43 protein-coding genes are annotated in these 47,364 nt (G+C 71.8%); 20 read left to right on the forward strand and 23 right to left on the reverse strand.

The genetic code is table 11. The annotated features are described in order from the left end of the window. Nucleotides 1-19: 19 nt before the first annotated feature. On the reverse strand, nt 20-1,912 hold the full coding sequence (locus tag ACFWVV_RS32440) for a hypothetical protein (RefSeq protein WP_384356601.1): 1,893 nt from the start codon (nt 1,910-1,912) through the stop codon (nt 20-22). A gap of 286 nt (nt 1,913-2,198) precedes the next feature. Here ACFWVV_RS32440 and radA point away from each other — a divergent pair, with 286 nt between their 5' ends. Together radA and disA are read left to right on the forward strand one after the other, a co-directional pair. Further along, nucleotides 2,199-3,608 carry a DNA repair protein RadA gene (gene radA / locus ACFWVV_RS32445; RefSeq protein ID WP_384356604.1) on the forward strand — a complete coding sequence of 470 codons (1,410 nt, stop codon included), beginning with the start codon at nt 2,199-2,201 and terminating at the stop codon, nt 3,606-3,608. Nucleotides 3,609-3,709: 101 nt separating this feature from the next. After that, a complete protein-coding gene (gene disA / locus ACFWVV_RS32450; protein WP_384356607.1) occupies nt 3,710-4,849 on the forward strand; it encodes a DNA integrity scanning diadenylate cyclase DisA in 1,140 nt (379 codons plus the stop codon). Between the two features lie 111 nt (nt 4,850-4,960). Here the strand turns inward: disA and ACFWVV_RS32455 are convergent, their stop codons facing one another. Further along, nucleotides 4,961-5,827 (reverse strand): hypothetical protein, encoded by an 867-nt coding sequence (locus ACFWVV_RS32455; RefSeq protein ID WP_384356610.1) that lies wholly within the window; start codon nt 5,825-5,827, stop codon nt 4,961-4,963. 187 nt (nt 5,828-6,014) lie between these two features. On the opposite strand from ACFWVV_RS32455, the gene ACFWVV_RS32460 reads away from it, so the two are divergent. The 6 genes from ACFWVV_RS32460 (at nt 6,015) to cseC (ending at nt 11,745) form a co-directional block, all read left to right on the forward strand. Beyond that, entirely contained in the window at nt 6,015-6,641 is a 627-nt protein-coding gene (locus ACFWVV_RS32460; protein WP_384356613.1) for a phosphatase PAP2 family protein, read from the forward strand. A 159-nt stretch (nt 6,642-6,800) separates the two neighbouring features. Further along, nucleotides 6,801-7,772: an A/G-specific adenine glycosylase gene (locus ACFWVV_RS32465; protein ID WP_384356616.1), complete on the forward strand. Its 972-nt coding sequence runs from the start codon at nt 6,801-6,803 to the stop codon at nt 7,770-7,772. A 144-nt stretch (nt 7,773-7,916) separates the two neighbouring features. Continuing rightward, nucleotides 7,917-8,504 carry a SigE family RNA polymerase sigma factor gene (locus ACFWVV_RS32470; RefSeq protein ID WP_384356619.1) on the forward strand — a complete coding sequence of 196 codons (588 nt, stop codon included), beginning with the start codon at nt 7,917-7,919 and terminating at the stop codon, nt 8,502-8,504. 119 nt (nt 8,505-8,623) lie between these two features. Further along, nucleotides 8,624-9,415, forward strand: a complete 792-nt coding sequence (locus ACFWVV_RS32475) for a hypothetical protein (protein WP_384356622.1) — start codon at nt 8,624-8,626, stop codon at nt 9,413-9,415. Nucleotides 9,416-9,722: 307 nt separating this feature from the next. Beyond that, nucleotides 9,723-10,430 (forward strand): two-component system response regulator CseB, encoded by a 708-nt coding sequence (cseB, locus tag ACFWVV_RS32480; protein ID WP_384356625.1) that lies wholly within the window; start codon nt 9,723-9,725, stop codon nt 10,428-10,430. Between the two features lie 13 nt (nt 10,431-10,443). Beyond that, nucleotides 10,444-11,745 (forward strand): two-component system sensor histidine kinase CseC, encoded by a 1,302-nt coding sequence (gene cseC, locus ACFWVV_RS32485; protein ID WP_384356628.1) that lies wholly within the window; start codon nt 10,444-10,446, stop codon nt 11,743-11,745. Nucleotides 11,746-11,796: 51 nt separating this feature from the next. Here cseC and ACFWVV_RS32490 read toward each other — a convergent pair whose 3' ends face one another. Then, on the reverse strand, nt 11,797-13,503 hold the full coding sequence (locus ACFWVV_RS32490) for an MDR family MFS transporter (protein ID WP_384356631.1): 1,707 nt from the start codon (nt 13,501-13,503) through the stop codon (nt 11,797-11,799). Nucleotides 13,504-13,656: 153 nt separating this feature from the next. Here ACFWVV_RS32490 and ACFWVV_RS32495 point away from each other — a divergent pair, with 153 nt between their 5' ends. Continuing rightward, entirely contained in the window at nt 13,657-14,253 is a 597-nt protein-coding gene (locus ACFWVV_RS32495) for a TetR/AcrR family transcriptional regulator (RefSeq protein WP_384356634.1), read from the forward strand. Between the two features lie 4 nt (nt 14,254-14,257). On the opposite strand, the gene ACFWVV_RS32500 is transcribed toward ACFWVV_RS32495, so the two are convergent. Then, complete coding sequence (locus tag ACFWVV_RS32500; protein WP_384356637.1) at nt 14,258-14,857, reverse strand: M23 family metallopeptidase; 600 nt, start codon at nt 14,855-14,857, stop codon at nt 14,258-14,260. A 573-nt stretch (nt 14,858-15,430) separates the two neighbouring features. On the opposite strand from ACFWVV_RS32500, the gene ACFWVV_RS32505 reads away from it, so the two are divergent. From ACFWVV_RS32505 to ACFWVV_RS32520, 4 genes are all read left to right on the forward strand, one after another. After that, nucleotides 15,431-15,778, forward strand: coding sequence for a hypothetical protein (locus tag ACFWVV_RS32505; RefSeq protein WP_384356640.1), 348 nt, complete (start codon nt 15,431-15,433; stop codon nt 15,776-15,778). Beyond that, nucleotides 15,775-16,020 (forward strand): hypothetical protein, encoded by a 246-nt coding sequence (locus ACFWVV_RS32510; RefSeq protein WP_384356643.1) that lies wholly within the window; start codon nt 15,775-15,777, stop codon nt 16,018-16,020. The genes ACFWVV_RS32505 and ACFWVV_RS32510 overlap by 4 nt, the downstream gene beginning before the upstream one ends. Nucleotides 16,021-16,108: 88 nt before the next feature. Continuing rightward, nucleotides 16,109-16,456, forward strand: coding sequence for a trypco2 family protein (locus ACFWVV_RS32515; protein ID WP_384356646.1), 348 nt, complete (start codon nt 16,109-16,111; stop codon nt 16,454-16,456). Between the two features lie 14 nt (nt 16,457-16,470). Next, the gene (locus ACFWVV_RS32520) at nt 16,471-19,056 is read left to right on the forward strand and encodes an NACHT domain-containing protein (RefSeq protein ID WP_384356649.1); all 2,586 of its coding nucleotides are present in this window, start codon (nt 16,471-16,473) and stop codon (nt 19,054-19,056) included. An 80-nt stretch (nt 19,057-19,136) separates the two neighbouring features. Here the strand turns inward: ACFWVV_RS32520 and ACFWVV_RS32525 are convergent, their stop codons facing one another. Continuing rightward, complete coding sequence (locus ACFWVV_RS32525) at nt 19,137-21,662, reverse strand: ATP-dependent Clp protease ATP-binding subunit (protein ID WP_384356652.1); 2,526 nt, start codon at nt 21,660-21,662, stop codon at nt 19,137-19,139. Between the two features lie 429 nt (nt 21,663-22,091). On the opposite strand from ACFWVV_RS32525, the gene ACFWVV_RS32530 reads away from it, so the two are divergent. Continuing rightward, complete coding sequence (locus ACFWVV_RS32530) at nt 22,092-22,709, forward strand: SCO3374 family protein (protein WP_384356655.1); 618 nt, start codon at nt 22,092-22,094, stop codon at nt 22,707-22,709. Here ACFWVV_RS32530 and ACFWVV_RS32535 read toward each other — a convergent pair. From ACFWVV_RS32535 to ACFWVV_RS32580, 10 genes are all read right to left on the reverse strand, one after another. Next, nucleotides 22,688-23,020, reverse strand: coding sequence for an Lsr2 family protein (locus tag ACFWVV_RS32535; RefSeq protein ID WP_384356658.1), 333 nt, complete (start codon nt 23,018-23,020; stop codon nt 22,688-22,690). The genes ACFWVV_RS32530 and ACFWVV_RS32535 overlap by 22 nt on opposite strands. Before the next feature lie 145 nt (nt 23,021-23,165). Further along, complete coding sequence (locus ACFWVV_RS32540; protein ID WP_384356661.1) at nt 23,166-23,696, reverse strand: amino-acid N-acetyltransferase; 531 nt, start codon at nt 23,694-23,696, stop codon at nt 23,166-23,168. 9 nt (nt 23,697-23,705) lie between these two features. Beyond that, nucleotides 23,706-24,239, reverse strand: a complete 534-nt coding sequence (locus tag ACFWVV_RS32545; protein WP_384356719.1) for a BlaI/MecI/CopY family transcriptional regulator — start codon at nt 24,237-24,239, stop codon at nt 23,706-23,708. 234 nt (nt 24,240-24,473) lie between these two features. Next, nucleotides 24,474-24,653: a hypothetical protein gene (locus ACFWVV_RS32550; protein WP_384356663.1), complete on the reverse strand. Its 180-nt coding sequence runs from the start codon at nt 24,651-24,653 to the stop codon at nt 24,474-24,476. A 13-nt stretch (nt 24,654-24,666) separates the two neighbouring features. Continuing rightward, nucleotides 24,667-25,263 carry a hypothetical protein gene (locus ACFWVV_RS32555; RefSeq protein WP_384356721.1) on the reverse strand — a complete coding sequence of 199 codons (597 nt, stop codon included), beginning with the start codon at nt 25,261-25,263 and terminating at the stop codon, nt 24,667-24,669. A gap of 242 nt (nt 25,264-25,505) precedes the next feature. After that, the gene (locus tag ACFWVV_RS32560; RefSeq protein WP_384356666.1) at nt 25,506-26,306 is read right to left on the reverse strand and encodes a type III pantothenate kinase; all 801 of its coding nucleotides are present in this window, start codon (nt 26,304-26,306) and stop codon (nt 25,506-25,508) included. 3 nt (nt 26,307-26,309) lie between these two features. Continuing rightward, nucleotides 26,310-27,353 (reverse strand): carboxylating nicotinate-nucleotide diphosphorylase, encoded by a 1,044-nt coding sequence (nadC, locus tag ACFWVV_RS32565; RefSeq protein ID WP_384356669.1) that lies wholly within the window; start codon nt 27,351-27,353, stop codon nt 26,310-26,312. Continuing rightward, nucleotides 27,350-29,146 (reverse strand): L-aspartate oxidase, encoded by a 1,797-nt coding sequence (locus ACFWVV_RS32570; protein ID WP_384356672.1) that lies wholly within the window; start codon nt 29,144-29,146, stop codon nt 27,350-27,352. Before ACFWVV_RS32570 ends, nadC begins: the two co-directional genes overlap by 4 nt. Next, entirely contained in the window at nt 29,143-30,309 is a 1,167-nt protein-coding gene (locus ACFWVV_RS32575; protein WP_384356675.1) for a 4-phosphopantoate--beta-alanine ligase, read from the reverse strand. The genes ACFWVV_RS32570 and ACFWVV_RS32575 overlap by 4 nt, the downstream gene beginning before the upstream one ends. Next, on the reverse strand, nt 30,306-31,214 hold the full coding sequence (locus tag ACFWVV_RS32580) for a Rossmann-like and DUF2520 domain-containing protein (protein WP_384356723.1): 909 nt from the start codon (nt 31,212-31,214) through the stop codon (nt 30,306-30,308). Before ACFWVV_RS32580 ends, ACFWVV_RS32575 begins: the two co-directional genes overlap by 4 nt. A gap of 392 nt (nt 31,215-31,606) precedes the next feature. Between ACFWVV_RS32580 and ACFWVV_RS32585 the strand changes: the two genes are divergently transcribed. Beyond that, nucleotides 31,607-32,812 (forward strand): threonine aldolase family protein, encoded by a 1,206-nt coding sequence (locus ACFWVV_RS32585; protein WP_384356678.1) that lies wholly within the window; start codon nt 31,607-31,609, stop codon nt 32,810-32,812. Here the strand turns inward: ACFWVV_RS32585 and ACFWVV_RS32590 are convergent. Further along, complete coding sequence (locus ACFWVV_RS32590; RefSeq protein WP_384356681.1) at nt 32,809-33,192, reverse strand: hypothetical protein; 384 nt, start codon at nt 33,190-33,192, stop codon at nt 32,809-32,811. The two genes, ACFWVV_RS32585 and ACFWVV_RS32590, sit on opposite strands and share 4 nt — an antisense overlap. Before the next feature lie 131 nt (nt 33,193-33,323). On the opposite strand from ACFWVV_RS32590, the gene ACFWVV_RS32595 reads away from it, so the two are divergent. Beyond that, a complete protein-coding gene (locus ACFWVV_RS32595; protein ID WP_384356684.1) occupies nt 33,324-34,442 on the forward strand; it encodes a DUF5937 family protein in 1,119 nt (372 codons plus the stop codon). A gap of 72 nt (nt 34,443-34,514) precedes the next feature. On the opposite strand, the gene ACFWVV_RS32600 is transcribed toward ACFWVV_RS32595, so the two are convergent. Next, nucleotides 34,515-35,198: a response regulator gene (locus ACFWVV_RS32600; RefSeq protein ID WP_384356687.1), complete on the reverse strand. Its 684-nt coding sequence runs from the start codon at nt 35,196-35,198 to the stop codon at nt 34,515-34,517. A gap of 102 nt (nt 35,199-35,300) precedes the next feature. Then, complete coding sequence (locus tag ACFWVV_RS32605; protein ID WP_384356690.1) at nt 35,301-36,491, reverse strand: sensor histidine kinase; 1,191 nt, start codon at nt 36,489-36,491, stop codon at nt 35,301-35,303. A gap of 105 nt (nt 36,492-36,596) precedes the next feature. Here ACFWVV_RS32605 and ACFWVV_RS32610 point away from each other — a divergent pair, with 105 nt between their 5' ends. Both ACFWVV_RS32610 and ACFWVV_RS32615 read left to right on the forward strand, forming a co-directional pair. Beyond that, on the forward strand, nt 36,597-37,589 hold the full coding sequence (locus tag ACFWVV_RS32610; protein ID WP_384356693.1) for an SAM-dependent methyltransferase: 993 nt from the start codon (nt 36,597-36,599) through the stop codon (nt 37,587-37,589). Between the two features lie 136 nt (nt 37,590-37,725). Next, on the forward strand, nt 37,726-38,883 hold the full coding sequence (locus tag ACFWVV_RS32615) for an NADH-quinone oxidoreductase subunit D (RefSeq protein WP_384356696.1): 1,158 nt from the start codon (nt 37,726-37,728) through the stop codon (nt 38,881-38,883). A 72-nt stretch (nt 38,884-38,955) separates the two neighbouring features. Here the strand turns inward: ACFWVV_RS32615 and ACFWVV_RS32620 are convergent, their stop codons facing one another. From ACFWVV_RS32620 to ACFWVV_RS32635, 4 genes are all read right to left on the reverse strand, one after another. Then, nucleotides 38,956-40,140, reverse strand: coding sequence for a hypothetical protein (locus ACFWVV_RS32620; RefSeq protein WP_384356699.1), 1,185 nt, complete (start codon nt 40,138-40,140; stop codon nt 38,956-38,958). A 105-nt stretch (nt 40,141-40,245) separates the two neighbouring features. Continuing rightward, nucleotides 40,246-41,232 carry an ABC transporter substrate-binding protein gene (locus ACFWVV_RS32625; protein ID WP_384356701.1) on the reverse strand — a complete coding sequence of 329 codons (987 nt, stop codon included), beginning with the start codon at nt 41,230-41,232 and terminating at the stop codon, nt 40,246-40,248. Between the two features lie 49 nt (nt 41,233-41,281). After that, nucleotides 41,282-41,950: an ABC transporter permease gene (locus ACFWVV_RS32630; RefSeq protein WP_384356704.1), complete on the reverse strand. Its 669-nt coding sequence runs from the start codon at nt 41,948-41,950 to the stop codon at nt 41,282-41,284. A gap of 5 nt (nt 41,951-41,955) precedes the next feature. Next, a complete protein-coding gene (locus tag ACFWVV_RS32635) occupies nt 41,956-42,687 on the reverse strand; it encodes an ABC transporter permease (protein WP_384356707.1) in 732 nt (243 codons plus the stop codon). Nucleotides 42,688-42,840: 153 nt separating this feature from the next. Here ACFWVV_RS32635 and ACFWVV_RS32640 point away from each other — a divergent pair, with 153 nt between their 5' ends. Further along, nucleotides 42,841-43,998, forward strand: coding sequence for an ABC transporter ATP-binding protein (locus ACFWVV_RS32640; protein WP_384356710.1), 1,158 nt, complete (start codon nt 42,841-42,843; stop codon nt 43,996-43,998). A gap of 117 nt (nt 43,999-44,115) precedes the next feature. Here the strand turns inward: ACFWVV_RS32640 and ACFWVV_RS32645 are convergent, their stop codons facing one another. Further along, nucleotides 44,116-45,960: a phosphatidylglycerol lysyltransferase domain-containing protein gene (locus tag ACFWVV_RS32645; protein WP_384356713.1), complete on the reverse strand. Its 1,845-nt coding sequence runs from the start codon at nt 45,958-45,960 to the stop codon at nt 44,116-44,118. Between the two features lie 149 nt (nt 45,961-46,109). Here ACFWVV_RS32645 and ACFWVV_RS32650 point away from each other — a divergent pair, with 149 nt between their 5' ends. Further along, nucleotides 46,110-47,222, forward strand: coding sequence for an alpha/beta hydrolase (locus ACFWVV_RS32650; protein WP_384356716.1), 1,113 nt, complete (start codon nt 46,110-46,112; stop codon nt 47,220-47,222). Nucleotides 47,223-47,364: the final 142 nt, after the last annotated feature.

Genomic DNA, 47,364 nt, shown 5'->3' on the forward strand with positions numbered 1-47,364 from the left:
GCCCGCGCAAGTCCCCGGCCTACGCGGGCGGCGGGGTCGCCGGGGGTTCGGACGGCGGCGGGGTCGTGGGCGGGTCGGACGGCTGACCGCTGGGCGGAGTGGTCGGTTCCGTCGGCGGGGTCGTGGGCGGCGTGGTCGGCGGGTCCGTCGGCGGGCTGGTGGGCGGGTGCGTCGGCGGGGTGGTCGGGGGGTGCGTGGGCGGGTGTGTCGGCGGCCCTGTCGGCGGACTCGTGGGGTGTGTCGGTACGGGCCCCGGGGTCTGGCCCGGTACCGGGTGGGGGTTCCCGCCGTGGCCGGGGCCGCCGCCCGGGTGGTTCCCGTTCTGCGCCGTGCCCCTGCCGGAGACCGCTATGACCGCACCGGAGGGCGAGACTCCGAGCCGCGCGGTCCAGGGGTCAGCGGGTTCCGCGGTCCGGTCGACCGTGATGTGGACGGTGACCGATTCGCCCGGCGCCAGGGTCCCGGAGCTCCGGCTCAGGTGCAGCCAGGGCGCGTGGGACCACATCGACCAGGTGACGGGGCCGGACCCGGACGCGGTGAGCCTGACCACCGTCGTCCCGCCGGCCGGTTCCGCGCGTACGGTCAGCGTGCCCGCGCCGGGCGCGGTACGGCCCGGGGTCAGCACCTTGACTGCGACGCCGCCGCCCAGCGAGAAGCTCGGATCGGGCCTGCTGTGCGTGTTGCCCGCGTTCTTGTAGCCGTCGTAGGGGGCGCCGTCGCGGGCGGTCGCCCCGTCCTCCTCGCTCGCGGTGACCGTGGTGCCGCGGTGCCCCTCGCCGGTCACGGGCGCGCCCCGGTAGGCGGCCCACAGGGCCAGGACCGGAGCCGCCACCACGGTGGCGACCACCGTCGTCGTCACCGCGCGGGAGCGCAGCCGCTCCCGCCGGGCCGCCCGGTCCTTCGGGTCGAGCGGGAAGCCGGAGCGGTCGAAGCGGGGGGTGCCGCTCCTGGGCACGCGCGGGGCGTGCAGCATCGCCACGTACGCCGCCGCCCTGGGTGCCTCGACGAGCGGCAGCCGGCCGGTGGTCGCGCCCGTACCGGGCCAGGGTCCCGCGGCCCCCGCGCGCTCGGCGGCGCGCCGGCAGAGCGGGCAGTCGTCGACGTGCCGCACGAGTTCGCCGCGCAGTGCCGTGCTGAGCAGGACCTGGCTGTCGCCGGTGAGCCGGGTGACGGTCGGGCAGGTGCCGGTCTCGACGACGGCCAGGGCCGCCCGGGTGCGCTCCACTTCGCAGGCGGCAGCGGCGAGCAGTTCGCGGGCGGCCGTGGGGTCGAGACCGAGTACGGCGGCGACCTGCTGGTCGGTGAGGCCGTGGCGCACCGCCAGTTCCAGGGCCTCGCGCTGCTCCGGGGTGGTGCCGGCCGCCTCCGGCCAGGCGAGCCGGGCGAGGTCGGCGTGCCGGGCGCGGGCCACGCTCTCCTCCACCGGAAGTTCCGGTTCCGGGACGGCGGCGGGCGGGCGGTGCGCGCTCTGGCCGCCGTGGGTGGCCTGCCGGTGGCGCTTGTCCTCGGCGAGGCGGCGCAGACAGCCCCAGCGGGCCAGTGCGTAGAGCCAGGCCTTGCGTTCCGCTTCGTCGGAGGGACAGCGGTTGTGACTGCGCTCGGCGAGGGCCAGTACGTCGCCCAGTACCGCGGTGGCCACGTCGTGGTCGCGCAGTACGGAGAGGCCGTAGGTGAAGAGCCCGTCCAGATAGGGCTCGTACCGGGTCGGGGGCCGCTGGGCGAGCGTGCGGGGCGCACGCCGGAGTGCGCGGCGCGCGCCGGTGGCACCGGGACCCGTGCTCCCGGCCGCATCGGCGCTCCGGGACGAGCCCGCGCGCCCCGGGCTGCCGGTGGTGTCCGTGCTCCCGGTGAGGCCCGTGGTGCCGGTGCTTCCCTTGGTCTGCGTGGAGTGCTCCCGCCTGCTGGTCGTCACCCGGCAGACCGTAGGCGCGCCGAACCCGCGCTCTGGCTCTCCTGGCGCCCTTTTAATCCATTCGGGTGAACAGATCCCTCGAAAGAGGTCAGGAATTCCTCATTCCGCCATGTTTTGGCCCTTACCAGTGGCCTATGCCCTTACCCACGGCGACGATCCCGGGCGCTCGGCGGGGTGCGTCCGGGGTGCGGCGGGGTGCATGCGCCCGTGGTGCGGCGGGGTGCGTCCGGGGCGACCCCGGAAGGGCCCCGACGGCGTTGTCAGACCCCGTCTGTACGGTGACGACATGGCTGCCCGTACGAAATCCACGAAGGACAGGCCGTCCTACCGCTGCACCGAGTGCGGCTGGACGACCGCCAAGTGGCTCGGCCGCTGCCCCGAGTGCCAGGCCTGGGGGACGGTCGAGGAGTTCGGCGCGCCCGCCGTGCGTACGACCGCCGCGGGCCGGGTCTCCAGCGCCGCGCTCCCCATCGCCGAGGTGGACGTCCGTACCGCCACGGCCCGCTCCACCGGCGTGCCCGAGCTGGACCGGGTGCTGGGCGGCGGTCTGGTGCCCGGCGCCGTGGTCCTGGTCGCGGGCGAACCGGGCGTCGGCAAGTCGACGCTCCTGCTGGACGTCGCCGCGAAGGCCGCCGACGAGGACCACCGCACGCTGTACGTCACGGCGGAGGAGTCCGCGAGCCAGGTGCGGCTGCGCGCCGACCGCATCCACGCGCTCAACGACCACCTCTATCTGGCCGCCGAGACCGACCTCGCGGCCGTCCTCGGCCACCTGGACGCCGTCAAGCCCACCCTGCTGATCCTGGACTCCGTACAGACCGTCGCCTCGGCCGAGCTGGACGGCGCCCCCGGCGGGGTGGCCCAGATCCGGGAGGTGACCGCGGCCTTGATCCGCGCCTCCAAGGAGCGCGGCATGGCGACCCTGCTCGTGGGCCACGTCACCAAGGACGGCAACATCGCGGGTCCGCGCCTGCTGGAGCACCTGGTCGACGTCGTCCTCTCCTTCGAGGGCGACCGGCACGCCCGTCTGCGCCTGGTCCGAGGGGTGAAGAACCGCTACGGGGCGACGGACGAGGTCGGCTGCTTCGAGTTGCACGACGAGGGCATCACCGGCCTCACCGACCCCTCCGGTCTCTTCCTCACCCGTCGCGACGTGGCCGTCCCCGGCACCTGTCTGACCGTCACTCTGGAGGGCCGCCGCCCGCTGGTCGCCGAGGTGCAGGCGCTCACCGTCGACTCCCAGATCCCCTCCCCCCGCCGCACCACCTCGGGCCTGGAGACCTCGCGCGTCTCGATGATGCTGGCGGTGCTGGAGCAGCGCGGAAGGATCAGCGCGCTCGGCAAGCGCGACATCTACTGCGCGACCGTCGGCGGCGTGAAGCTCTCCGAGCCCGCCTCCGACCTGGCCGTCGCGCTGGCGCTGGCCTCGGCCGCCAGCGACACCCCGCTGCCCAAGAACCTCGTCGCGATCGGCGAAGTGGGACTCGCCGGAGAGATCCGCCGGGTAACGGGCGTACAACGAAGACTGGCCGAGGCGCACCGGCTGGGATTCACCCATGCGCTGGTCCCGGGCGACCCCGGCCGTGTTCCTGCGGGAATGAAGGTGACCGAGGTGGCCGACATGGGCGCCGCCCTGAGCGCCCTTCCCCGCCGGTCCCGCGCACAGGCCCCACGGAGCGAGGAGGAGCGCCGGTAGACTTTGCCCTGGTCTCGCCTGTCCACCGCGTACGCGAGGCGAAGTTGACCGCCCCTCGAAGGGGCGGCCCCGACCGTGACCCCCGTGACCGGAGGAGTGCAGTGGCAGCAGGCGACAGGGCCTCATCACCGGGAAAGTCCGGCGGAGGCTCCAGTAACTCCGGCACGGGCAACGAGGCCCAGATCCGTGCCTCGCTGAGCGCCGTCGCCCCCGGCATGGCGCTGCGCGACGGCCTGGAGCGGATCCTGCGCGGCAACACCGGCGGGCTGATCGTCCTCGGCATGGACAAGACCGTCGAGTCGATGTGTACGGGCGGCTTCGTCCTGGACGTCGAGTTCACCGCGACGCGGCTGCGCGAGCTCTGCAAGCTGGACGGCGCGCTCATCCTCGACAAGGACATCACGAAGATCCTGCGGGCGGGCGTGCAGCTCGTCCCGGACGCCTCCATCCACACCGAGGAGACGGGCACCCGGCACCGTACGGCGGACCGCGTCTCCAAGCAGTGCAACTTCCCCGTCGTCTCGGTCTCCCAGTCGATGCGGCTGATCGCCCTGTACGTGAACGGCGAACGCCGCGTCCTGGAGGAGTCGGCCGCGATCCTCTCCCGCGCCAACCAGGCCCTGGCCACCCTGGAGCGCTACAAGCTGCGCCTCGACGAGGTGGCCGGCACCCTCTCCGCCCTGGAGATCGAGGACCTGGTGACGGTCCGCGACGTCACCGCGGTGGCGCAGCGCCTGGAGATGGTCCGCCGGATCGCCACGGAAATCGCCGAATACGTGGTCGAGTTGGGCACGGACGGCCGCCTGCTCTCCCTCCAGCTGGACGAGCTGATCGCCGGTGTCGAGCCGGAGCGGGAACTGGTCGTACGGGACTACGTGCCCGAGCCGACGGCGAAGCGGTCACGGACGGTGGCCGAGGCACTCACCGAGCTGGACGCCCTGACCCACAGCGAACTGCTCGAACTGCCCATAGTGGCGCGGGCGTTGGGCTACAGCGGCTCGCCCGAGACACTGGACTCCGCGGTCTCGCCGCGCGGCTACCGGCTGTTGGCGAAGGTGCCCCGGCTGCCGGGAGCGATCATCGAGCGGCTGGTGGAGCACTTCGGCGGTCTGCAGAAGCTGCTCGCGGCCAGTGTCGACGACTTGCAGACCGTCGACGGCGTCGGCGAGGCGCGGGCCCGCTCGGTCCGCGAGGGCCTCTCCCGCCTGGCCGAGTCCTCGATCCTCGAACGGTACGTCTGAGACGGACCGTACGTCCGAGGCGGGGGCCGGGCAGATGCCTGCGGCCCCCGCGCAACGACTTCTTCGGGGCGATTCCCAGCTGCCTGCCGGGGGACGGCGCCCCTCCCCGGGTCAGTCCTTCTTCAGGAAGACCGACGCGGGGACCTTCGCTCCGGCCAGCTCGACCACGTACGTTCCCGGCGCCACCGAACCCCCGGCCGGTGCCTCGCACTTCGACGCGTCGCTGCGGCTGCGGTCCCACTCGACGGGCTGGGTGACGGTCCCCTTGGCCGGCACCTCGAACAGCAGCGACTTCGCGCCCTCGGGGCAGTCCTTGGAGGACCAGACCGTCTCGCCGTCGGTGTTCTTGATCTTGACGACGGCCGCAGCGGGGCCGAGGTCCACCTTGCAGGCGGCGGCCGAGGTGTTCTGCGCGATGACCTTGAACTTGGCCTTCTTGTCGACGTCGACGTCGTTCTCGACGGTCTCGATGGTCAACTTCAGCGCGCCGGGTCCGCAGTTGGGGAGCGCCGAGTTCGCCGGGACCTGCTGACCGGTACCACCGGTGCCGCCGGGGCCTCCAGGGCCTCCGGTGCCGCCCGCCGCCGGGCCTCCCGTACCGCCGCCGGACGCGGCCGAGCCGGCGGACGACGCGCCCTGCGACGTTCCGTCCGCTCCGCCGGCCGGGTCCGTACTTCCGCCGCCCGTACCGCCGTTGGCCGCGCCGCCGGCGTCCGTGCCGCCGTCGCCGCCCGGCTCCTCCCGGCCGCCGGGTTCGCCGGGAACCACGGGGCCTGTGCCCGACGGGCCCGGGGTGATCGACGCGGCGGGCGAGGGGCCGCCCTTGCTCTTGCCGTCCTTGTCGCCGTCTCCCCCGAGGGAGAGCACCGCCCAGAGCACCAGCACCACCAGCAGGGCCAGCAAGGACAGCCCGACGGCCCTCCGTCGCCAGTAAATGGAGGAGGGGAGCGGCCCGACTGGATTACGCAGAGATCCCACGGCCCGAACTCTACGAGAGATCAGGGCCCAACTCCTGCCCCACCCGCCGCTGTCGCGGCAACTTTTGCCGATCATCATTCCGGCGCGCACGCCGACGGCCGCCCGGCGACCCCTACTTTCGTCGGGTGCGGGGGCTGACGTTCGCCGATTGTGAGTGCTGCCCACACATTCCGTACCGTCTCTGTTCATGGAAAGCAGCAGCGCGCTCTACCGCGCCATCCTCAACTTCGCGCACTCCACTCCCGGCTGGTTCCAGTTCCTGGCCGAGATATGGACGGAGCTGGGGCTGCTGATCTTCGCCGGCCTGTTCCTGGTGGTGTGGTGGCGCTCACGCGGCGACAGCGCGGCGGCCGTCGCGGTGGCCGTGCTCGCACCGCTGGCGACCGGGGTGATGTACGTGCTGAGCGAGGCGTCCAAGTCGTTCATCACCGAGGACCGGCCGTGCCGGGCCGTCGCGCGGGCCGCCCGGCCGCTGATCGAATGCCCGGAGGTGGGTGACTGGTCGTTCCCCAGCAACCACTCCACGATCGCGGGTGCGGCCGCCGTCGGGCTGATCCTGGCGTGGCCGCGGCTGGCGGTGTTCGTCGCGCCGATGGCGGTGCTGATGGCACTGTCCCGGGTCTTCGTCGGCGTGCACTACCCGCACGACGTCGCGGTCGGCCTGCTGGCCGGCGGGATCGGCGCGGGACTGCTGGTGTGGGGGGCCGCGCGGCTCGCCCAGTCGTCGGTGATGTGGATGCGGGCGAGCAGCATAGGAATACTGCTGTGGTTCGCCGGACCGGGCACCACCCGCCGGACCCGGAGCCTGACCTGACCCGGAGCCTGACATGACCGGCCCGGAGCCTGACCCGACCCGGAGCCTGACACGCCCCGGAGCGTGACATGACCTGACCTGACCCGGAGCCTGACATGACCGCGCCCGTGTCCCGCCTCGGCCGTACGCGCCACGTTTCGTGCCAGGATCGGAAATGCCATGACTGCGACCACTGAGTTCACCCCCGAGACCGAGACCGCACCCGAGACCGAGACCGCGACGGCGGCCGAGCACGCGACCGGTCACTCCGGCGCCGCGCTGCCCGTCCTGCACCACCACGTCAACACCTGGTTCGACGGCCACGCCCGCGACCTGCCCTGGCGGCACCCCGAAGCGGGCCCGTGGGGCGTGATGGTCAGCGAGTTCATGCTCCAGCAGACCCCGGTCAGCCGGGTGCTGCCGGTGTACGAGCAGTGGATGGCCCGCTGGCCGCGCCCCGCCGACCTGGCCGCCGAGCCGTCCGGCGAGGCCGTCCGCGCCTGGGGCCGGCTCGGCTACCCGCGGCGCGCGCTGCGCCTGCACGGGGCCGCCACCGCCATAACGGAGCGCCACCAGGGCGACGTACCGCGGGAGCACTCGCAGCTCCTCGCCCTGCCGGGGATCGGCGAGTACACGGCCGCCGCCGTCGCCTCCTTCGCCTACGGTCAGCGGCACGCCGTGCTCGACACGAACGTGCGGCGCGTGATCGCCCGCGCGGTGTCCGGCGTCGAGTACCCGCCCAACGCGACCACCGCCGCCGAGCGCAAGCTGGCCCGCGCGCTGCTCCCCGAGGACGTACCGACCGCGGCACGCTGGGCGGCCTCCTCGATGGAGCTCGGCGCGCTGGTGTGCACCGCGAAGAACCCGCAGTGCGGGCAGTGCCCGATCGCCGCGCAGTGCGCGTGGCTGCTCGCGGGGAAGCCCCCGCACGAGGGTCCCGCCCGGCGCACCCAGACGTACGCGGGTACCGACCGCCAGGTGCGCGGCCGGCTGCTCGCCGTACTGCGCGAGGCCACGACTCCGGTGCCGCAGGCGGTACTTGACTCCGTGTGGCACGAACCGGTGCAGCGGGCGCGGGCCCTGGACGGGCTGGTCTCGGACGGCCTGGTGGAACCGCTGGAGGGCGGCCTGTACCGGCTTCCGCACAGTTAAACCTGCTGAGCCGATTTCTTTGTTACACAACCGATGGACAGCCGTGCGTCCTCCGAGCGCTGACCCGCACAACCCCGTGACAAGCCCTCCGTAACTTCGTGAGCACAGGGGCAAGGCAGTGGGAACGGGACGGAGGCGGTTCGAATGGCGCACGGCGAGGTGCTCGGGTTCGAGGAGTACGTACGCACTCGGCAGGAGGCTCTGCTGCGCAGTGCCCGCCGGCTCGTTCCGGACCCGGTGGACGCGCAGGACCTCCTCCAGACGGCCCTCGCCCGTACGTACGGACGCTGGGACGGCATCGCGGACAAGTCGCTGGCCGACGCCTACCTGCGCCGTGTCATGATCAACACGCGTACCGAGTGGTGGCGGGCCCGCAAGCTGGACGAGGTGCCCACCGAGCAGCTGCCCGACGCCCGCGTCGAGGACGGCTCGGAGCAGCGCGCGGACCGTGCCCTGCTGATGGACATCCTCGGAGTGCTGGCGCCCAAGCAGCGCAGCGTGGTCGTATTGCGGCACTGGGAGCAGATGAGCACCGAGGAGACCGCTGCCGCACTCGGCATGTCTGCCGGTACGGTCAAGAGCACCCTGCACCGTGCGCTCGCCCGGCTCCGCCAGGAGCTGGAGAGCCGGGACCTGGACTTCCGCGCCCTGGAGCGCGGCGAGCTGCGGGGCAGCGGTGACATGCGTGGCGGAGTGCGGGGCGAACGGGGGCAGGAGCGGTGCGCGGCCTAGGCAGCGGAAGCGGCGTCGGGAGCAGGCCCGGCGACGAGCCCGGCGACTCGCCGGACGGCTCGTCCGGGGGCAGGCCCGGCGGCAGCTCCGGGGACGGGTCCCGGCGGGGATTCATGGCGGTGAGCACCACGGCGGTGGCCGGGCTCGCCGCCGTCGGCCTGTTCGCCGTCTCCTGCGGAACGGGGGGCACCGGCACGCGGGACGAGGGCCCGGCCCGCTCCGACCCGGTCGCGGCGAAGGTCACCCCGCAGCCGCAGTCCTCGGCGTCCGCACCGGGCGCGGCACCCGCCGAACGGGTCGACCCCGTCGAGCTCCTCAAGAACGACCCGAAGGTCAGCGAGGCCGTCAAGCGGGACCTCAAGCCGTGTGTGAAGGACATCTTCCCGGTCGACGCCTCGTACGGCAGGGTCACCGCGAACGGTTCCGACGACGTCGTGGTCAATGTGATGACCTGCGGTGACGCGGTCGGTATCGGCTCCTATGTGTTCCGCGAGGACAAGGGGAGCTACAAGAACGTCTTCGTGGCGGAGGAGCCCGCGGTGTACGCGGAGATCGACCGGGGTGACCTGGTGGTGACCCGGCCGCAGTACAAGGAGGGCGACCCGGTGGCGTTTCCCTCCGGCGAGGTGGTCGTGACGTACCGCTGGGCCGGCGAGCGGTTCACCGAGCACGACCGGGTGGAGAACAGCTACAGCAAGGGCGTCGGCAACGGCGACCAGAGCGGCGAGGAGCAGAGCGCCGAACAGCGGGCGACCGATCTGCGCAAGAAGGAGGCCGCGGCGAACGCCAGGAGGACCGCCACGCCGTCCACCGCACCGAGCGCCACGCCGACCGCGACGCCGACCGCGACGCCGAGCGCCGGAGCGAGCGCCCGACGGACTCCCACGCCGACGGCCGACCCCGGCGGCTGACGCCCGCGCTGCACGGCCCCGGCCGAGCGGAGCAACCCGGCCCGGGACCGAGCGGAGCAACCCGGGCCCGGGCCTGGCAACCTGGTACGGAACAACCGGGGCCGCCCCCGCCCGGGGCGCCGACGTCCGGCACCCCGTCAAGCACCCCGGACCGACCCGGACCGGACCCGGACCGACCCGGACCGGACCCCGACCGACCCGGACCGGACCCCGACCGAGCAGCGCCCGACCGAGCAGCGCCCGACCCGAGCGGCGCGACAGCAGCGCCCGACCGAGCAGCGGAAGAGCAGCGAGAGAGCAGCACCTCATGGCCGATACCCACGTCCTGTTCGTCGAGGACGACGATGTGATCCGCGAGGCGACCCAGCTGGCCCTGGAGCGGGACGGCTTCACCGTGACCGCGATGCCGGACGGCCTCTCGGGCCTGGAGGCGTTCCGCGCCCGCCAGCCGGACATCGCGCTGCTCGACGTGATGCTGCCCGGGATGGACGGGGTCAGCCTGTGCCGGCGCATCCGCGACGAGTCCACCGTGCCGGTGATCATGCTCTCGGCGCGCGCCGACTCGATCGACGTCGTGCTCGGTCTTGAGGCCGGTGCCGACGACTACGTGACGAAGCCGTTCGACGGGTCGGTGCTGGTCGCCCGGATCCGCGCCGTGCTGCGCCGCTTCGGCCACGCCGCGGGAGGCCCCGGCGCGGGCGGGGAGCCGATGTCCGGCGACGGCGAGGGCGGGCTGCTGACCTTCGGCGAACTGGAGGTGGACACGGAGGGCATGGAGGTCCGCAGGGCCGGCGAGCCGGTGGCGCTGACGCCGACCGAGATGCGGCTGCTGTTGGAGTTCTCGGCCGCGCCGGGCACGGTGCTCTCCCGCGACCGGCTCCTGGAGCGGGTGTGGGACTACGGCTGGGGCGGCGACACCCGGGTCGTGGACGTCCATGTGCAGCGGCTGCGTACGAAGATCGGCCAGGACCGGATCGAGACGGTCCGCGGTTTCGGCTACAAGTTGAAGGCCTGAGGCACGCTCCTTCATGAAGCGTTTCGTGCTCCGCACCGGCATCCGCTGGAAGATCAGTGTGGCCATCGCCGCGGTCAGTGCGCTCATCGCCGTCGCGCTCAGCCTCGTCGTGCACAACTCGGCGCGCGTCTCGATGCTGGACAACGCCCGTGACCTCCAGCTGGAGCGGCTGCAGTTCGCGCAGCGGCTGTTCGAGTCCTCGCGCGATCCCAAGGTGGGCTCCAAGCTCAACGACCCCGCGCTGCCCGACGAGCTGCGCGCCAAGCTGGCGCACGGCCGGCGGGCCACGCACGTCCAGGAGGACGCGGACGGGGTGCCCGAGGTGTGGGCGGCCGTCCCGTACCCGGGTGACGACATCCTTTCCCTGCACACCCGTTTCCCGGGCAACGCCGCCGTGGTCGCGGACCTCGACCGGGCGCTGCTGATCGGTTCGGTGGCGGTCGTCTTCGCGGGCAGTGCGCTGGGCATCCTGATCGGCGGTTCCATCTCGCGCCGGCTGCGCAAGGCCGCGGCAGCCGCCACCGACGTGGCGCTCGGCAACACCCGGGTGCGGGTGCTGGACGCGATCGGCGGTGTCGTACGGGACGAGACGGACGACCTGGCCCATGCGGTGGACGCCCTGACCGACGCCCTGCAGGACCGGGTGGAGGCCGAGCGCCGGGTCACCGCCGACATCGCCCACGAGCTGCGGACCCCGGTGACGGGTCTGCTCACCGCCGCCGAACTCCTGCCGCCCGGACGCCCCACCGAACTGGTGCGGGACCGGGCACAGGCGCTGCGCACCCTGGTGGAGGACGTCCTGGAGGTGGCCCGGCTCGACAGCGCGGCCGAGCGGGCGGAACTGCAGGAGATCGCGCTCGGCGAGTTCGTCTCGCGGCGGGTCTCCTCGCTGTACCCCGACGCGGTCGTACGGGTGGTCCACGAGAGTTACGTGAACACCGACCCGCGCCGACTGGAGCGCATCCTCGGCAACCTCCTCGGCAACGCCGCCAAGCACGGCGCGCCCCCCTTCGAGGTGACGGTCGAGGGCCGGGTCGTGCGGGTCCGCGACCACGGCAAGGGCTTCCCCGCCGACCTCCTGCGCGAGGGCCCGAGCCGTTTTCGCACCGGGTCCACGGACCGGGCGGGACACGGCCACGGCCTGGGCCTGACCATCGCCTCCGGCCAGGCCAAGGTCCTCGGCGCCCGCCTCACCTTCCGCAACGCGCAGCAGAACCGCGGGGCGATCGCGGTGCTGTGGCTGCCGGAGCACGCCCCGACCGCGACGGGCAGCTTCCCCATCGTCAACCTGGCGGACCTGCCCCCGCGCCGGTAGCGGCCTGGCCGCGCCTCAGCCCCGCCAGGGCCGGGAACGGCTCCCCGTGCCTCAGACCTTCTGCGCGACGGCTTCCCGCGTCTCGCCCGGCGCCGCCGGGCCGGCCTGATCCGGCGCCGCGGGCGCCGTGTCCTTGGGTCCGGCTCCCTTCAGTACGACCTCCTTGACGAAGAAGGCCGCCACGAAGGCCACCACCGCGACCCCGGCCCCCACCAGGAACGCCCCGTGCGTGCCGGCCGCGACCCCGTACTGGTACATCTCCCTCACCTGCTCGGGCAGCTTCGCCAGCGCCTCCGCGCTCACCGCGGCGCCCTGGGGGATGCCTCCCTCCGGTGCTCCCCGCACCACCAGTTCGTCGGCGACCCGCGCCGTGAACAGCGCGCCCATCACGGAGACACCGAAGGAGGAACCCAGCGTCCTGAAGAGGGTGGTGGTGGACGAGGCGACGCCCATGTCCTTGGCGTCCACGCTGTTCTGCGCGACGAGCATGGTGATCTGCATCAGGAAGCCCATCCCCGCGCCGAGCACCGCCATGTAGATGCCGGAGGTCAGCTGCGAGGTCCCGGTGTCCATCTGGGCCAGCAGGAACAGCCCGGCCGTGATCAGCGCACCACCCGCGACGGGGAAGGCCTTGTACTTGCCGGTGTTGGTCGTGACCCGGCCCACCACGAGCGAGACCAGCATCATGGACATCAGCATCGGCAGCAGCAGCAGGCCGGAGTTGGTCGCCGAAGCGCCCTGCACGGACTGCTGGAACAGCGGGAGGTAGAGCACCGCGCCGAACATCACGAAGCCGACGATGAAGCCGATCACCGACATCAGGGTGAAGTTCCGGTTCCGGAAGATATGCAGCGGAATGATCGGCTCCGCCGCCTTCGTCTCGACGTACAGGAAGCCCGCGATCGAGAGCACGCCGAGGGCGATCAGCGCGAGGATGCGGCCGGAGCCCCATGCGTACTCGGTGCCGCCCCAGGTGGTGACCAGCACGATCGCCGTGATGCCGACGGTCAGCAGCCCGGCGCCCAGGTAGTCGATCCTGCCCTTGCTGCGATCCTTCTTCGGCAGGTGCAGTACGGAAATGATCATCGCGAGGGCGACCGCGCCCAGCGGGACGTTGATGTAGAAGGACCAGCGCCAGCCGAGGTGATCGGTGAGCGCACCGCCGACCAGCGGGCCGCCGATCATGGCGAGCGCCATCACGCCGGCCATCATGCCCTGGTACTTGCCGCGCTCACGCGGCGGAACGAGGTCGCCGATGATCGCCATGACACCGACCATCAGACCGCCGGCGCCCAGCCCCTGGACCGCCCTGAACCCGATCAGCTGCGCCATGTCCTGGGACATTCCGCTGAGTACGGAGCCGAGGACGAAGACGACTATCGCGGTGAGGAAGATGCCCTTCCTGCCGTACAGGTCGCCGAGCTTTCCCCAGATGGGAGTGGAGGCAGCGGTGGTGAGCGTGTAGGCGGTGACCACCCAGGAGAGGTGCTCGAGGCCGCCCAGTTCGCCGACGATGGTCGGCATCGCGGTGCCGATGATCATGTTGTCGAGCATCGCGAGCAGCATCGCGATCATGAGGGCGAACAGCACGACCCGCACACTGCGCGGCTGCTTCTCCGCCTTGCTCGCCCTGCCCGCCTTGCCCGCCCTGCCCGCCCTGCCTGTATTGCCCGCCGCTGCGCCTCCGGGGCCCGCCGCCCCGCCTCCCGTACCCGGCGCCTGTGACACCAGTGGTTTCGCCATCCCCGTCTTCCCCATGTCCCGCTCCTCTTCCACAACCCGCCGACGCCACTTACTTGCCGCCCGGCAAGTTGGCTACACTCGGGGAAGATAGAGGGCTGACTAGCCGGTCGTCAAGTAAGTTCTGGCGGGTCCCTGTCGTCGAGTGGAACAAGCCTGGGGAGTACGTCGATGAGCAGCAGCACCCGCGGCACGGGCCGGCCGCGCAGGGGGGACACGCGCCAGCGCATCCAGGACGTGGCGCTGGAGATGTTCGCCGAGCGCGGCTACGAGAAGACCTCGCTGCGGGAGATCGCCGAGAAGCTGGACGTCACCAAGGCGGCGCTCTACTACCACTTCAAGACCAAGGAAGACATCCTGGTCAGCCTCTTCGAGGACCTGACCCGGCCGATGGACGAGCTGATCGAGTGGGCCCAGGGGCAGCCCCGCACCCTGGAGACCAGGACGGAGCTGCTGGTCCGCTACAGCGCCGCGCTGAACGAGGCGGCGCCGCTGTTCCGCTTCATGCAGGAGAACCAGGGCACCGTGCGCGATCTGAGCGTCGGCAACGGGTTCAAGGAGCGGATGATCTCCATGGTCGACGTGATGAAGGAGCCCGGGGCTCCGCTGGTCGACCAGGTGCGGTGCATCAGTGCGCTGTTCACGATGCACGCGGGGATGTTCGCGCTGAAAGACATCGAAGGCGACCCCGAGGAGAAGCGGAAGGCCGTCCTCGAAGTCGCCATCGATCTGGTCACGCGGGCCCAGCCGCCGCGGGCCGCGGACTGAGGGGTCAGATGCTCACGCCGACCGAGCGCAGGTAGGCGACCGGGTTGATGGCGGAGCCGTAGTTCGGGGTGGTGCGGATCTCGAAGTGCAGGTGCGGGCCCGAGGAGTTGCCGGTGTTGCCGGAAAGGGCTATCCGCTGGCCCGCGGCGACCTTCTGGCCGACCCTGACCTGGATGCGCGAGAGGTGGGCGTACTGCGAGTAGGTGCGGTCGGCGTGCCGCACCACGATCGCGTTGCCGTACGCGGGGCCGTCACCGCCGCCGTTCGGGCCCGCCTTGACGACGGTGCCGGCGCCGACGGCCTTCACCTTGGTGCCGACCGGGACGGCGAAGTCCTGGCCGGAGTGCTTGCGGGCCCACATGCCGCCGCCCTTGCCGTAGGTGGCGGAGAGCGCGTAACGCTGCACGGGCTTGGCCCACCGCTTGGCCTTGGGGGCCTTCTTCTTGGCCGCGGCCTCGGCCACGACCTGGGGCGCGGCCTCGGAGGCCCGGGCCGGAGCCTTGGCCTCAACGGCGAAGGCGGTCCCGGTGCCGGCCGCGACCGTCGCACCCAGGGAGGCGGCGACGACTGCGGTACGGATGCGGGACGAGACGCGCTTCGACATACGGGCTATACCTCCGGAGTCACGAGAGCCCGGCGGGTTCGCCGGGCTTGCCCCACATTCGTAACCCCGCCCCCGACGCCCGCCCAAACCGCCTCGCTACTAGATCTCCTCGTAGGAGGGCCGGTGGATTTTGGTCCCTTGACGCCCTGACGGACCTTCGGCCACACAGCAAAAGATCTTTACCTCGAGGGGTTTAGCTCCACGCCAGAACGGCCTCGAATGGACATGCCCGCCGGTGGAGCCCGGCTCGGCCCCGCCGGGCCGAAGGTCCCCGGTACCCCCTCCCCCAAAGTCCCGCCGACGGCACGATCGGACCCACTATTCCTCCTAGTAGGGGCGAAATGTCCTGTGTGCCTTGTCACGGGAGGGCGGTGGTGTGAGCCCTGCGGGACCGGCCCGGGTGAGCCCGCAGCGGGTCCCCGCGCGTCAATCCCGCTCCCCCGCGCCACTCGTACGGAGGGCTTGGCGCCGTTCCCCTCGACCCCTGGCACTTCGTGCGCAAGTCTCCACCGCATGAGGGGCGTCGGCGTACCGTGGTGGCGGAGGGCTGTGGCCGGACGGGAGGGGAACCGTATGGGCGAGGACCACACGCACGGGAGCGGCACGGATCCCGGCAGCGACCCCGCGATCACCTGGCACACGGTGGTCAGCGGACGCCGGATCGACCTCCCTGCCACGCTTCCCACCATCCGCGCCGCCCTCACGGCCGCCCAGGCAGCGGACCTGGACGCCGAGATCGCCCGGACGCCCGCCCTCGACCTCCCCCTGGTACTCGCCCGCTGGGCCCTCGCACCGACGGATGCCGCCGAGGAGGACGAGGCGGTCTTCGCACGCCTCGCGACCGGCGACTTCTCGGACTGCGTGGCCGCCTCCGCCGACGAGCCGCGCCCCGGCCCCGACCCCCGCCCGGAAGCCTCATGAGCCGCCTCCGCATCCAGTACGCCCCGGCCGCCGAGACGGCCCGGCACGCGATGCACCCCGACCTCCGCCAGCGCTTCGAACACTCCATGCGCGCCCTCGCCAGAGACCCGTACGGCCAGGGGACGAGAGAGGTCAAGGGCGAGAAGGACCGCCGCCAGGGCGTCGCGGGCGGCGCCGTCGTCGTCTATTACGTGAGCGCGGCGGTGCTGGTGGTGACGGTGGTGCGCATCGTGCACGCGTAGGACGTGCCGGGCTGATACGGGAACTGCGGGCGGCCCGGAATCCGTTGTAGCGGTGGGCAGTTCACGTCACACACAGGGGGTTCCCGTCATGGCCGACGACGACGCGCACGAGTTCGACGGCATCGAGCTGGCGGAGGCGGTGGAGTCCGTGCGCAGCCAACTCCTGGCCGCCACCGCGCGCGGGGCCGGCCAGGACATCGCCTTCACCGTCGGCGACATCCAGCTGGAGTTCACGGTGGAACTGCGCAAGGAGTTCAAGGGCGGCACGAAGGTGAAGGCCTGGGTGATCGAAGCGGGCGCGGACGCCGCCCGGTCGACGGGCCGGACACACAAGGTGTCGCTGACGCTGAAGCCGAAGGTACGGGCGACCGGGTCCGACCTCGATGTGGCCAATGTCCGCCCGGCGGACACCGGTGACTTCGGTGACGTGGACTAGGGAGCCCCGCCCGCATGGCCGCACCCCACCTGTCCGCCTCCTACGACGTCGCCGCGCTGACCGTCGCCGTACTCGGTGAGAGCCAGGGCAGCGGTGTACTCCTCGCGCACCGCGACAGTGTCCTGGTCGCAAGGCAGCACCTCGTACTGACGTGTGCCCACACGCTGGGCACACTCTCGCTGGTGCGGATCGCCCGGCCCGGCAGCCCGGGCACCTGGTCGTACCGGACGGTCTGGCGCGACGATGCGCTGGACGCGGCGCTGCTGGTATCCGTGTCACAGGACACGCCCGCCACGCTGAGCGGTGTCTACCGGGCGGCGCCGCCGGGCGGCAGTGTCCGGCTGAGCGTTCCGGAGACCACCGACCCGCTGCCGGGCTGCCAGATCGTCGGGTTCCCCGACATCCAGCGGTACCAGGGCGCGAAGCTGGACACCGACCAGTTCACCGGCACCGTGCTGCCCGCCGCCGGTCTGATCCGCCGCGAGCTCGTCTTCGAGTTCGACCGCCCGCCCGCCGCGGAACGCGAGGACGGCACCTCCCCGCTGGCGGGTCTCTCCGGCGCCCCGGTCTTCTCCGGCAGCAGCCTGCTCGGCATCGTCCGGTCGGTCCCGGCCGGACGCCACCACCGCAGACTGCTCTGCGTCCCGCTGCGCCGGATCGTGGAGAGTCCCCCGTTCCGCGACGCCTACGCCGCGGCGACCGGCCGTGCCGTCCTTCTCGAACCGATCAGTGGTACCTGCCCCGAGGACCCGGCCTTCGAGAGGGAGTACGCCCTCGCCGTGGGGGCCGCGTACCGCAAGACCAGGATCTTCGGCCTGGACGAGCTCTCCAAGCAGGACGCCGAATGGGACCTCGACACGGCCTACCTGAGTCTGGAGGCGCACTCCGGTGCCGAAACCGCCCGTACCCCGCAGCGCATCGACACCCTCCTCTCCTCCCGCCCCCGCGTCCTCCTGCGAGGCGATGCCGGCGCGGGCAAGACCACGCTCCTGTGGTGGCTGGCCGCGCACGCCGCCGCCGGGACGCACCGCCCAGAGCTCGCCGATCTCAACGGCCTTGTGCCGTACGTCGTCCCGTTGCGTACCCTCCGCGCCCAGGGACGCACCTTCCCCACGCCCGCACAGCTCCCCGCCGCGTCCCGCCTGATGATCGACGAGGCCCCGGACGGCTGGGCGGGCCGCGTCCTCAAGGCGGGCCGGGCGCTCATCCTGGTGGACGGCCTCGACGAGGTCTCCCAGGAGGACCGCGAGGACGCCCGCGACTGGCTGGCCGGCCTGCTGGCCCGTTACCCGGACAACCGCTGCGTCATCACTTCGCGCCCGCTCGCCGTCGCCCCGGACTGGCTCGGCTCCGAGAGGTTCGAGGAATTACGCCTTCTGCCCATGCGCAACGGCGACATCCAGTCCTTTGTTGCTGCCTGGCACAAGGCCGCCCGCTTCGGCGGCAGCGACCCGCACGAGGATCTGACCGCCCTCGAACGGGACCTCTCCCACCAGTTCCGTCAGAATCCCGCCCTCGCGGATCTCGCCCGCACTCCTCTTCTGTGTGCCGTGATCTGTGCGGTCCACCGCGTCCGCCAGGGCTTCCTCCCCGAAACCCGCTGGTCCCTCTACCAGTCGGCCCTGCACATGCTCCTCGGCAACCGCGACAAACGCCGGAGGATCGGCAGCCCCGAGGGCATCGACCTGACCGTGGAGGAACACACCCAGCTCCTCCAGCGGATAGCCGTCTGGCAGGTCAGGGGCGGCCAGTCCGAGTTCACGCGGCTCCAGGCCGTCCGCCAGGTACAGCCCGCCCTCGCCGGAATGGAACGCATCCGCCGCCAGGCCGACTCCGACAAGATCCTCAATCATCTGGTGAACCGGACCGGCCTCCTCCAGGAACGGGTGGACGACTTCTTCCAATTCACCCACCGCACCTTCCAGGATTTTCTGGCCGCGAAGGAATTCGTCGAGGGCGGCCACCTGCCGGAACTCCTCAGTCACGCCGAGGACTCCCGCTGGGAGGACGTCGTCCTGCTGGCCGCAGGCCACTGCAACCGCCGCGACATGACCGAACTCCTGCGCGGGCTCCTCAAACTTGGCACCCGCCCCGTGCTGACCGCCCTGTGTGCCCAGCACGCGACCTGGCTGGACGAGGCGGTCGCCCGCGATGTCCGCAATCTCCTGTGCACGGTCGTCCCGCCCGCCGGTCCTGACCACGCCGCGCAGCTGGCCCGCCTCGGCCCGTCCGTGATCGGGCTGCTGCCCGCGGCCGGGGAACTGAGCACGTCCCAGGCCGAATACACGGTCCGGATGCTGGGCCGGATCGGCGGCCCCGAAGCCCTCGGGTACGCCGGTGAGATCGCCCGGCGCGCCCAGGAGGACGTCGCCCAGGCTCTCGTGGACACGTGGGCCTTCTTCCCCACCGCCGGGTACGCCCGCGACGTACTGGCCCGGCTCGCGGTCCTCCCGTACGAGATCGACGTACGCACCGCCGACCGGCTGGCGCACCTGCCGCTGCTGCCGCCCGAGCACCTCGAAGTGGTCACCCTGCGCGGTACCTACGAGGGACGAAATCTTCACGCACTGCTCGCCGAGGTCCGTCGGCAGCGGCCGTAGCCGTACGGCACGACGAAGGGGTCCCGGAACCGTCGGTTCCGGGACCCCTTCACACGCTCACTCGGCGCAAGCGCCGAACGTCACGCGTCCTTCGTCATGTTCGGCCCGTTGCCACCGGCAGCGGACTCGATCGGCGGAACGTCCGGCAGGGCTGCCTTCTCCTCGCCGCGGAAGGTGAACTCCTTCGCGTCGCCCTCGCCCTCGGTGCCGACGACCACGATGTGACCGGGGCGCAGCTCACCGAAAAGGATCTTCTCGGAGAGGATGTCCTCGATCGAGCGCTGGATCGTCCGGCGCAGCGGCCGGGCGCCCATCACGGGGTCATAGCCCTTCTTGGCGAGGAGCGCCTTGGCGTCCGAGCTCAGCTCGATGCCCATGTCGCGGTCCTTCAGGCGCTCGTCCACCTTGGCGATCATGAGGTCGACGATCTGGATGATGTCTTCCTCGGTCAGCTGGTGGAAGACGACCGTGTCGTCGACACGGTTGAGGAACTCGGGGCGGAAGTGCTGCTTGAGCTCTTCGTTGACCTTGTTCTTCATCCGCTCGTACCCGGTCTTGACGTCGCCCTGGGCGGCGAAGCCCAGGTTGAAGCCCTTCGAGATGTCCCGCGTACCCAGGTTGGTCGTCATGATGATGACCGTGTTCTTGAAGTCCACGACCCGGCCCTGGGAGTCGGTCAGACGACCGTCCTCCAGGATCTGGAGCAGGGAGTTGAAGATGTCCGGGTGCGCCTTCTCGACCTCGTCGAAGAGGACCACGGAGAACGGCTTGCGCCGCACCTTCTCCGTCAGCTGGCCGCCCTCTTCGTAGCCCACGTAACCAGGGGGCGAACCGAAGAGACGCGAGACCGTGTGCTTCTCGCTGAACTCCGACATGTCGAGGGAGATCAGCGCGTCCTCGTCGCCGAAGAGGAACTCGGCGAGCGTCTTGGAGAGCTCGGTCTTACCGACACCCGAGGGGCCGGCGAAGATGAACGAGCCACCGGGACGCTTCGGGTCCTTCAGGCCGGCACGCGTACGACGGATCGCCTGCGAGAGCGCCTTGATGGCGTCCTTCTGGCCGATGACGCGCTTGTGGAGCTCGTCCTCCATGCGCAGCAGCCGCGAGGACTCCTCCTCGGTCAGCTTGAAGACCGGGATGCCGGTCGCGGTCGCCAGGACCTCGGCGATGAGCTCGCCGTCGACCTCGGCGACGACGTCCATGTCGCCGGCCTTCCACTCCTTCTCCCGCTTGGCCTTCGCGGCGAGGAGCTGCTTCTCCTTGTCACGCAGGGAGGCGGCCTTCTCGAAGTCCTGCGAGTCGATCGCCGACTCCTTGTCCCTGCGGACGCCTGCGATCTTCTCGTCGAACTCGCGGAGGTCCGGCGGCGCGGTCATCCGGCGGATGCGCATCCGGGATCCGGCCTCGTCGATCAGGTCGATCGCCTTGTCCGGAAGGAAGCGGTCCGAGATGTACCGGTCCGCCAGCGTCGCCGCCTGGACGAGGGCCTCGTCCGTGATGGAGACGCGGTGGTGGGCCTCGTACCGGTCGCGCAGACCCTTGAGGATCTCGATGGTGTGCGGGAGCGAGGGCTCCGCGACCTGGATGGGCTGGAAGCGGCGCTCGAGAGCGGCGTCCTTCTCCAGGTGCTTGCGGTACTCGTCCAGCGTGGTGGCACCGATGGTCTGGAGCTCACCGCGGGCCAGCATCGGCTTCAGGATCGAAGCCGCGTCGATCGCGCCCTCTGCGGCACCCGCGCCGACGAGCGTGTGCAGCTCGTCGATGAACAGGATGATGTCGCCGCGGGTGCGGATCTCCTTGAGGACCTTCTTCAGCCGCTCCTCGAAGTCACCGCGGTAGCGGGAACCGGCGACGAGCGCGCCGAGGTCCAGGGTGTAGAGGTGCTTGTCCTTGAGGGTCTCGGGCACCTCGCCCTTGACGATGGCCTGCGCGAGGCCTTCGACGACGGCGGTCTTGCCGACGCCGGGCTCGCCGATGAGGACCGGGTTGTTCTTGGTCCGGCGGGACAGCACCTGCATGACCCGCTCGATCTCCTTCTCGCGCCCGATGACCGGGTCGAGCTTGGACTCACGAGCGGCCTGGGTGAGGTTCCGGCCGAACTGGTCGAGCACCAGGGACGTCGAGGGCGTGCCCTCGGCAGGTCCGCCGGCTGCGGCGGTCTCCTTGCCCTGGTATCCGGAGAGCAGCTGGATGACCTGCTGCCGCACCCGGTTGAGATCGGCGCCCAGCTTCACCAGGACCTGGGCGGCGACGCCCTCGCCCTCGCGAATCAGGCCGAGCAGGATGTGCTCGGTGCCGATGTAGTTGTGGCCGAGCTGGAGGGCCTCGCGGAGCGACAGCTCCAGGACCTTCTTCGCACGCGGGGTGAAGGGAATGTGGCCGGACGGAGCCTGCTGGCCCTGACCGATGATCTCCTCGACCTGCTGGCGAACCGCCTCAAGCGAAATGCCGAGGCTCTCCAGGGCCTTAGCGGCGACACCTTCACCCTCGTGGATCAAGCCCAGGAGGATGTGCTCGGTGCCGATGTAGTTGTGGTTGAGCATCCGGGCTTCTTCCTGAGCCAGGACGACAACCCGCCGCGCGCGGTCGGTGAACCTCTCGAACATCGTTATTCGCTCCTCAGAGCGGTCGGGCAGTTAAGGGGTCGGTCCCCTCCCTGTCCTTCCGCATGCTAGTCCCGCGGGGCGGGACAGCTCATTCCAACTGCCGACACCCGTTCCTGCCTCCCGGCTTGAACAGCCGACTACTTCCACAACTCGATGGTGCGAGACGATGTTCCCGCAGGCCAAGCAGTTAGCCCTATCGCCACTACGCCGATGGCGAACGTGGGACCGCTTTGCACGCGTGTCGCCCCTCCCCACTAGGAATGTCTTACCCGCAAGCACGGACACTCCATGCCGCGCACACCGGTTCCCTCAGCTACGGGCGAACATCCTTGCGCTGCCGGATCCACCCACACGCCCCCATTTCCCCACGGAACGCATCCAACTCCCGACGCAGCGTAACCACGCGGGCGGTGAGACGTTTCTCCAGGCATGAACCCCACTGTTCCCCCTCCCCGGCTGCCGCTGCCCGGCGGTGGCTCCGCGCAGTGGGCCTCCTGGTACGAGGAGGAGCTCGGCTGGGCCACGGTGAGCGCCCCCGGCGAACCGGTTCTGCTGTGTACCGGTCTGCGCTTCGACGTCCTGGAGCTGCCCGCGGACGCGGGCCGTGCCGTACTGCGCCGGGTCGGGCCCACGGGTCCGGTCGCGCTCCAGGGGGAGCTGATGCGGCTACTGGTGGCCGCGGGGAGCGCGGAGGAGGTGCCCGCACTCCTGGAGTGGCTGGAGTGGGGCTCCGTACCGCTGGATCTCCGGGCGATCGGCCCGGGAAGTCTGATCACCGCTCCCGCACCGCCCCTGGCGGCGCCGTGCGGTCCGAGCCTGGCGGGCGGGGCCGCGGTGTGGCTGCGGCCCCCCGCTCCCGTGAACGGAAGGGAACTTCCCCTTCCGGTCTTTACCGGCTTCGGGGGCGCCGGCCGCGAGGGCCGTGGGGCCGCCCCCGATCTCGTGCGCCTGCTGGCTGCGGCGGCAACGGAATGCCACCGGGCCCGGTTGATCGTGAATACGGCACTGTCAAAAGAGCGGCAGACTCAGCCGTTGGCCTTCTCGTAGGCCTCGCGCACGGAAGCCGGGACACGACCGCGGTCGTTCACGTCGTGGCCGTTCTCCTTGGCCCACTTGCGGATCTCGGCGGTGTTCTGGCTGCCGCCGGAAACAACGCGCGCCTTGCCGCGGCCCGCGGCACGGCCACCGGTGCGCCGGCCGTTCTTGGTGTACGGGTCGAGCAGCCCGCGGAGCTTCTCCGCGTTCGCGGTGGTGAGGTCGATCTCATAGGTCTTGCCGTCCAGAGCGAACGTCACCGTCTCGTTCGCCTCGACGCCGTCGAGGTCGTCAACAAGAAGGACCTGAACCTTCTGTGCCACCGGATTTCCTTTCATCGAAAATGCAGTACGCGGAAAGGAAACCGCTTTTCCGGGGAAAACACAAACCCCTGTCACAGGTTCAGTACCCCGAGAACACGGGAAACGTGCGCGTTTCGGACATAGGGTTGCAGCACTTACAGCTGTTTCAGAGGTGCAGAAGCATCCGGCTGTTGCCCAGGGTGTTCGGCTTCACCCGTTCGAGACCGAGGAACTCGGCGACGCCCTCGTCATAGGAACGCAGGAGCTCGCTGTAGACATCTCCGTCGACCGGTGCCTCACCGATCTCCACGAAGCCGTGCTTGGCGAAGAACTGTACTTCGAAGGTCAGGCAGAATACCCGGCGGACTCCGATCCAGCGGGCGGTCTGGAGGAGTTTGTCCAGGACCTGGTGGCCCACTCCGGCGCCCTTGAACTCGGGATCCACGGCCAGAGTGCGCACTTCGGCGAGGTCTTCCCACATGATGTGCAGCGCACCGCAGCCGATCACGCGCGCGTCCTCGTCGCGTTCCGCGACCCAGAACTCCTGGATGTCCTCGTAAAGGGTCACGTTCGCTTTGTCGAGCAGGATGCGACTGCGCGCGTACGTGTCCACGAGGGCGCGGATGGTGTGCACATCACTGGTGCGCGCCCGCCGGACGGTGATGGCTTTTGCCGACGCAATACGATCTGGGGCCATGCTTGGACGCTATCGCCCCGGGGCGTTCCCGCCGTCACCGGGGACTTCGTCCGGCACTTCACCGGCGGCTTCACCGGCTGCTTCGTGCCGGTCTTCGTCCCGGTCTTCCGGCGGGGCTCCCGCCCGGTCTTCATCCCGGACTTCGTCGCGGTCTTCATCCCGGACTTCATCTCGGCCTTCCGGCGGAGCTTCAACCGGAACTTCCGCTTCTTCGGAGGTGTCGCTCCGGACCACCCGCATCGCGTCGTGCAGGGCCACGCGCTGTTCGGCGGACATCATGCCGAAGAACGCGACAAGGGCGGCCGCCGGGTTGTCACTCGTGGACCAGGCCTCGTTCATCAGTGCGGCCGAGTAGGCGGCCCTGGTGGAGACCGAGGTATACCGATAGGCGCGGCCGTCTACTTCCCTGCGCACCCAGCCCTTCTGATGGAGATTGTCCATTACGGTCATGACGGTGGTGTAGGCGATGGACCGGTCCTTCTGAAGATCTTCGAGGACTTCCCGGACGGTGACGGGTCGGTTCCACTGCCACACGCGCGTCATGACGGCGTCTTCCAGCTCTCCCAATCGGCGTGGCACAGCGCCACCTTAGTGGGAGATATCCGGATTGCCTGGCTATTCGGGCGGGCGGCCCAAGAAAAGAGGGGCGCACAGTCCGGTGATTTACCCGGACCGTGCGCCCCTGTGCGCCGTTCTCACGCCTGTACCGCGCCCGGCGCTCTGTGCCCGGGCCGCGCGCCGTCGGCGGGCAGCCCGGGCGCGCACCGCGCTCCGCGCTCAGGCGCTGTCGGCGGAATCCCTGGACGCGGTCGACGTCGTGGTCGCCGCCCTGGCGTCCGCGAAAGCGTCTTCCTTGGCCTTGTTGGTACCGCCCTGCGTCTTGACGATCGTCACGACGAGGCCGATGAAGAAGGCGGCCATCACCACCGGGGGCACGAGCGCGGAAACGTAGTCCATGCCCCCAGAGTAGCTAGCTTGCTTCCCGTTGCTCCCCGGGGGGCGCGGGCCGCTTGCGGGGCGGGAAGGCCTCGGCCGGCGTGGGCACGGGGCGCGGCGGGGCCGGATTTCCCGCGGGGGCCGGCTTCGCGGGGGCCGGACGGGCCGGACCGCTGTCGGAGCGGCCGCCGGGGAGGGCGGTCAGCCGCGTGCGCGGCGCGGGTGCGGCAGGCACACCGGCTGCGGCACCCGTCGGTGTCGTACGGGCGAGCCTGGCGCGCACCGAGCGCTCCGCGATGCCCTGGCAGCGGGCGAGCAGGGCGGCCGCGAGCGGCAGGTGGCGCAGGGTGCGCAGAGCGACCAGGTCGTCGGGCTGGGGGCGGTAGCCGGCCGCCAGGGCGTCCTGGAGGAGTTCCAGGTAGCCGGTGGTGGAGCCGGGGAGCGCGAGACGGTAGCGGGCGAGGTCCGCGAGCAGGAAGGCGCGCAGCCGGCCCGCCTCCCGGATCGCTTCGTCCACCGAGTCGGCCAGGCGCAGGCAGTCCCGCACCTCGTCGGCGGGGAGGGGGGCGGGGTGGAGGGCGAGGGCGAGGGCGCGTCGGAGCACACGCAGTTCGTCTGCGCTGAACGCCATGCCGCCGCGGGAACCGTATGGCGTGGGCATGGGCCGACTTTAAGTGCTAAGCGGACAAATATTGATTAAAGGGAGAATATTGGCGCGTTGCGGGGCGCGGACGGACGCCGGAGTGGGAATGCGGGTCCGGACCGGCCCACCCGGACCGGACCCGACCGGACCCGACCGGACCAGGGCGGGTGGACGCCGACGTGGGGCGCGGGCGGGCGGGCACGGGCCGGGAGGCGTGCCCGCCGCGCGGGTTACATGCGGGCGATGTTGCGCTCGTACACCAGGCGCAGGCCGATCAGGGTCAGCCAGGGCTCGTGCTCGTCGATCACCGAGGACTCGCCGAGGATGATCGGGGCGAGGCCGCCGGTGGCGATGACGGTGACGTCCTCCGGGTCCTCCGGGGAGAGCTCGCGGGCCATCCGGGCGACGACTCCGTCGACCTGGCCGGCGAATCCGTAGACGATGCCGGACTGCATGGCCTCGACGGTGTTCTTGCCGATCACGCTGCGCGGGCGGGCGAGTTCGATCTTGCGGAGCTGGGCGCCCTTGACGCCCAGGGCGTCCACCGAGATCTCGATGCCGGGGGCGATCACGCCACCCGCGTACTCGCCGCGGGCGGAGACCGCGTCGAAGGTGGTCGCCGTACCGAAGTCGACGACGATCGCCGGGCCGCCGTACAGCTCGACGGCGGCGACCGCGTTGATGATGCGGTCGGCGCCGACCTCCTTGGGGTTGTCCATCAGGATCGGCACGCCGGTCTTGATGCCGGGCTCGACCAGGACGGCGGGGACGTCACCGTAGTAGCGGCGGGTGACCTCGCGCAGCTCGTGCAGGACCGAGGGGACGGTCGAGCAGATGGCGATGCCCTCGATGCCGTCGCCGAGCTCGTTGCCGAGCATCGGGTGCATGCCCATCAGGCCCTGCAGGAGCACGGCGAGCTCGTCGGCGGTGCGGCGGGCGTCGGTGGAGATGCGCCAGTGCTCGACGATCTCCTCGCCGTCGAACAGGCCGAGGACGGTGTGCGTGTTGCCGACGTCGATGGTGAGCAGCACGGTCTACTCCCCGTCCCGGGTCCCGGCGTCGGCCTCGCGCAGGTCGAGGCCGATGTCGAGGATCGGGGAGGAGTGGGTCAGGGCGCCCACCGCGAGGTAGTCGACACCGGTCTCCGCGTACGCGCGGGCGGTAGCGAGGGTGAGGCGGCCCGAGGACTCCAGGACGGCGCGGCCGGCGACCAGGGCGACGGCCTCCGCGGTCTGTTCCGGGGTGAAGTTGTCCAGCAGGATCAGGTCTGCGCCCGCTTCCAGCACCTCGGTGACCTGGGCGAGGGTGTCGACCTCGACCTCGATGGGGATTTCGGGGAAGGCGTCGCGCACCAGCTTGAACGCCGGGGCCACACCGCCGGCGGCCACCACGTGGTTGTCCTTGACCAGGGCCGCGTCGGAGAGCGACATGCGGTGGTTGACGCCGCCGCCGCAGCGGACCGCGAACTTCTCCAGGGAGCGCAGGCCCGGGGTGGTCTTGCGGGTGTCGCGCACCTTGGCGTTCGTGCCTTCGAGTACGTCGGCCCACGCGCGCGTGGCGGTGGCGATGCCGGAGAGGCGGCACAGGAGGTTCAGTGCGCTGCGCTCGCCGGTGAGCAGGTCGCGGGTGCGGGTGGTGACGGTGAGGAGCTTCTGGCCGGCCTCGATGCGGTCGCCGTCCTCGACGTGCCGCTCGACCTCGAACTCGTCGGTGCAGACGATGGACAGGACCGTCTCGGCGATGCGCAGGCCCGCGACCGTACCGGCCTCGCGGGCGGTGAAGTCGCCGGTGGCGACGGCCGTTTCGGGGACGGTCGCCACGGTGGTCACGTCGACGCCGTGCGCGAGGTCCTCGGCGAGGGCGACGTTGGCGATGTCCTCGACCTCGACCGGGTCGAGACCGGCGTCCAGCAGGAGCTGGGCGAGGTGGGGGTCGAGGCCGCAGTCGGAGAGGTCGTAGGTGCCGTCCTCCTGGAAGCCCGCGGTGCCCGCGCCTTCGCCGGAGCAGCCGCATGCGTCGCCGCAGCCGCCGGCCGCGTCCGCCTGGGGCAGGAGCCGGGGGTTCTCGGGGGTGCTCACTGGTGCTGCTCCTTCGGGAGGGTGTGGGGTTCCTGGGGTGCGTGGGGTGTCTGCGGTGCCTGGGACGCCTGGGGTTCCTGGAGTTCCTGGGGTGCTTCTGGTGCGGGGGCGGGCGCCGCGGTCCGTACGGGCGGGAACGCGGCGGTCCCGGTGCGCCGCACCACAAGCCGGCGGTCCGGGGTCAGCCGGACCACCAGGTGCCGCCGCCAGTCGGTGTCGTCGCGGTCGGGGCGGTCCTCTCGCCAGTGGCAGCCGCGGGTCTCCTCGCGCTCCAGGGCGGCGGCGACCAGTACGCGCGAGACGCACAGGAGGTTGGTGGTCTCCCAGGAGTCGACCCCGGGCTCGGCCTGCTTGCCGCCGCTGTCCCGCTCGTGCGCGGCGTCGCGCTGTACGGCCTCCAGGGCGTCCGCGGCGTCGCCCAGGCTCTGGGCGGAGCGCAGGACTCCGGCACCCAGCGACATCGTCTGCTGGATGCCGTGGCGGGCCTCGGGGGCGACCAGCGGCTGGACGGCGGCGGGTTCGGCCGGGGGTCCCGGAATGCGGGGTGCGGCGGCGGTGATGTCGTCCGCGATGCGCTCGGCGAAGACCAGCCCCTCCAGCAGGGAGTTGGAGGCGAGCCGGTTGGCGCCGTGCACCCCGGTGCAGGCGGCCTCGCCGCAGGCGTAGAGGCCGGGCACGGTGGTGCGGCCGTGCAGGTCGGTGCGGATGCCGCCGGACGCGTAGTGGGCGGCGGGGGCGACCGGGATCGGCTCGGTGACCGGGTCGATGCCGTGGCTGCGGCAGGCGGCCAGGATGGTCGGGAAGCGGTGCTCCCACATCTCGCGGCCGAAGTGGCGGGCGTCCAGGTACATGTGGGCGGCGCCCTGCTCCCGCATGCGGCGCATGATCGCCTTGGCGACGATATCGCGGGGGGCCAGCTCGGCGAGCTCGTGCTGCCCGAGCATGAACCGCACGCCGTCGGCGTCGACGAGGTGCGCGCCCTCGCCCCGTACCGCCTCGGAGACCAGCGGCTGCTGGCCCTCCGAGTCCGTGCCCAGGAACAGCACCGTCGGATGGAACTGGACGAATTCGAGGTCCGAGACCTCGGCGCCCGCGCGCAGGGCGAGGGCGACGCCGTCGCCGGTGGAGACCGCCGGGTTGGTGGTGGCGGCGAAGACCTGGCCCATGCCGCCGGTGGCGAGGACGACGGCGGGGGCGTTGACCGCGCCGACGCCGTCGTGCTGGCCCTCGCCCATCACGTGCAGGGTGACGCCCGCGGTACGGCCTTCGGCGTCGGTGAGGAGGTCGAGGACCAGGGCGTTCTCGATCGTCTCGACGGCCCTTTCGCGGACCGCTTCGACCAGGGCGCGGGAGATCTCGGCGCCGGTCGCGTCGCCGCCCGCGTGTGCGATGCGGCGGCGGTGGTGGCCGCCCTCGCGGGTGAGCTGGATGGCTCCGGAGACGGGGTCGGTGTCGAAGTGGGCACCGGTGTCGATCAGCCGCCGTACCGCGTCGGGGCCCTCGGTCACCAGGAGGCGGACGGCCTCCTCGTCGCACAGCCCGGCGCCCGCCACGAGGGTGTCGTCCAGGTGCTGCTCGGGGGTGTCCCCCTCGCCGAGAGCCGCGGCGATGCCGCCCTGCGCCCAGCGGGTGGAGCCGTCGTCCAGACGGGCCTTGGTGACGACGACGGTACGCAGTCCGGCGGCGGTGCAGCGCAGGGCGGTGGTGAGTCCGGCGACGCCGGAGCCGACGACCACGACGTCGGCTTCGATCGCCCAGCCGGGGGCGGGGGCGGCGAGACGTATGCCGGTCACTGTGCTGCTCCTTGCGTTGCCCCGGCCCGGTGGGCGGTGTCGTCGGCGTCGGCGCCGATGACCAGGGGGAGGTTGTCGATCAGGCGGGTGGTGCCGACCTTGGCGGCGACCGCGAGGACCGCGTCGCCGGTGTGGTCGTCGGGGACCTCGGTGAAGTCGGACGGGTCGACCAGCGCCAGGTAGTCCAGTACGAGCGGGGGATCGAGCCGGGCCGCCTCGTCCAGGACCGCGCGGGCCGCTTCCCGTACGGCGGCGGGGGCCGGCCGCGGGGCGTGCTGCACGGCGCGCGCGTCGGCGGCCTCCCGCTCCGGGCCTGGCGCGGCCGGGGCCCCGGCACGCGCGCGTGCAGCGGCTGCCGGGTCCTGCTCCCGTACGTGCGCGTACGGCGTCTGCCGGGCGGCGAGGAGGTCGCGGCCCGCAAAGAGGGCCGTGGAGAGGGAAAGCGCGGTACGGCGCTCGGACTCCGACAGGTAGCGGTTGCGGCTGGAGAGGGCCAGGCCGCTGTCCTCGCGGACGGTGGGCACCCCCTCGATGGTGACGGGGAAGTTCAGGTCGCGGGCCATCCGCCGGATCAGGGCGAGCTGCTGGGCGTCCTTCTGCCCGTACAGCGCGACGTCGGGCGCGGTGAGGTGCAACAGCTTGGCGACCACGGTGAGCATGCCGTCGAAGTGGCCGGGGCGGGTGGCGCCTTCGAGGCGCTCGCCCATGGGGCCCGCGGTGATCCGGACCTGCGGCTCGCCGCCGGGGTAGACCTCGTCGGCGGACGGTGCGAACACGGCGTCCGCGCCCGCTTCGAGCGCGACGAGGAGGTCGGCTTCGAGAGTGCGGGGGTAGCGGTCGAGGTCCTCGCCCGCGCCGAACTGGAGGGGGTTGACGAAGACGGTGACGACGACCTGGCCGCGGGGGGCCTGGCCGTCGGGGGCTTGCCTGTCGGGGGCTTGCCTGTCGGGTACCTGTCCGTCGGGAACGCTTTCGGCCGGGGTCCGCCCCTCGGGGGTGCTGTACGCCGCGGCCTGCTCGTCGGCACGCGCGCGTGCCGCGCGGATCAGCGTCGCGTGGCCCTCGTGCAGGGCCCCCATCGTCATGACCACGACGCGGCGGCCGGTGCGCGGGAGGGCTGCCAGTTCGGCGGCGGTGCGCACGACGGCGATCGGCAGGTTCATCGCGGGTCTCCTTCCGCGAGGACACCCAGCAGGTCCTCGGCCAGCTCCGGCTTGAGCAGACCGTGCGCCAGGGCGCGGTCGGCGGTGGTGCGGGCCATCGCGAGATAGCCGGCGACGGTCTGCGGGGCGTGCTTGCGCAGCTCGGCGACATGGGCGGCGACCGTGCCCGCGTCACCGCGGGCGACGGGCCCGGTGAGGGCGCCGTCGCCGGAGCGAAGGGCGTTGTCCAGGGCCGCGCCGAGCAGCGGGCCGAGCATCCGGTCGGGAGCGGCGACACCGGCGGTGCGGAGCAGCTCCATCGACTGGGCGACCAGGGTGACCAGGTGGTTCGCACCGAGGGCGAGGGCCGCATGGTAGAGCGGGCGGGCCTCCTCCGCGATCCACTCGGGTTCGCCGCCCATCTCGATGACCAGCGCTTCCGCGGCGAGCCGCAGCTCCTCCGGAGCGGTGATGCCGAAGGAGCAGCCCGCGAGGCGCTGGACGTCCACGGCGGTGCCGGTGAAGGTCATCACAGGGTGCAGGGCGAGCGGCAGGGCGCCGGCCCGCAGGGCGGGGGCCAGGACGGCCGTCCCGTACCGCCCCGAGGCGTGCACGACGAGCTGGCCCGGGCGGATCGCGCCGGTCTCGGCGAGGCCTTCGACAAGACCGGGGAGCGCGTCGTCGGGGACGGTCAGCAGCACCAGGTCGGCGCGCGCGAAGACCTCGGCAGGGGGGACCAGCGGCACGTCGGGCAGCAGGGCGGCGGCACGGCGCACGGAGGCGTCCGAGACGCCGGAAGCGGCGACGGGGCGGTGCCCTGCCTGGCGCAGGGCTGCGGCCAGGGCGGAGCCGACCCGGCCCGCGCCGACGACACCGACGGTGAGACGGGCGGGGCGGTCCCGGGGGTCGGGATGGGGGTCGGACAGGTGCGATGCGTTCACGCGGAAACGGCCTTCCGTTCCAGTCCGCAGGGGGTACCGGACGACTGCCCGTCATGCTACGCCAGCGCTTCGGAGGCTTCCCGTGATGCGGTTCGCGCCGCCAGCGCACGGGCACGGGTGCGGTTCGCGCTGCGGGCGCACGGGCACGGGTGCGGTTCGGGCCGCCAGCGCACGGGCACAGGTGCGGTTCGCGCCGCCAGCGCACGGGCACAGGTGCGGTTCGCGCCGCCAGCGCACGGGCACAGGTGCGGTTCGCGCCGCCAGCGCACCGGCCCGCGTAATGGTTCGCGCCGCGTCGCACCGGCTCCGCGCCCGTTGTCCACAGGCTGTGGGAAATCCCGTACCGCGGGGCGGACGGCGTGCGCCATGATCGGCGGATGACCGACACCACGGACGACAGCAGCGGCACGGACCGCCCCACCACCGGCACCGGAACCGCTGGTGCGGGCGACCCGGCCGCCGCACGGCTCCGCAGGCTGACCGCCTGGCGGGCCGCCTCCCGGACGCTCGCCCGTACCCCCGTCGAGCCCCGGATCGGCGACCTGCTGACCGACCTCGCCACGCACGCGTCCACCGTGTACGACCTCGACGACTGGACCGACCTCTACGGCGACGGCGTCGTCGAGGAGCTGGAGCGGCGCACCGCCGCCCTGCTCGGCACCGAGGCCGCCGCCTTCTTCCCCACCGGCACCATGGCCCAGCAGGTCGCACTGCGCTGCTGGGCCGCCCGTACCGGCAACCCGGTCGTCGCCCTGCACCCGCAGTCGCACCCCGAGCAGCACGAGCGCGGCGCGTTCTCGGCGGTGAGCGGACTGCGCACGGTGCACCCGACGACAGAGCCCCGGATGCCCACCGCCGACGAGATCCGGGACTTCGAGGAGCCCTTCGGCGCGCTGATGCTCGAACTCCCGCTCCGCGAACCGGGGTTCGTCCTGCCGGACTGGGAGGGGCTGACCGCGACGGTGGCGGCCGCCCGGGAACGGGACGCGGTCGTCCACTTCGACGGCGCGCGGCTGTGGGAGTGCACGCCCCACTTCGGCAGGTCCCTGGCGGAGATCGCGGGGCTCGCGGACAGCGTCTACGTGTCGTTCTACAAGTCGCTCGGCGGCATGTCCGGGGCGGCACTGGCCGGGCCGCGGACGCTGATCGAGGAGGCGAAGACGTGGCGGCACCGCTACGGCGGGCAGCTCTTCCACCAGTACCCGGCGGCGCTGAGCGCACTGCTCGGGCTGGCGCGCGAACTGCCCCGGCTGCCGGAGTACGTGGCGCACGCGAAGGTGGTGGCGCAGGCGCTCGGGGAGGGGTTCGGGGCGGCGAAGGTGCCGTGGTTCCGGGTGCATCCCGAGGTCCCGCACACGCATCAGTTCCAGGTGTGGCTGCCGTACGACGCCGAGGTCCTGACGGAGGCGGGCGTACGGCAGTCCGAGGAGACGGGGACGACCCTGTTCCACCGCTGGCACCCGGCGCCCCAAGGGCCTGTGGGGCTGGCGGTGACGGAGGTGACGGTGGCGTCCGAGGGGTTGGAGTGGTCCGCGGCGGACGTGCGGTCGGCGGTGGCCGAGTTCACCGGCCGGCTCGGCTAGTTGCAGCCCGCAGGACGGGGGCGGGTGGTGGTACGGGGTGCCGGTGCGGGGCGGGGTGCGGGTGCGGGGCGCGGGGCCCGTGAGGGGCGGGAGGCGGCTGCGGGGTGGGAGGTGGCTGCGGGGCGCGGGGCCGGTGAGGTGCCCGAGACGGCTGCGGTGCGCGGGGTGCGGAAGCGGTCCGTGAGGCGTGCGAGGGCGGCCCTGAGGTAGGTCCGCGCCGGGCGCTCGGCGACCACCGCGCGGAAGCGGAGGTCGTCGCGGACCGTGTCGCGCAGTTCGCGGACGGTCTGCCAGTCGTGCCGGCCCGGGGCGGGCGGGGTGGGGGCGCCGTGCTGTGCGGCGCGGTAGGCGTCGAGCATGTACTGCTGGGATGCGTTCATGCCCCTCACGCTGCGCCCGGCGCCGCGGACCCGCCAACCGATTGACGGGGCTCGTCAATCGGGGCCCGGTCGATTGACGGCCCCCGTCAATCGGCGGACCGATTGTCAGTGCGAGCGGGCACCATGGGCCCATGAGCGTCTCCGTGGACATCGCCGGTCTGCCGCCCGAGCGGATCGATTTCGCGATCTCGCCCCTGGGCGAGCTGGGCATGGCACTGCACGCGCTGTGCGAGCCCGGCCACCACCCCGGGCTGCACGGCTGGGCGACCGCGACCTCCTCCGCGCTGAAGCCGGACCTCGCGGACCGGCTGACCGAGGCCGACTTCCTGTGGCGGACCACGTTCTCCGACGTGTTCCTGCCGTTCGCGGGCGTCAAGGACGGACCGGGGACGCCCGGCGCGACGCTCGGTGAGGATCTGGACCTGCTGGACCGGCTGGACGACGAGGCGTTCGTGTCGGCGGCCCTGGAGTTCACCTGCTCCAGCATGTACGCGGCGGGCGGCCCCTCCCCACTGAGGGACGCCGCGCTGCGGACCCGTGCACTGGAGCTGGCGGCGGCCCGCGGCCCCAAGCAGCTGGACTTCACCCAGCGGCTGCTCAGCGACCCCGGTTCGGTCCGGCTCTGGCTGCGGCGCCTCTTCGAGGACTGCAACGAGGCGTTCTTCGCGGACACCTGGCACCGTGTCAGGGGCCAGCTCGCCTCGGACGCCCGCCACAAGCACGACCTGCACCGGCGCAGGGGCCTCGCGGAGGCGCTGCACGCGATATCCCCGGCCCTCACCCTGAACGAGGAGGCGCAGCGCATCTGGGCGGACAAGCTCGCCGAGGGCCACACCACCGCGGTGGACCCGGAGGTCGGCGCCGGACTGACCGCCGTGCCGACCACCTTCGGCTGGCCCCATCTGCTGGTGCTGCACGCCCCGGGCTGGCGGCCGGTGATCCACTACCCGGTGAGCGCCCCGGAGCTGCCCTCCCCCGCCTCCGTACAGCTGCTGCAACGGCGGCTCGAAGCGCTGGCACACCCGATGCGGATGCGGCTGTGCCGCTTCCTGGCGCGCACTCCGTACACGACGGGCGAGCTGGCCGACACCCTCGGCATCACCGCACCCGAGGTGTCCCGGCACCTGTCCGCGCTGAAGAAGGCGGGCCTGATCACCACGCGGCGGCGCGGCCGCTACGTGCTGCACCAGCTGGACGTCACGGTGGTGGCCCGGCTGGGCAGCGACTTCCTGGAAGGGGTGCTGCGGTAGGAGACGCCCCCCGAACGGGCCCGGCTCGACGCCCGCCCGGCCGGGGCGCGTCCGGCTCAGTGTCCGCCCGGCTCAGTGTCCGCCCGGTGAGCCGCCGGCGCGGACCAGCCCCGTCTCGTACGCGAGGACGACCACCTGCACCCGGTCGCGCAGCTCCAGCTTGGTGAGGATGCGGCCCACATGCGTCTTGACGGTGGCCTCGGACAGTACGAGGCGGGCGGCGATCTCACCGTTCGACAGCCCCTGGGCGACCAGCAGCATCACTTCGCGCTCCCGCTCGGTGAGCTTCTCGACCGCCTTGTGCTGCGGCTCCTTGCCGGTGCTGGGCAGCATCGAGGAGAAGCGGTCGAGGAGGCGGCGGGTGGTGGACGGGGCGACGACCGCGTCCCCGCTGTGCACGGAGCGGATCGCGGCGAGCAGTTCGCTCGGCGGCACGTCCTTCAGCATGAAACCGCTGGCCCCCGCCTGGAGGCCGGAGAAGGCGTACTCGTCGAGGTCGAACGTGGTCAGGATGAGCACCTTGGGCGGGTGGTCGGCGGCACAGATCTGCCGCGTCGCCTCCACCCCGTCCAGCCTCGGCATGCGTACGTCCATCAGCACGACGTCGACCGCGGTGCTCCGCAGCACGTCGATCGCCTCCTGCCCGTCGCCCGCCTCCGCGACGACCTCCATGTCCGGCTGCGCGGCCAGCACCATCCGGAATCCGGTGCGCAGCAGCATCTGATCGTCGACGAGCATGACGCGGATCGGCGGCATGGGGGACCTTCCGGAGCGGTGGGTTCCGAGCGGACTCGGCGGACTCGGGGCTGGGCGGGGGGACGCAGGGCTGGGGCGAGGGGACTCGGGGCTGGGGCGGGGTCAGTGGGCCGGTTTGAGCGGAAGCAGTGCGCTGATGCGGAAGCCGCCGCCGGGGCGCGGCCCCGCGTCCAGCGTGCCGCCGACCATACCGACCCGCTCCCGCATGCCGATCAGGCCGTGCCCCTGGCCGTCCGCGCCGCCGTCCTCGTACAGCTCGTGGGCGGCGCCCCGGCCGTCGTCCTCCACGAGCAGACCGAGGCCGTCGTCGAAGTAGACCAGCCGGACGCTGGCGCCCGCCTCGGGGCCGCCGTGCTTGCGGGTGTTGGTGAGTGCCTCCTGCACGATGCGGTACGCGGTCAGCTCGACGCCGCTGGGCAGCGGGCGGGCGGTGCCCTCGACCTTGAAGTCGACGGTGAGCCCGGCCGTGCGGACCTGTTCCACCAGGTCCTCGATCTGCTGGACGTCGGGCTGCGGCACGTACTCGCCGCTCTCCTGGTGCTCGCCGGTGCGCAGCACCCCCAGCAGTCTGCGCATCTCGGCGAGCGCCTGCCTGCCCGTCGTCGAGATGGTCTCCAGGGCCTGCCTGGCCTGGTCGGGCGAGGCGTCCATGACGTACGCGGCACCGTCCGCCTGCACCACCATCACCGACACGTTGTGGGCGACGACGTCGTGCAGTTCGCGGGCGATCCGGGCCCGTTCGGCGGCGACGGCGACCTTGGCCTGGGCCTCGCGCTCCCGCTCCAGGCGGGCGGCCCGCTCCTCCAGCTGGGCGAAGTACGCGCGCCGGGTGCGCATCGAGTCGCCGAGCACCCAGGCCAGGATGAACGGCACGGTCAGGAAGACCGAGAAGGCGATGGGCGCGACCGCGTCGCCCTTGTCGACCGGCCAGCGGACCTGGGAGATCGTCCCTGCCAGCACCGACCCGGCGAGCGCGAGCCTGGACGCCCAGCGGGCCCCGTTCGCGGCGACGGTGTAAACGATGGCGAACATCGCGACGTTGGCGAGGTTGGGCTCGACACCGACCCCGACCTGGAGGAGTCCCGTCGCGATCGACAGCAGCAGCATCTTCTCCGGTGCCCGGCGGCGCAGGGCCACCGTGAGGCACATCAGGAGGGCACAGAAGAGCGTCGCGCCGAGCAGGGCCCCGCTGAAGGAACTCGCCGAAAGCGCGGACATCCCGAAGAGGACCACAGCCCAGAAGCTGTCGACGCCCGTCGGGTGCCTGCGGAGAAAATCGTAGAGGCGCTGCACACCACCAGCGTAGGGAAACCGCAGAGGCCAATGGGTCAACCGGAGGGGCGATCCGGTGCGCGGACCACTACTCCCCAAGGTGGAGACGGAGTGGAGACTGGGGGCGTGAGCGACAAGAAATGCCAGGAAGTGTCCGAGTGGCGCGGATGGCGGGAGGCGACGGAGGAGGCTCTGTACGGTGCGGGCGGCTTCTATCTCCGGCCGCAGGGCCCGGCCGGCCACTTCCGCACGTCGGTACACGCCTCCCCGTTGTTCGCGGGCGCGGTGGCCCGGCTGCTCCACGAGACGTACGTGTCGCTGGGCGAACCCGCGGGCGGCATCGACCTGGTGGACATCGGGGCCGGGCACGGGGAGCTCCTGACCGGAGTACTCGCGGCCCTGCCCGCCGGGTCCGGCGGCTTCGAGGTGCGCGCGTACGCCGTCGAACGGGCGGCGCGCCCGCCCGGCCTGGACCCCCGCATCGAGTGGCTGTCCTGCCCGCCGGAGCGGGTCACCGGTCTGGTCTTCGCGAACGAGTGGCTGGACAACGTGCCGGTGGACGTCGCGGAGGCGGACGAGGCGGGGACGGTGCGGTACGTGGAGGTCGGTCCTGACGGCACGGAGCGGCTGGGGGCGGAGGTGGCGGGGCCCGACGCCCGGTGGCTGGAGCGGTGGTGGCCGGTGGCGGGCCGGCCCGGCCACCGTGCGGAGATCGGGCTGCCCCGGGACGAGGCGTGGGCGGACGCGGTGGCGACGTTGCTGGCGGGGCGGGCGGTGGCGGTCGACTACGCGCACGTACGGGACGCGAGGCCCGCGTTCGGAACCCTGACGGGGTTCGCGTCGGGCCGCGAGGTGCGGCCGGTGCCGGACGGCAGCTGCGACGTGACGTCCCACGTGGCACTGGACGCGTGCGCGGCACGCCACCCCGGGGCCTCCGTCCTGACCACGCAGCGCGAGGAGCTGCGGCGGCTCGGCGTCACGGGCGTGCGTCCACCGCTGTCGCTGGCCTCGACGGACCCGGCGGGGTACGTACGCGCGCTCGCCGCGGCGGGAGAGGCGGCGGAGCTGGTGGGGCGGGGCGGGCTGGGCGACTTCGGCTGGCTGACGACCACGGTGTGAGGACCCTCCGGGTGGCGGACGGAAGGGCCCGTCCGCGCCCCTGGAGGTGCGGGGACCGCACCCCTCTCCGTCCTCACCCTGCGGGGACCGCTCCCCGCGCTCGGGTTACGGGGGAGCCGGGGGGATACTGTCCCGCATGACGCAGACGCCCCCGCAGACGACGACCGTCGGCATCGGCGGTGCGGCCGACTCCACCGACATGGTGCTCAACATCGGCCCCCAGCACCCCTCCACCCACGGCGTCCTGCGCCTCAAGCTGGTCCTCGACGGCGAACGCATCCAGCACGCCGAGCCCGTCATCGGCTATATGCACCGGGGTGCGGAGAAACTCTTCGAGGCCCGCGACTACCGGCAGATCGTCATGCTGGCCAACCGGCACGACTGGCTCTCCGCGTTCTCCAACGAGCTCGGTGTCGTCATGGCCGTCGAGCGGATGCTCGGCATGGAGGTCCCCGAGCGCGCCGTCTGGACCCGTACGCTGCTCGCCGAGCTGAACCGGGTGCTCAACCACCTGATGTTCCTCGGCTCGTACCCCCTGGAGCTCGGCGGCATCACCCCCGTCTTCCACGCGTTCCGCGAGCGCGAGGAGCTGCAGGCGGTGATGGAGGAGGTCTCCGGCGGGCGCATGCACTACATGTTCAACCGGGTCGGCGGCCTCAAGGAGGACCTTCCGCTGGGCTGGCTCGGCCGGGCCCGCGACGCCGTCGCCTCCGTACGCTCCCGGATGGACGTGTACGACGACCTCGTCCTCGGCAACGAGATCTTCCGCGGCCGCACCCGGGGCATCGGCGTCCTGTCCGCCGAAGCCGTCCACGCGTACGGCGTCTCCGGGCCCATCGCCAGGGCCTCCGGCGTCGACTTCGACCTGCGCCGCGACGAGCCCTACCTCGCGTACGGCGAACTCCAGGACACGCTGAAGGTCGTCACCCGGCAGGAGGGCGACTGCCTCGCGCGCTTCGAGTGCCTGCTGGAGCAGACCCACAACGCGCTCGACCTCGCCGACGCCTGCCTCGACCGGATGGCCGGCCTGCCGCCGGGCCCGATCAACCAGCGGCTGCCCAAGGTCCTCAAGGCCCCCGAGGGCCACACCTACGCCTGGACCGAGAACCCGCTCGGCATCAACGGCTACTACCTGGTGTCGAAGGGCGAGAAGACGCCCTACCGGCTGAAGCTGCGCTCGGCGTCGTTCAACAACATCCAGGCGCTGACGGAGCTGCTGCCGGGGACGCTCGTCGCCGACATGGTCTCCATCCTCGGATCGCTGTTCTTCGTCGTCGGCGACATCGACAAGTAGGACGGCACGCGGCGCGTCACCCGCCGCCGCGCGGCCGCCGTGGCGCGCGCGGAACGGGCGGCGTACGGCGGCTCAGGAGCCGATCGCGCTCCTGAGCTGCGCCACGTCCAGCTGCTCGGTCTCGTCGTGCGCGGTCAGGTCGATGACCTCGCCCACCGCGTCGCTGTCCGCGCCCGCCCGGGAGGACCGGTGCAGCGCCAGGGCCTCCTCACCGACGACGTCCGCGAGGTCCTCCTGCTGCACGGCCTCCGTCACGGTGGCGGGAACCGGCTCCAGCGCCGTCGCGTCCGTGGCCTGTGCCGCCGTGCCCGCACCCGAAGCGGAGCCCGCATCTGTAGCCGTGCCCGCACCCGGGGCCGAGCCCGTGCCGAAGAAGTCGAAGCCGCCCTGCTTGCGTCCGGCGGGCAGGTTCTGCGGGGCGTACGGCGCGAGGGCCGACGACGGGCGCATGTGCTCGCGCGCCGCCGGATCCTGCCGCGCTGCCGGGGCAGGTACGGAAGCAGGGGCCGCCGCACCCGGGGCTGCCGTACTCGAAGCCGCGGCCGGAGCCGCCGCACCCGGGGCCGCCGCACCCGGCGCCGCCGGTACCGGAGTCAGTGCTTCCGCGTCGATCCGCACCGGAGCCTGGGCCGGAACCCGTACCTCCAGCTGAGCCGCCACGGCCTCCGCGACGCGCGCCGCCTCGGCGGCCCTGCGCTGCTCCGCCCCGTTGCGCGTCAGGTTCTCCAGCGCGGCGGCCGCCCTCATGTACGCGGCGGTGGTCGGGGTGGAGGCCGCCGCCGTCAGCTCCCTGGCCGGGGCAGCGGCTTCCTTGGCGAGCCTGCGGCGGCTCTCCAGGGCGCTGGCGCGCTCGGTCTCCGCAGTCGCGTACCTGCGCAGCAGTGCGGCGTGCTCGTTGCGCAGGCCGGCCAGTTCGACGCGCTTGGCGCGGAGCTTGGCTTCGAGCTTGGCCCGCAGCGCACGCGATTCCTCGAGGTCGGCCTCGATGTCGGCGATGCGCTCCTCGGTCTTCCACCCGTCGGCCTCGCGCGCCCGGTTGAGCTCGGCGACCTTGCGGCCCGCCGTACGGTCCCAGCTGCGCATCAGAGTCGCACCGGTGACGGCGGCGGCCGCCGCGGCGGCGACGAGGATCCGCAGCACCACGGGTTCCGCCACGAACCAGGCACCGGCGGCACACACGAGTGAGCCGCCCGCGACCGCCGAGGGAGGAAGCAGCTTGTGCAGGGGCGGGGAATGGCGGTGGCGTCCACGTGGCATGGCCCGAAATTTACCGTGCGCAAGACACGAACGGGGCACCACCCGGCAATCTGTTCCCGTGCGGTTACCGGAATCGGTCCGGGTGGCGCCCCAACTTCCGCCCGGTTACTTCTTCATGAGGCCCTTGGACTCCAGATATGCCTTCGCGACATCGGCCGGCTTGGCGCGTTCGATGTCCACCTTGCGGTTGAGTTCACCGAGATCGGCCGTGGTCAGGACCTTGGTGAGCTTGCCGAGGGCATCCGCGACGGCGGGGTCGCCCGCTTCTTTTGCGTTCACGACGGGAAGCAGGTTGTCGGCGTTCTGCAGTTTCTTGTCGTCCTCCAGGAAGACGAGTCCGAAGCTGTCGATGGTGGCGTCCGTGGTGGTGGTGAGGACGAGCTGGTCCTCACCGTCCTTGACGGCCTGCTTCGACTGCGGGGTGCCGACGCCCTTGGGGTCGATGCCGGTGACGTCGATTCCGTACTTCGACTTCAGGCCCGGCGCGCAGAACGGCCGGATCTCGCACTCGTCCCCTGCTGCGATCCTGACCTTCACCTTCGACTTCCCCAGGTCGGAAAGGGTCTTGAGGTTGTTCTTCGCGGCGAATTCCCTGGTCACCGCGAAGGCGTTCTGGTCGACGGCCTCCCCGGCGGGAAGCACCTTCAGCCCGAGAGGCGTTGCCAGCTTTTCCAGCGCGGCGACGGTGGCCTTCACGTCGCTGGAGGCCAGCGGCTTCTTCTCCGCCTCCTTCGCGCCGTTCACCTTGGCGTTGAGGAATTCGGTGAGGGTCGCCGCGTACTCGGGGACGACGTCTATCTCGCCCTTTTCCAGCGAGGGCTCGTACAGTTCACGGTTCTTCACGACGGTCACCGAGGTGCCGTACCCGGCGTCATTCAGGACCAGGGCGTACAGCTCGGCCAGCACCTTGGGCTCGGTGAAGGCGGCGGCACCGACCACCAGCGAGCCCTTCTTGCCGCCCCCGGCGGAGTCCGAGGAGCCGCCGCCGGGCTTGCCCTGGCTCTCCAGGCTGTCGCCGCCGCACGCGGCGAGCGAACCGGTCAGTGCCACCAGGCCGACTACCGCACCGGCGAGGCGTGAGGTCTTGCTCATGAGGGTTCACCATCCATGGAGTGCACGAGGTGCAGGAACGAAAGGACTGTCAGACGGACTTGCGCAACGGGGAGAACAGCCGGCCGAGCAGCACCAGCGCCCCCTCCACCAGCAGCGCGAGCAGTGCCACGAGGATCGCCCCCGCGACGACCTGCGCCGTGTCGTACGTGTTGAAGCCGGCTGTGATGATCCGCCCGAGCCCGCCCTGGCCGACCATCGCGGCGATCGAAGCGGTGGCCACGACCTGCACGGCCGCCGAGCGCAGCCCGGTCATCACCAGCGGGTAGGCGAGCGGCAGTTCCACCCGGAGGAAGAGCTGGCGGCCGTCCATCCCCATGCCGCGCGCGGCCTCCACCACGGACCTGTCCACCTCGCGCATCCCCACGTACGCGTTGGTCAGCAGCGGGGGTACGGCGAACAGCACCAGCGCGATGATCGTCGGTACGTACCCGGAGGAGCGCAGCGGCGAGACCATGAAGAGCGCGAGCACCGCGAACACCGGCACGGCCCGGCCCACGTTGGAGATGTTGACCGCCAGGGCGCCCCCCTTGCCGAGGTGCCCCAGCAGGAAGGCCACCGGCAGCGCGAGGGCGCAGGCGATGAGCAGCGCGACCCCGCTGACGTACAGATGCTCCGTCAGCCGGGTCAGGACGCCGCCCTCCCCCGACCAGTGGGCTCCTGTCATCAGCCAGGTCCAGGCTTCGCCGAGCACACCCATCGCGATCAGCCCGCCTCAACAGTCGCGGAAGTCTTCCGTATTCGGGCCGGGAGCGGCTCCCGCTTCGCGCGCGACACCCGGGTCCACGGCGTCAGCGCCCGCTGCAGTCCGAGCAGCAGCAGGTCGGCGACCAGCGCGAGCAGGACGCACAGCACGGAGGCGGCCAGCACCTGGGCCTTGAAGAAGGTGGGCAGGGCGTCCTCGATGAGGTTGCCGAGGCCGCCCCGGCCGACGATGGAGCCGACCGTGGTCAGCGCGACGGTCGAGACGGTGGCGATCCGCACGCCCGCCATCAGCGCCGGGAGCGCGAGCGGCAGTTCGACCTCGCGGAGCATCCGCCACGGCCCGTACCCCATCCCGCGCGCGGCCTCGCGGGTCTCCGCGGGGACGGCTTCGAGCCCGGCCAGGATGTTCCGGACGAGGATCGTCAGCGAGTACAGCACGAGGCCGGTGATCACCAGGGCGGAGGAGAGGCCGAACAGGGGCAGCAGCAGCGAGAACATCGCCAGCGAGGGCACCGTGTACAGCACGGTGGTCAGCCCGAGGACGGGTCCGGCGAACCGCTTGCCGCGCCGCGCCAGCAGTGCGAGCGGGAAGGCGACGGCGAGTCCGATCAACACCGAGACCACCGTGATCCACAGGTGCTGGAGCGTCGCGTCGGTCAGCTCCTGGCTGCGGGAACGCAGGTACTCCCCGCAGATCCAGTCGTTCGTCACCAGACAGCTCTGTTCGCTCACGCGTCCCCACCTCCCCCGTCAGGCCGATTCCAGTCGCTCGGGAACGTATGTTCAAGACCATAGCCCGAGGCACTGACAACGCGTTCGGGCCGCCACATCCCGGCAACACGCCCTTCACACCACGTCCGTCACCAGTCGTCACAATGGGGTCCCATGATCCGGTTCGAGCACGTCACCAAGCGCTACGCCCACGGGACGACGGCCGTCGACGACCTGTCCTTCGAGGTCGCCGCGGGTGAACTCGTCACGCTCGTCGGCCCTTCGGGCTGCGGCAAGACCACCACCATGAAGATGGTCAACCGGCTCATCGAACCGAGCGAGGGCCGCATCCTGCTCGACGGCGAGGACATATCCACCGTCGACCCCGTCGCACTCCGGCGCCGCATCGGCTACGTCATCCAGCAGGTCGGCCTCTTCCCGCACCGGACGGTCCTGGACAACACCGCGACCGTCCCCCACCTCCTCGGCGTGAAGCGCGCACAGGCACGCGCGCGTGCCGCCGAGCTCCTCGACCTGGTCGGTCTCGATCCCTCGGTGTACGGGTCCCGCTACCCCGAGCAGCTGTCCGGCGGCCAGCGCCAGCGCGTCGGCGTCGCCCGCGCGCTGGCCGCCGACCCGCCCGTGCTCCTGATGGACGAACCCTTCGGCGCCGTCGACCCGGTGGTCCGCGAGCACCTCCAGAACGAATTCCTCAAGCTCCAGTCGCAGGTGCGCAAGACGGTGCTCTTCGTGACCCACGACATCGAGGAGGCGGTACGGCTCGGCGACCGGATCGCGGTCTACGGCCAGGGCACCATCGAGCAGTTCGACCCCCCGGCCGCGGTACTGGGCGCCCCGGCCACCCCGTACGTCGCGGACTTCGTCGGCGCGGACCGGGGCCTGAAGCGCCTCTCGGTCACCCCGATCGAGGAGTCCGACCTCGACCAGCCGCCCGTGGTGCACCTCGACGACCCGCTGCGGACGGCCACCGCCCGGCTGTCCGCCGAGGGCGCCCGCTGGGCCGTCGTCCTGGACGGCGAGGACAATCTGCACGGCTGGATCCCCGCGGACGCCGTCGGATCCGGCGGTACGGTGCGCGAGCACGCCCGCCGGATGGAGGCGTGGCTGCCGGTGGGCGCCTCGCTCAAGCAGGCCTTCGCCACGATGCTCCAGCACGACGCGGGCTGGATCGCCGTCATCGACGAGGCGGGCGAGGGCCGCTTCCTGGGAGTCCTCACCCCGGCCAGGCTGCACGAGGCGCTGCGCCGGTCGATCGACGCGGACGGCCGCAAGGTTCCCCGCCAGGAAGTGGAAGTGGAATCCGTCGGCTGACCCGCCCGGGCGGACGGACCGCCGGGGCGGGAAACGCCGGCCGGATCACCGGGGCGACGCCGCCGGCCGGACCGCCGGAACGGGTCCGCCGGGCGGCCCGCCCCGCCGCGCCCCCGCTCAGACCCCGGAGGTCTCCGGGACCCGCACGCTCTCCGTGTGGGCGCACGGCTTCGGCTGCCGCTTCGGCGAGGCCTTGCGGGCGAAGGGGCGCGGCAGTCCGAGAGTGACGAAGCCCTCCGCCTGCATGGCCGCGAAGCCGATGCGCGGCAGGTCGCGGGTGGTGCGGAAGACCACGAAGCGGGGCTCCCAGCGCGGCCGGAACTTGGCGTTGAACTTGTACAGCGACTCGATCTGGAACCAGCGCGAGAGGAAGACCAGCAGGCCCCGCCAGCCGCGCAGCACCGGCCCCGCGCCCAGCTTCTCGCCGCGCGCCAGCGCCGAACGGAACATGGCGAAGTTGAGGGAGACCTTCTTGATGCCGAGGCCGGGGGCGGCCGTCAGGGAGGCGACGATCAGCAGTTCGTTCATCCCCGGGTCGGCGGCACGGTCGCGGCGCATCAGGTCCAGGGACATGCCGTCCGGGCCCCACGGCACGAAGTGGAGTACGGCTTTGATGTCGCCGTAGGGGCCCGGCCGGGCGCCCTCCTCGTCGGCCTTGTGGGCGGTGGCGATGAAGCAGTCCTCGTCGCCCGGCTCGCCGACCCGGCCCAGCGCCATGGAGAAACCGCGCTCGGTCTCGGTGCCCCGCCAGTCCGCCGCGGCCCGCCTGATCCGCTCCAGCTCCTCCTGGTCGAGGTCCCCGACCCGGCGCACCTTGGTGACGTAACCGTTGCGCTCGATCCGCTTCACCATCTGGCGCACGTTGCGCATCGCGCGTCCGGAGAGGGAGAAGTCGGGGACGTCGACTATGGCCTCGTCGCCCAGTTCGAGGGCGTCGAGACCGGTCTCACGGGTCCACACCTCGCCGCCGGTCTCCGAGCAGCCCATCACGGCCGGCGTCCAGGAGTGCGCCTTCGCCTCGTCCATGAACCGCTCGATGGCGCCCGGCCAGGCCTCGACGTCACCGATCGGGTCGCCGGAGGCGAGCATCACCCCGGAGACCACGCGGTACGTCACCGCCGCCTTGCCGCTCGGTGAGAAGACGGCGGCCTTGTCGTGGCGCAGCGCGAAGTGGCCCAGCGAGTCGCGGTCGCCGTGCTTGTCCAGCAGGGCGCGCAGCCGTACCTCGTCCTCCTCGGTGAGGCGGGCGGCCGGGTGCTCGGGGCGCAGGGCCAGGTAGATGGTGGTGATCGCGGTGATCCAGCCCAGAGCGCCCAGCGAGTAGCCGACCGTCCAGGAGACCTGGCCGGCGTACGACACGGGACCCTCGAAACCGACCAGGCCGAAGAGCACGTGCTCCAGCCGGTCGGGCAGCCCGGGATTGCCGACGACCCGCCGCGGGTGCGAGCTGACGATCAGCAGGCCGAGCCCGATCGAGCCCGCGCCCATCAGCACGAAGTTGGCGAGCGCCCTCCAGCGGCTGCGCGGGTCGGGCAGCGCGGAGAACTCCCTGCGGTGGACCAGCAGCAGCGCGAGAAGCGCGAGCGCGATCAGCACTCCGACGACCGAGTTGCGGTACGTGTACTGGGCGAGGGCTCCGACCGGCAGCAGGACCACGGCCGAGCGCCAGGCCCGCCGCTTGCGCCGCTTGAGGCCGTGCGCCAGGAGCAGCAGCAGCACGCCCACGGTGAGCGAGAAGGCGGCGGCGAAGGGCCCGAAGGTGCCGGGCAGCACCTCTGCCATGCTGTGCATCCGGCTGTGCCGGAAGCGGGGGAATACCCCGGCCGCGATGTCGAGCAGGCCGACGAGCGTGACTGCCGCGCCCACCAGCGCGGGGACCTTCTCGGGGCGCGGTCCGCGAAGCACCCGCCGCACCCGATCCGGAACCGCTCCGGACTTATCCCCATCTATTCTGATTGACATCGCTTCCCGAGGTTTCCGCGAGGGGTTTTGTGCCCGCGGAACTTGGAGAAGGTCCGTCCGGGCAACGTGCGTCCACTAGGACGGCGCTTCCGGGGGGTGGGTTCACTCGGCTCTCAGGAAATTCTCATCCAGGAAGTAACGATCTAGTCATGGGTCTCACCAGCACCAAGGTTCTCGCCCTCGCGGTCGTGATCGCGATCCTGCTGTTCGCCGTCACCATCTGGCTCTGGCCCCGTCTTTCGGGCCGCACCTGGCGGGCCGTCCTCGGCCGCGTCGGCATGCTGCTGGCGACCCAGCTGGCCCTGTTCGCGGCGGTCGGCCTCGCGGCGAACAAGTCGTTCCTCTTCTACGGGTCCTGGGCCGACCTCTTCGGCCAGGAGGAGGGCATGGGCGTGGTCGTCGACCACGCGCAGGGCGGCGGCAAGCAGGCCCAGCTGATCGGCACGCGCGCGATGGACGTGCCCGGCGGCAACAAGCCGACCGTCGGCGGCCAGATACAGGAGGTACGGATCCAGGGCCGCGACTCCAAGATCGCCAGCCCGGCCTTCGTATATCTGCCGCCGGAGTACTTCCAGCCGAAGTACGCCAAGAAGCAGTTCCCGGCCACCGTCGTCCTGACCGGCTACCCGGGCACCGCGATGAACCTGATCAAGGGGCTCCGCTACCCGCAGACCGCCCTCATGCAGGCCCGGGCGGGCAAGGCACAGCCCATGATCATGGTGATGATGCGGCCGACCGTCGCCCCGCCGCGCGACACCGAGTGCGTGGACATCCCCGGCGGCCCGCAGACCGAGACGTTCTTCGCCAAGGACCTGCGCCACGCCATCTCCTCGTCCTACCGGGTGGGCATGAAGCCGGAGAACTGGGGCTTCATGGGGAACTCCACCGGCGGCTACTGCGCGGTGAAGATCGCGATGCAGCACCCGGACAAGTTCGCGGCGGGAGCGGGCCTCTCGGCGTACTACAAGGCGGCGGAGGACCCGACGACCGGCGACCTCTTCGGCGGCAGCAAGAAGCTGAAGCAGCGGGCGGACCTGCTGTGGTCGCTGGACAACCTGCCGGCGCCCAAGACCTCGCTGCTGCTGACCACCAGCAAGAAGGGCGAGGACAACCTCAAGCCGACGCTGAAGTTCATCGACAAGGTGAAGGCGCCGACGCATGTGTCCTCGATCACGCTGAACAGCGGGGGCCACAACTTCAACACCTGGAAGCGGGAGATCCCGGCAGCGGTGGAATGGCTGAGCAAGAAGCTCACGGCCTGAGAGACGGCCCGCGACGCCGCCGCCGTACGCGGAGGCGGCGGTCCGCACAGCAGAAGCGGGCCCCCCCGGCAACCCGGGGGCGGATTTAGTTGGGGGCCCCCGGTTTGGAGATGGTCCCCCCACCCCACACGCAAAAGGAAAT

Source organism: Streptomyces sp. NPDC058663 (assembly GCF_042716745.1).
GTDB lineage: Bacteria > Actinomycetota > Actinomycetes > Streptomycetales > Streptomycetaceae > Streptomyces.

What these genes read in the sequence shown, in the direction of transcription:
- radA (WP_384356604.1), top strand. Translation starts at nt 2,199, where the DNA reads ATGGCTGCCCGTACGAAATCCACGAAGGACAGGCCGTCCTACCGCTGC.
- ACFWVV_RS32460 (WP_384356613.1), top strand. Translation starts at nt 6,015, where the DNA reads ATGGAAAGCAGCAGCGCGCTCTACCGCGCCATCCTCAACTTCGCGCAC.
- ACFWVV_RS32465 (WP_384356616.1), top strand. Translation starts at nt 6,801, where the DNA reads ATGACTGCGACCACTGAGTTCACCCCCGAGACCGAGACCGCACCCGAG.
- ACFWVV_RS32470 (WP_384356619.1), top strand. Translation starts at nt 7,917, where the DNA reads ATGGCGCACGGCGAGGTGCTCGGGTTCGAGGAGTACGTACGCACTCGG.
- cseB (WP_384356625.1), top strand. Translation starts at nt 9,723, where the DNA reads ATGGCCGATACCCACGTCCTGTTCGTCGAGGACGACGATGTGATCCGC.
- cseC (WP_384356628.1), top strand. Translation starts at nt 10,444, where the DNA reads ATGAAGCGTTTCGTGCTCCGCACCGGCATCCGCTGGAAGATCAGTGTG.
- ACFWVV_RS32490 (WP_384356631.1), bottom strand. Translation starts at nt 13,503, where the DNA reads ATGGGGAAGACGGGGATGGCGAAACCACTGGTGTCACAGGCGCCGGGT.
- ACFWVV_RS32495 (WP_384356634.1), top strand. Translation starts at nt 13,657, where the DNA reads ATGAGCAGCAGCACCCGCGGCACGGGCCGGCCGCGCAGGGGGGACACG.
- ACFWVV_RS32500 (WP_384356637.1), bottom strand. Translation starts at nt 14,857, where the DNA reads ATGTCGAAGCGCGTCTCGTCCCGCATCCGTACCGCAGTCGTCGCCGCC.
- ACFWVV_RS32505 (WP_384356640.1), top strand. Translation starts at nt 15,431, where the DNA reads ATGGGCGAGGACCACACGCACGGGAGCGGCACGGATCCCGGCAGCGAC.
- ACFWVV_RS32510 (WP_384356643.1), top strand. Translation starts at nt 15,775, where the DNA reads ATGAGCCGCCTCCGCATCCAGTACGCCCCGGCCGCCGAGACGGCCCGG.
- ACFWVV_RS32515 (WP_384356646.1), top strand. Translation starts at nt 16,109, where the DNA reads ATGGCCGACGACGACGCGCACGAGTTCGACGGCATCGAGCTGGCGGAG.
- ACFWVV_RS32520 (WP_384356649.1), top strand. Translation starts at nt 16,471, where the DNA reads ATGGCCGCACCCCACCTGTCCGCCTCCTACGACGTCGCCGCGCTGACC.
- ACFWVV_RS32525 (WP_384356652.1), bottom strand. Translation starts at nt 21,662, where the DNA reads ATGTTCGAGAGGTTCACCGACCGCGCGCGGCGGGTTGTCGTCCTGGCT.
- ACFWVV_RS32530 (WP_384356655.1), top strand. Translation starts at nt 22,092, where the DNA reads ATGAACCCCACTGTTCCCCCTCCCCGGCTGCCGCTGCCCGGCGGTGGC.
- ACFWVV_RS32540 (WP_384356661.1), bottom strand. Translation starts at nt 23,696, where the DNA reads ATGGCCCCAGATCGTATTGCGTCGGCAAAAGCCATCACCGTCCGGCGG.
- ACFWVV_RS32545 (WP_384356719.1), bottom strand. Translation starts at nt 24,239, where the DNA reads ATGACGCGCGTGTGGCAGTGGAACCGACCCGTCACCGTCCGGGAAGTC.
- ACFWVV_RS32550 (WP_384356663.1), bottom strand. Translation starts at nt 24,653, where the DNA reads ATGGACTACGTTTCCGCGCTCGTGCCCCCGGTGGTGATGGCCGCCTTC.
- ACFWVV_RS32555 (WP_384356721.1), bottom strand. Translation starts at nt 25,263, where the DNA reads ATGGCGTTCAGCGCAGACGAACTGCGTGTGCTCCGACGCGCCCTCGCC.
- ACFWVV_RS32575 (WP_384356675.1), bottom strand. Translation starts at nt 30,309, where the DNA reads ATGAACCTGCCGATCGCCGTCGTGCGCACCGCCGCCGAACTGGCAGCC.
- ACFWVV_RS32585 (WP_384356678.1), top strand. Translation starts at nt 31,607, where the DNA reads ATGACCGACACCACGGACGACAGCAGCGGCACGGACCGCCCCACCACC.
- ACFWVV_RS32590 (WP_384356681.1), bottom strand. Translation starts at nt 33,192, where the DNA reads ATGAACGCATCCCAGCAGTACATGCTCGACGCCTACCGCGCCGCACAG.
- ACFWVV_RS32595 (WP_384356684.1), top strand. Translation starts at nt 33,324, where the DNA reads ATGAGCGTCTCCGTGGACATCGCCGGTCTGCCGCCCGAGCGGATCGAT.
- ACFWVV_RS32600 (WP_384356687.1), bottom strand. Translation starts at nt 35,198, where the DNA reads ATGCCGCCGATCCGCGTCATGCTCGTCGACGATCAGATGCTGCTGCGC.
- ACFWVV_RS32615 (WP_384356696.1), top strand. Translation starts at nt 37,726, where the DNA reads ATGACGCAGACGCCCCCGCAGACGACGACCGTCGGCATCGGCGGTGCG.
- ACFWVV_RS32620 (WP_384356699.1), bottom strand. Translation starts at nt 40,140, where the DNA reads ATGCCACGTGGACGCCACCGCCATTCCCCGCCCCTGCACAAGCTGCTT.
- ACFWVV_RS32625 (WP_384356701.1), bottom strand. Translation starts at nt 41,232, where the DNA reads ATGAGCAAGACCTCACGCCTCGCCGGTGCGGTAGTCGGCCTGGTGGCA.
- ACFWVV_RS32630 (WP_384356704.1), bottom strand. Translation starts at nt 41,950, where the DNA reads ATGGGTGTGCTCGGCGAAGCCTGGACCTGGCTGATGACAGGAGCCCAC.
- ACFWVV_RS32640 (WP_384356710.1), top strand. Translation starts at nt 42,841, where the DNA reads ATGATCCGGTTCGAGCACGTCACCAAGCGCTACGCCCACGGGACGACG.
- ACFWVV_RS32645 (WP_384356713.1), bottom strand. Translation starts at nt 45,960, where the DNA reads ATGTCAATCAGAATAGATGGGGATAAGTCCGGAGCGGTTCCGGATCGG.
- ACFWVV_RS32650 (WP_384356716.1), top strand. Translation starts at nt 46,110, where the DNA reads ATGGGTCTCACCAGCACCAAGGTTCTCGCCCTCGCGGTCGTGATCGCG.